This window comes from Lysinibacillus sp. FW301-JW8 (genome assembly GCF_058788755.1).
Map to the genome: position 1 here is coordinate 1 of NZ_JBYTBB010000013.1, position 57,671 is coordinate 57,671.

Here is a 57,671-nt window from a genome sequence, read left to right on the forward strand (position 1 = left end):
CTCGCCCACAGGAAAGCGAGTAGCCTGGAACGGAGATCACCTTCATTTGACTTAGGAGTGTTCACAAAGAGTCCCTTGATCATTTAGTTTTTCAACACTATGAAGGCAGCTGTTTAACATAAACTGCTGCTTTCTAGAGTTATTCGTCTAATTTTAAACCTTTTAACAAATCTGCAAATGCATTATTAATCGGCTCAGCCTCTTTCTCTTGCTGCTTCAAGTATTTCTGCACACTGCGCTTATCAACTTTTCCGCCGCCTTCTTTTTTACGACGGGCTTCAAATGCTGATAATTTTTCACGATATCCACATTTACATACAAAGATTTGCCCTTCTCCTTCACCACGAAGCTCTAGCTTTTTCTTACATTGCGGGCATCGTGCGTTTGTGACACGGGATACATTTTTACGGTGGCCACATTCTCGATCTTGGCATACAAGCATCTTGCCTTTTTTACCATTAACCTCTAGCATTGGCTTACCACAATCAGGACAGGATTTTGTTGAAATATTATCGTGCTTATATTTTTTAGCACTGCCTTTTATTTCAGCTACAATTTCTTTTGTATGTTCTTTCATTTCATGAATGAACGCATCTTTTTTCAGTTTTCCTTTTGCGATTAACTCAAGCTTTTGTTCCCACTCGGCTGTCGTAGTAGGAGAACGCAATTCTTCTGGCACTAGGTCCAGGAGCTGAAGTCCCTTAGAGGTGATATAAATATCTTTACCTCCACGTTTTTCAATTAAGAAAGAGTTGAAAAGCTTGTCAATTATATCTGCACGTGTAGCAACTGTTCCTAGTCCACCTGTCGATTTTAACGTATCTGCAAGCTTCTTATCATTGGTATCCATATACTTCGTGGGATTTTCCATAGCCGATAGTAAGGTTGCCTCTGTAAAGCGTGCAGGTGGCTTAGTTTGACCTGATGTTTGGGCAATTAGCTTTGTTTTTATTACTTGTCCTTGCTCTAAACGCGGAAGCAGTTGCTCCTTTACATCATCAGTGGATTCATCATCATCAAATCGATTTTGATAAACCTCTTTCCAACCAGCATTTATTACTGTTTTCCCTTTAGCTATAAATTTTTCATTACCGATTTGAGCTTGCACTGTTAACTGCTCATATTCATGTGCTGGGAATAAGACAGCTAAAAATCTCTTAACCACTAAATCATAAATTTTACGCTCTTTATCATTAAATGCAGATATATTCACATAGCCTTCAGTTGGAATGATGGCATGATGATCAGAAACTTTACTATCATCTACAAACGATTTATTCGCTTTAATTGGCTTTGTTAAGATTTTATTTGTTAATGAACGATATTCGCCAATACCACATGCTTTGAGACGCTCAGGTAATGTGCCTACAATATCAGATGATAAATAACGCGAATCTGTACGAGGATATGTTAGTACTTTATGAGATTCATAGAGCTTTTGCATAATATTTAACGTTTCTTTTGCCGAATAGCCAAAAAATTTATTGGCATCACGTTGTAATTCTGTTAAATCATAAAGACCGGGGGCAAATGATTTTTTAGGCTTGCGGTCAAGTGAAACAATCTTTGCATCCTGACTGCCCAATGCTTTGACAATAACGTCTATTTTTTCTTTATTAAAGCTACGTGAATTGCCATTTGCGTCTTGCCATGTAAGTTTTAAGGAATCTGTTTGTGCTTCAATACCATAATAGGTTTGTGGCTTGAAGTTTTTAATTTCATCTTCACGCGTAGCAATAATTGCCACAGTTGGGGTTTGCACACGACCACAGTTCAACTGTGCATTAAATCTTGTAGTCAATGCACGCGTTGCATTTAAGCCAATGTACCAATCAGCTTCTGAACGGGCAACAGCAGCAGCATATAAATTATCATAGTTGTTACCCGGCTTTAAATTCGCAAATCCCTCTTTAATGGCTTTATCTGTGACAGATGAAATCCATAGTCGTTTCATTGGCTTTTTCACATTTGCTTTTGCAATAATCCAGCGCGCTACTAATTCACCTTCGCGTCCAGCATCTGTTGCAATAATAATTTCTTTTACATCACTACGATTTAATTGTGATTTTACGGCATTATATTGCTTTCCTGATTGCTTAATTACTGTTAAGCGAAGACGTTCAGGCAGCATTGGTAAATCTTCCAAATTCCATGTTTTATATTTCACATCGTAGCTTTCTGGATCTGCTAGTGTTACTAAATGACCAAGTGCCCAAGTTACTATATATTTATCTCCCTCTAAAAATCCGTTCCCTTTTTTATGACACTTCAGTACATTCGCTATATCGCGTGCTACTGAAGGTTTTTCTGCTAGTACTAAACTTTTAGCCAAATTGTAAACATCCTTTCGTCAATCATTGTGTTTAATATAGCACAAGAGCTTTACATATTCAGTTTTTTTGTGATTTAAGTGCACATTCACTCATATGAATTTGTCCTTTTCTCTGCATCAAAAAATATTGCATACTCTAACTCTCCAAACATATGTTGAATTGACAGAATACTCTTCAAATTAAAAAGGAGTTGAATCAGATGGAGGCACGAAATTTCAGACCTCGAAATGTGATTTTTATGACCGTTGTTGTTATTATTTCAGTGTTAATTGGTCATGGTATTTATGTTCATTTTATTGAAGTTCCTTTCCCTTAAAGTCATCTCAATTCATTATTTTTTTAACTGCTTTAGCAAGTATTTTCGATTCTCAAGTATACGTGAGTCATTCGGTTTGTATTGATGGGCTGCTTCATTATGTTGATGGGCATTTTCGTAGAGACGCAAACGATTGTAGAGCAGGCTTAACTGTAAATGTGGAAGCCATGTAGAAAATGCAGGCTTATGAATACTAAATAGCTGTTCCGAAGACTGCTGTAAAGCTTGTGAGTACCAGTAAATCGCCTCTTTATTTTTAAATTGATCCATAAAAAATAGACCCATTCGGCAGCATGTTTCTGGTCTTGGCCGATCATACAATAATGATTGCAATATAACTTGATTCGCTTGTTTGACATCATGCAGCTCCTGATAGCAATCCGCTAAATTTAAGCAAGCCTGAATTTTATCATCAGCAGAGCCTGTTACAAAATCTAGGAAGCCATGATATTGATTAATAGCTTCTAAAAAACGCTGATGATTTTTTAATTCATTGGCATAATGGAATGTATCCCTAGCTGAAAATGAATGCCCGTCTTTCTTTAAACGCTCATAAATACGAATATTACGATGAGCATCTCTTGTTAAAGGTAAATGTGTCACCGCTATATCACTATGATAAAGCTGGCCTGATACTTCTAAATATTCGTGGACAGCACCATGCCACTGAAAATGACACAGTCGTTTTACAAGACGATATCTTTTTTCACGTGACTCTACACAGCCATCTGCATCTAGTGTTATATCATAATCCATAGAAACAGCATCAACATTAGGATACAAAGAATGTTTAAGCTGAAGTAGCCTTTGTTGATGTTCACTTGTTATCACATCATCTGCATCAAGCCACAGGATATAATCTTTCGTTGCCTGCTGAAAGGAAAAGTTTCGTACCTTTGCAAAATCATCACACCATATAAAATCGTAAATACGTGAGGTATAGTTTTGGACTATATCTTTTGTACAATCAGTCGATCCCGTATCAATAATATTGATTTCATCCACTACATGCTGAACAGAATCTAGGCATCTTTCAATAATACATTCTTCGTTTCTAACAATCATACATAAACTAATCGTAAACATATGTCCCCTCCTTTTATTTGTAGTAATATATGCAGACTCATCGATATATCGAAACATTTTTTCAATTTATCACCTTATTTTTTCAGTTATCGCCCAGCTTCTTCTAAATGCAAAAAAAAACGAACGCTAATCACGTTCGTTTTTGCCTTATAAATATTGTTCACGCCATCGCAGTTGTTCTTTTTCTGTGAGCTGTTGTTCAAGGTGTTGATCCCATTGATGTAATAAGGTGTTCCAAACACGTGCAAACAGAACATCCTGCTCTTTATCATAAAGAACAAATTCAAGGCATGGAATATCATTAATTTGCTTTGCGTCTGCTTGAACAATTTTTGAGATTATTTTTTGAGAGATGCCAGCTTCTTCGTCATCCTCTTGCTGAAGTGCAGCTATTAATGTAGCTTCTTCAAAATGCTCCTGCTGCTCTGCCTCTTTATCCACATAGCGATATAGCTCTGGTAGCTCTTCATATTCCTCCATATGATCCACGTCAACTGTAAGAAATGCGAGATGACATGGACTATAATATAGGGTAGCCATCTCCAGCTCTAGCTCTTCCTCAAAAATTCCACGCTCTAGCTGCTGCTGTCCTTTAGAGGTTAATTGATAAAAGCCTTCCTGTTTCTCAATTAGACTTACTCTAGACATTAATAACACTAAATCCTCTATGAATAAAGGATCTACCAGTAACAGCTCACTTAGCTCCTGTGCACTACTAAAATTCGCTTCCTGTATGCTAATTAACAGCATCGTCATTAAAACATCCATTGTTGAACGCCGTACAGGTTCATATGTCACCTCTACCGTGCGTATTGGAATACACCATTCAGCCGTTTTAACAATTTTAATCGTTCGATTTTGTTGAAGTTCGCGCATTAAGCGTTGCTGTAATTTTGACAAATCTACATCACCTGTCCTTCATGATTACGCAAGCCATTATAGGATTTTACTGTATTTAAGAGATTGCTATACATTTCTTGTGTATCCTGATGCTTGGCACGTTTTGCAAACATCTCAGCACTTCCAACAAGTAGTAATAGTTCTCGCGCACGAGATAAGGCGACATTTAAACGGCGATAATCTCTTGCAAAGCCAATATCTCCTCCTTTAGGGGTATTACGGACCATACTAACTAATATGACGTCCATCTCCATCCCTTGGAACTTATCGACAGTTCCTGTTCTAAATTGGAGATGGGGTAACTGTAATTCCTGCTGAAGAAGACGATTTATTCTCTTAACCTGCTCACCATAGAAGCTAATGACACCAACACTTTTTTGTGCATCTTGTGGCATTCGACCAGCCTCTTTTGCTGCGATAACAGCATTATTTAAATCTATTAAAATACGTCGAATAGTTTGTAATTCACCCTCATTGTAACGACTCGTTCCTCCCTTTACCTGCTCCTCCAGATAAGGTTTTTCAGTAGGAATATCAATCCACAACAAATGGTCATCTCGGTTAACAAACTGACCTTCTAAGCAATGGTCGCGTGCAGCATCGGAATCTGGTAAACCACATTGTAAGCCATTCTCTTCCTTCGCATAAAACGGTGTAATACTATGCATGATTTTTTCATGCATACGGTACTGCAATGCAAGCATTTGCTTATGACTATGAGGCAGATTATTAAATAAACGTTCAAATAAGGATTCACGCAGCAAGTTCTTTAATTCCTGTGCACCCTCAAAGTTTGGATTTTCATCCAGCATCGTCTTTAAGGTTTCCTCTAACGTATCATCTCCAAGTAATGGCGGTAGCTGATGATGATCGCCCACTAAGATAATCTTCTTCCCCTTTAGCATTGGTAATAAGAGCTCTGGGGGTGTTGCTTTGGATACTTCATCAATTATAACTACATCAAATGTAGGATAGTTTTCCATAAACTCCTTACTTGCCGAAGCAACGCATGTTGTACCAATAACATTAGCATGACGTACATATAATTTACGAATCTCATCTAAATCATATTCAGTAGCGTTTTGTAGCTTGTCACGCCATTGCTCCTGTAATCTTTTCCTTAAAGGTAGCTGCTGTTCCTTACGTTTCATTTCCTCTAAAGCTGTTTGAGATGATTTAATCGCTTCTTCTACTTCCTCATACGTGCGTTCTGGTGTTGATTGCAGGAGCTTAGTGCAAGCTGTGAGTTGCTTTTCCTTCTTTAATCCAGCAATATTTATTTCCTTTAGGCTTTCGTCTATTTGTGAAAGCTGCTGTTCAATTTCTTGTAAGCTAGTTTGCGCTGTTTGAAGTACTGCTTTCTTTGGCAGGAGCTGTACATTTGCCTGCTCAACTGCTTCTAGCTGCTTTTGCGTGGTCTGAAAGGCAGATTTTGATTGTGATACAAGCATTTTCAACTGCTCTACAGATTCCTCTGGTTCAACATCTATTTGGAATGTTTCAGCTAGCTGCTGTAGTCGTTCTGTATGCTGTATAAATGGCTGCAATTGTCTCTGTAAGCTTTGAACGTCAAAGCTCGTAATGGCACATTCTTGATGAATTAAAGAGCTAATATTTTTACGCAGCAAATCAAATTCTTGATCTTTATGCTGCTGTTGCTGTTTGAGGGCAACACCTTTTTGCCAGACAAAATCACGACGCATATACAGTCCCAGTAAATAGCTTTCAAGCTGCTCAGTTGATGGTGATTGCCCATCTTGAAAGGCTTGATTGAGCTGTGCAAAGACACCTGTTAGATTTTGTAATGAAAACGACTGAACTGGCTGTACTCTACTTTTAGCAAGGGCGCGTTCTCTCGCATCATCTGCAAGCAATGACTCAAGCTTAGCAATGGCCTTTTGTAGACGCCTATTAATCGTTGCCCATGCATTTACATCTTTAGCATCCTCTAAATGCTGAACCTTTTCAATTTGCTGTGTTAGTACATAGGATGGTTGTATTTGATAATGCTGTAAAAATCGCTGAATTCGCTCATAGGAAAGTAAAGTACCAATATATTTTTGTGCGTCCTTCATTAAATGCAGTCGATTGCTTTCTTCCTCATATTTCACTTGGATATCCTTAAACTGGAAAGCTAACTGTTGCTTTTGCTCCTGTAGCTCCTTATATTGGGCAGCGGCTTCTAGTTGCTCAATCTTTTTAGTAGTCTCCTGAATCACATTTTGCAGCTGCTCAGCTGATGGATTTTCAATAAGAACCTGCTCAAGCAACTTTACAGTAGGCTCAATTTGTGCCAGTTGTTTTTCATAGTGCTCTTTTTGCGCCTCACACTCCTGCTGCTCAGCTTTTGTAGCCTTTAATTCTTTTTTTAAAGCTTGAATCTCCTGCTGTAAAACGGGCTCATCTATAGCTGCCTGCTCTTTTGCCGCTATCTCTTTTGTCAGGTCCTCAAGCCATACCTTAAGTTTGATCTGCTCTTCGTTAGCCTTGTTTATGCCTGCTTTTAGCTCTTGTTCACGCTCAGTAAAGGCTGAAATTTCCTCTTTAATCGCTGCGAGAGTTTGCTCACGCCAGTGAAGAGCAACATTTTCCTCAATAAATTTTTTACCTTCTTCTTCAATGCTTTCTGTTCTACCATAGCGTAAAATTCGAATTTCCTGATTGGAGAGAAGGCGTCCTAATGCATTATCAACCGCTAAATTAGATTGAGAAGCAACAAGTGTTTTTAATCCAGCCTTGACATTTTGCTGACAAATCTCTGAAATAACAGTTGTCTTTCCCGTTCCAGGAGGACCTTGAATTACGTACAAATCTTCAACAGATAATGCCCCTAGGACGGCTCGCTGCTGATATTCATTCAAATGATTATGAAAAACAATATCCTCACGTAGCTTTGAAGCTCGAACAGTTGGGCGTCTTTCAAATAAGACTGTTTCTAAATGAGGATTAACGGCCTCACCCTTCTCAAGCTTTGTAAAACCATTGCGTAAACGCCTAATCTGACTCAATGTAGCAAAATTACTAAAGCTTGCCTGTTTAGAACGTAAATGCAGCTGATCTTTACGAGCCAAATTCTGCACAAAAGGCTTCAGGTCAATTTCTACTGTCTGTTTCCCTGCATTTGTTTTTAGTACTTGTCCAACTTCACCACGAACTCCTTGAATGCTAACGCTTAAACCTTCAAGCTTCTTCCATTCCTTAGATTTTATATATGGACAAACAATCGTGAGCCTAGAAAAATCTTCATTAAAATAGTTTTGCTTAAATTCTGTATGAATATCATCAATAGTCGCATCACGTTCTTGAATTTTTAAATAGCCTTCCCAGCTCGAAATACGCTTTTTCACATATTCTGTACGTTCCTCAGCTATCGGCAGCTCTCTAATCTTTGTATGAAGCTCAAGAGGAATACCCGCACCATTATTAGGCTTTGTAATAAATTGTAATGCTGCTGGTAAGCGTCGATTGGTATTAATCGGACCATGCATATGGACAAAACGAATATTTGTAGCTAACAGGCCCTCCACCTTTAGCACACAATCCATAATGGCTGTTTTTTTTGCTAGAACTTCGTTTAGTTTTTCATTATGTTCAGCATTAAAATAAACGGATAAAAACGTTTCGCCAATCGTTTTAGCTTTCCGCTTTTCTATGTAGACAGTAAAAGATTTTTGTAACGCAAAAAAGGCATGCTCATTTGCTGAGCATTCCTCTACCACTTCCTTGGCCTTATTGGTCAAAATAAGAGTACAGCGTTGCTTTTCTAGTAAAGCGATGTCCTGCATGAGCAGCCCTCCTTTCCGATCGCTAAAATCCTATTTTATCACAATGAAAAAGGATACTTAAAAAGAAAAATCCCCTGCATAGTGATTTTCTTCCACCATACAAGGGATAAAGCTTGAATCTTAATGTTGGTCAATCGTTTCTTTCGGCAATGTTTTGCTCATTTCACAATACTGAACAAACACACGAGCCAACTCACGTAAGCGATTATGAACATCTTCATCTATAATATGATTGTCTGCATCAAAATGAGATGTATGTGTGTACACATAGTTAGGTGTAACAAGTGCACGGAAGTAGTCTAAAATCGGCTTTAATTGATTTTCTACTACTAAATGGTGTTGATAGGTACCACCATTTGCTACGATTGACACTGGCTTATAGCGCATTGTTTTCGGATGTAAGAAATCAAAAGCATTTTTCAAAACACCTGGAATCGATGCTTGGAAAATCGGTGTGGCAATAATATACGCATCCGCTTCCTCGAATTTCTGAATCATGTTCTTCATATCATCATTTAACGGTGAACCGTCAACAATTTGATGCTTATATTGACTAAAATGCATAATTTCTAAATCGAAACTAGCATTTAATTCCTTAATATACTGCTCCACCTGCTCTAAAATAGCACCTGTTTTACGACCAAACATTGTGCCATCAACGAGTAAAATTTTCATTTTCACTTTGCCTCCACAGTCATCTTCTACAATAATATTGTAACAAATGAATAGATGCTCGAAAAGCAGAGCAATAGTGAAAAACGTAAATTCAGTCTTTAGGCGGAACACAATTCCCTCGTTTTATTGAGGGGCACTAAAAAACTAAAAAGGGCTTTTTTATTTAGAAATCTCTCTTTTGTTAGAAGTAAAAACTTGAAAAAGTCGATTTGCCACAAAAAAGTGGTGCAAATCGACTTTTTCAGTGCCCTCGTTTTGTTGAGGGAGCATTTTTTATTCATCCTCTCGATGATGAAAATTAACTTCCTTATCTACAACGGTTTCCTCAATTTTATATTTATCCCGATTTATGATGACTTCTCGGTTTACTTTGTCGCCTTCATCAATTTCAGAAGATAATTTGTGCTTTTCCCAATTAAATAAATTCTCTCGCAAAACATCCTCTTCCTTTATTTCTGGGAAATCTAACTTCGCTAACTCTTGAGATTGATAAATCGAAACAGGCTGCTTCTTACCATGTAGTGCAATAACGATCATCGCTTTTGCAACCTGTGAGGCATCAATTGCCCTCGAACGTTTAAGTGGCCCCACTAATAGAGGTTTGGCCACCTTCAACATTTTCTCTCCTGCCTTTTCACCTAAGCGAAATTCCTCTCGCTCACCCACTAATAATGATGGGCGTATTATTGAAAGTCTCTGTAAGCCTAGCTCTATAAGATCATGCTCTAGCTTCCCCTTTACACGATTATAGTAAAATGGAGAACTCTCATTTGCCCCCATCGCTGTAATCACAAGCATATGTGGGATACCACGTTTTTTTGCTAATGAGGCGATAGCAAGTGGATATTCAAAATCAACTTTTTCGAACATTTCACGAGAACCCGCTTTTTTTATCGTTGTCCCTAAACAACAATACAATTCATGCGCAAATTCTATATCCTTTTCTTCTAAAGTATCAAAATCACGGATTTTCACTTCAAGCTTTGGATGCGTAAACATGGGCTTTCTTCGAGCAATAACCAAAACTGAAACATATTCATCATTTTCACATAATTGTTCCACAAGTGAGGTACCAGTTAAACCTGTAGCCCCTACAACAATTGCTGCACGCATTCCCATTGGATGTACCCCCTTCACATTCGTATACCTAACAAAACAATACTGTTAAGCTATCTACTTTATTTATCGGTAAAAGAAGTGTTTTTTATCACAAACTTTTAACAGTAAAGGCTTTATCAAAGGTTATCAGATTGAAAGAGTTTCATATTCCAAATAATCTAATCCTAATTTTTACACATACTTGCCCATTATTCACCATAATTTAAATAGACAGATGAAAGGATGGGATACATTTGCAAAACGAAACTCAAGCAACAGAGCTGAAAAAGACGATTGTTTTCATTATTGAAAGCTGTATTGATAAAGGGCTGTATCCTTTTGAACGGGTTGCAACGTTAGCCAAGCTATTTACAAATGAAAAAATTTTGATATTTGTAAAAACCCCTTCAAATGATGGGATTCAAATTTTAATGCATGAAAACCTTTCGCCAATTTTATTCGACCATTTTGATGAACTACCAAAACAAATAAAGGAACTACAACCTGATTTAATTGTAAGGGATGGTCGTAACTCTGAAAGCTGGCAAGTAGAGAATTTACGTCCATTCTGCAAGACTATACTTCACTTTGACGATTTTGGTGATGGTGGTCAAGCTTGTGACTGTGTTTTACTAGCACTCTATCAAGAAGTGAAAGATTACTTACCATCACATTATATAGGCGGTAGCTTTGTTTTCGCAGTACCTGAAGTATATCAGAACTTCAAAGATATTCCAGAAAGTAAAACACCTGAAGACCCACCCCATATCGTTGTTGCTTTTGAGGATGGGGACGAGCATAACCTTACCTACCGCACTCTTCGACACTTAACGCAGCTACAAATTCCACTACAAATTACCGTGATGATTGATGATAGCTATCAACATGCAATTGAGGATTTGCAGATGATGGTGCTCAGTCGTCGCAACACAGCTATTCTTCGCGACAAAAATGCACTCCTAAAACTACTACCAAAGACCGATGTTATGATTTGTAATGCCAATTACACACCTTATAAAGTCGCCTCGTATGGCGTTCCTTGTATTACGCTTGCACAGACAGAGGCTGAGCTTCTACATGCATTTCCTCGAGAGCAAAACGGCTTTATTCATCTTGGTCTTGGTCGTAAAATGAAGCAATCACAAATTCAAAATGCTGTTATGGAGTTCCTATTACATGAGGCTCGAAGTGAAAGAGCTGTCAAAAAACAACGACAGCTAAATCTTGACGGTAATAATGAAACACTGCATTCCATGCTATTAGATTTCGCTTACGATCGACATAATATCGCTTCAACTTAGTGCTACTTTGAAGGTGAATATGATACAATATATTAGAATTTTTCACTTATGTTTATCCATTGGATTCTGGTATAGCATTTGTGATTTCAAACATGATACGTACCCGATTGATTTTAACAAATAAGCGGTGGGGGATGTGAAAAGCCTCCATCGCTTTTATACGCATTCGCAATACAAATATGTAAAAGGAGCAATCATCATGCCAACAAAAAGCGACATTGAATACCAAATTAAAGAGCTAAAAATGGATTATATAAATTTACAGGGCGATATTGAAAAACTCGAATCCACTGGTCATAATGATCAGGTGGCAAAAGCAGAGCAACGCCTTGCGAATATGGAAGCAAAACTAGCAGAGTTAAATAAACAATTAACAGAACTTTAAGATATAAACAGGATAAATAGTTGGAGGAACATATATGGCAATATTAACAGTTGAAAATTTAGGTCATTCATTCGGTGACCGCACTCTTTTTAAGGATGTATCCTTTCGCTTAGTAGAAGGGGATCATATTGGACTTGTAGGGGCAAACGGTGTTGGTAAATCTACATTAATGGGTATCATTACAGGCCAAGCAATTCACGATACTGGCAAGGTAGAATGGCTGCCGGGAACTCATTATGGTTATTTAGATCAACATACTGTATTGACGGCTGGTCGTACTATGCGCGATGTATTACGCGATGCCTTTCTTCCTTTATATAAAAAAGAAGAAGAACTGAATGACATTACCGGAAAAATGGCTGACGCAACACCTGAGGAATTAGAGGTGTTATTAGAGCAAATGGCTGAGGTACAGGATGCTCTTGACGCAGGTGATTTCTATACACTTGATATGAAAATTGAAGAGGTTGCACGCGGTCTAGGTCTTGACGCAATCGGATTAGAGCGTGATGTTGCTGCTCTTTCTGGCGGACAACGTACAAAGGTTTTACTAGCAAAGCTTTTATTAGAAAAGCCCAAAGTTTTATTATTGGATGAGCCGACGAACTATCTAGATGAAGAACATATTTCATGGTTGAAAATCTATTTAAAGAATTATCCACATGCTTTCTTATTAATTTCGCATGATACAGAGTTTATGAATGAAACAGTAGACGTGATTTTCCAGCTGGAATTTTCTAAATTAACTCGCTATACTGCAACCTATGAAAAGTTTCTAGAGCTTGCTGAAATTAATAAACGTCAGCATATTGAAGCTTATGAAAAGCAACAAGAGTTCATTAAGAAACAAGAGGATTTCATCGCAAAAAATAAAGCGCGCTATTCAACGACAGGCCGTGCAAAATCTCGCGCAAAACAGCTTGATCGTTTAGAACGTATTGATCGTCCTGAAACTGCAGTAAAACCTGAATTCAGCTTTAAAGAGGCACGTTCATCAAGCCGTTATGTGGTGGAGGCCGAAAACCTAGTGATTGGCTATGACAAGGAAAAACCATTACTGCCCCCATTGACTTTCAATATTGAGAGAGGCGAAAAAATCGCACTTGTTGGGATGAATGGCGTTGGGAAATCTACATTGTTAAAAACGATGCTTGGTAAAATCAATCCGCTAGATGGAAAGGTTGTTCGTGGGGATTACCTTTATCCGTCCTACTTTGAACAGGAAGTAAAGGCTGATAAAATTACGCCAATCGATGATGTTTGGAATGCCTTCCCTTCAATGGAGCAAGCTCAAGTACGAGCAGCATTAGCACGCTCGGGACTAAAAACGGAGCATATTACTCGCCCTCTTAACTCTTTATCTGGCGGTGAGCAAGCAAAGGTGCGCTTATGTAAGCTGATGATGGAAGAAGCAAACTGGCTAGTATTTGACGAACCTACAAATCACTTAGATGTTGATGCAAAAGACGAATTAAAACGTGCCATGAAGGAATTTAAAGGAACAATCGTACTCGTTAGCCATGAGCCTGATTTTTATGAAGGTCTCGCAACTAAAGTTTGGAACGTCCAAGATTGGTTTACTTCAGGACAACAAAGCTAATTTAATCGGGGCCGTTCCAGTGTGATGAATCTATCACTTGGGACTGCCCTCTTTTTTGATTGAGAAGCGATTTTCTGGCTAATCTGAGCCATTCCTCCAGTTACCTGAGCGGTTTTTTTGGCTGTCCGAGCAGTTCTTCCACTTACCTGAGCACTTTCTTCGACTACCCGAGCGGTTACTCTGACTACCTGAGCACTTTCTTCAACTACCCGAGCGGTTCTACTGACTACCTGAGCACTTTCTTCAGCTACCCGAGCGGTTCCTCTACTCACCTGAGCAACTCCTTCCTCTACCCGAGCATTCCCCCGCTCTACCCATCGACCAACTCTCCAAAAATATAAATAGATATTTTTTATGCATAAACGCCAATATTTCATCATAATATAATCAGTGGAATAACTGCTATAGCTCTTTCTCTAAATCAGACTCTCTTTCCATCTATTAGATTTACTCTCCACATCCTATGTTCTTCATACATGAGTATTGGATAAACTTACATCATTGTAAGCTGATTTTACGAAACTTTTCGTTCTCTTCTGCGTATACTTTAATGTAGTTGAAAAAATAGCATTTTTCTATGAAGTTTTTTTAATTAACTATTGATTTATATATAGCTTACTAGTAAGATATATGTATAACCTATTTAACTTACTAATAAGATATTTATAAAATATAATCTAAAAAAGAAAGCGAGGAATGAAGAATGACAGTTACAATTTACTCACAGGCGAGCTGTTCTTCATCCAGAAAAGCACTTAAATGGTTAAAAGATCACAATATTGAATATAAAGAAAAACGTATTACTTCACATCCACTGACACTTGCAGAGTTCAAAGAAATTTTAAGCATGACAGAGGATGGAACAGACGAAATTATCGCAACAAACTCAAATGATTTTAAAAATTTAAATATTGATATTGACCAACTTTCAATTCAAGAGCTATTTGCTATTATTCAAGCTCATCCAAGAATGCTACGTAGCCCAATCATAATTGATGAAAAACGTATTCAAGTTGGGTACAATGAAATGGACATCCGTCGTTTTATTCCACGTAAAGTACGTGCTTACGAATTAAATGCGATGACAAGATTGGCACAAGAAAGTTAAAACAGTTTTGGAGATGACCTATATGGATCAAGAAAAACAGAAAGCCATTACCTCGTTGTTTGAAGTCGTATTTTCCATTGAGCGTAAGTGGGCGAACGAGTGGAATAATCATAATGTACTCGGCTTTTCAAAATCCCATATTTTAATTTTAGACTATTTATCGCAGGAGGGTCCAAAGCGCCCTTCTGCCATTGCTGATCGGTTAAAAGTGACAACAGGTGGTGTCACTGTGTTAACAAGTAAGCTAATAAATGCTGGCTTTATTGAAAAAACACAGCACGCAACAGATAGACGAGCCTCACAATTAGTGATCACTTCGGAAGGCGAAAATATTTTAAAGGAATCCCGCCAGCAAGTAAGTGAAATTATCACCAATATGTTTGGTATGCTCTCAGCTGAGGAGGTTCAAACACTTCGTGATATTTTCGCAAAATGTTTACTTGAGTTTGATCCAAACCGACAGGAATGACCTTTATCAAGTTTATAAAATATAAAAAGGATGCATCGCAAATCATTTTGCAATGCATCCCTTTTTCATTTAGCCGTTCGAATACTTCCGTCTAAGTAATTGCGCTTTGCGGCCAATTCATACTATTATGCTGGCAGCACCGCTTCTACAATTGACACATCAGACATTAGCATTTCTTTTAAACGAGCCTTTGCACGGAATAAACGAGATTTCACAGTTCCAATGGAAACTTTCATAATCGTAGAGATTTCGGCAAGTGAATATTGGTCTATGTAGAAATACCATAACGTTTTTCGATAGATACCATCTAATTGCTCCATTTTATCCTGTACTAATTTCGTAACGATATCTTTTTCAATTTTTTCTTCCGTTGAAATATCATTGTTGGGAACCAAATCTAAAATCGGAACGTCTAATGTTTCAGGTTGGTTCATCATATATTTACTACGTCGCACTTTTTTGCGATAGCGATCTCTAAATGTATTCATCGTAATTGTAGTAAGCCAAGCTTTAATATGCTCCACTTCGGCCACGCTATCTTCATAGCGAACAACTTTTACCCAAACTTCTTGCATTAAATCTTCAGCTTCTACATTATTGCGAGTAAGTTTTAAACATAAATGGTATATGTAACGATTAAATTCCTCATATACGCCTTCTAATTTTTCATTCATTGTGTATTCCTCCGCTTCTTGTTCTTGCTTCTATACACATTCTCGCAAAATAATGTATTACACTCTATCGTATTGGCTTTCAATTTCATTACAATCATGTAAGCTTAGATACTATTACTTGTAATATTCGTAAAAATTGTTTTACTACTATATTTCTTATCCCTAAATAACCGTTTTATCATGCACCACTTCCCTATTTTTTATGTTAGTTTCAATAGTATTCGTGTAAATCAATATTTTTATTTTTCTGTTATTTCATAAACAAAAAAAAGAAACTGCCATACCGTAATAGCAGGTGAGCAGTTTTTCATTTATCAATTGTGCCTCTACATTTCAATATAATGTGTTAAAAATGAGAGGAATTTTTTTAGTGTTTCGGCTTGATTTTGTTGTCTCCATGTAACAAATATTTCGATTGATAGTGTTACAAACCAGCAGAAACCATACAATACACTTGTAAATCTAGTGGGAGCTATAGGATAAGATTTATGCATAACCGGCATGAAAGAACATCGTTTTATCAACCTTTATCTAATTTAACAGCCCCAGGCGAAAAGCAGAGGCAACAACCTGCGTACGATTTTTTGCTTTTAACTTTGTCATTAAACTACTGACATAATCTCTGACGGTATGCTCACTTAAAAACAATAAACTACCTATTTTTTTATTGTCATACCCTTCCGCCAGCAATCCTAAAATCATAGATTCCCTTTCTGTTAAATGTAGCTCGGAAGAAACCTCCTTATTTTTACCCTTTCGTGATAAAAATAAGCCTAAACGTTTCCCCACTTGGGCAAGTAACTCTAACTCTTCTTTAGAGCAATCAAATTCCTCTCCTAGTTGATCAAATGTAAGCCAACCAAATAATTGATCTTGATGAACAATCGGTACAAAGATAACGGAAGATAAGTTAAATAATTTAATATGCTCCTCTTTAACGTAATTTTTAGGATTCTTTAAGTAAATTGGCTTCTTGGAGTCAAAAACTGAATGCTGTTCTGTAAGCTGCCCTTTCATGCTCTGTACTTTCGGAAGCTCCGCACCAATTGCTCCATAGAATTGATTGGACCATGGCACATACGCATAAAAGACACATCTTTTATATTGAAAATACTCCTCGCACTTTCTTAAAATATAGGCTAAATCTTGATAGCCAGAGGAACGGATTAATAGCTTATTCAATTGATCCAATGATAAAAGATTTTTTAGTTTTTCATCTTCTAATGGCATATATGTTGCCTTATTCTCCCCCTCACATTTCTGTACAAGATAAGTAAAAATCGATAGTAAGAGCATGAAAATTGCATGCATTCGACTATATTTATGTTGAATCATAAAAGTAATTAACGCCTTTTCAAAAATTAATTGAAACAGATTAAAGCTTCTCGTATTGATAATCGCTAGCTGCGATTGTAGCCATGTATCTAAATAGCTTTCATATTCCCCATCTATATCCTCAATGTTCATATGTGTTAAAAGTCGAATAAACGAATCCAACAGCATAGTCGTGCTTTTTCGATCTATCTCTGAAATAGTTGGCTCTAAATTGAGATAAATATTTATATTTTCTTCAATCTGTTTGCTGTGAACTTTAATAAACAAGACGAATTCTTGAAACGTGATTTCCTCATATAAATGAAATGGATGCGTCATTGATTTTTCTCCTTCGTCTAAAATACCCCCTATAAATGAAGGATATTCACTCTCTATTATACAGCATCTTATAGGATAGTATTTCAAAATGAAACGAGTATGATGAAAGTATCGTTAGCAATTAGCGAATATTTCTACTGCCAAAGGTCATCATAAAGCTAGAGAAGAGTGCGTGCTTGTTATGAGAATGGAAAATAAAGTGGCCATCATCACAGGTGGAGGTACAGGAATCGGTAAAGAGACTGCACTATTATTTGCTAAAGAAGTTGCTAATATGGTGTTATTTTTAGCATCCGATGAATCTTCTTTTTCGACAGGTGCAGAAATCGTCATTGATGGCGGAGCAACAGCAAAATAAAGTGAGACTTAATCAGTGGGGATTTTCTCCATACCCATTGTTTATTAGTATTCACCAATCGGGTTATTACGGAATAAAGGACGGGATTAACTATGAAACTAAAAGATAAAGTAGCTATTGTAACAGGTGGCGCAAGTGGTATTGGTGAAGCGACTGTTCGCCTATTTGTTGAAGAGGGTGCCAAAGTTGTAATTGCGGATTTCTCAGATCGTGGACAAAGTATCTCAGAAGAATTAAATCATAATGGCTATGATACACTTTTCGTGAAATCCGATGTAACAAAAGAAGAAGACATTATAAACTTGATTAATGAAACCGTTAATAAATACGGTAAGCTCGATATTATGTATGCCAATGCGGGCGTTGCAGATGATGCTCCTGCACATGAACTATCCTACGAAAAATGGAAAAGAACCATTGATATTAATTTATCAGGTGTATTTCTTTCTGATAAATATGCCATTGAACAATTCCTTAAACAAGGAACTGGCGGTGTCATCGTCAATGCAGGCTCAATTCATAGCTTTGTAGCTCTACCAAATCCAACAGCCTACTCCTCTGCAAAAGGTGGCGTTAAGCTTTTAACACAAAATCTTTGTACTGCTTATGCGAAAGAAGGCATCCGTGTCAATGCGGTTTGCCCTGGATATATTGACACTCCCCTTCTTGCGGCAGTAGATGCTCAAAAGAAAGAATATTTAGCATCACTTCATCCGCAAGGTAGATTAGGTAAACCAGAGGAAATAGCGAAAGCTGTCCTATTTTTAGCTAGTGATGATGCAAGCTTTGTAAATGGCACAACTCTTCTTGTAGATGGTGGCTATACAGCGCATTAATTGAACATAAGGTCTGATTCTGGAATCTGTCAGGAACCAGACCTTATTTTATTGATACCATGTAGAAACTCTTTATTAGTATCAAATTTGCCGATTACATTATGCTATACTGTTTTATTATTAGCGTGTAACGGAGGACAATAAATGATGAAGGAAGATATAACTCGTGATCTGATTATCCAAACCTCACTTAAATTATTTAATAAACAAGGCTACAATCTAACCTCTATACAGGATATTATGAATGCAACTGGATTACCAAAGGGAGCCATTTATAGACGTTTTGAAAACAAAAATGAAATTGCTATTGCTTCTTTTGTTTATTCCATGGAAATCATTTGGAAGCATTATTTTGAAGCAACGCAATTTAAAGCTTCAGCTACAGATAAATTAATAGCCATGTTTGAAATTTATCAAGATGCTGTTCACAATCCTCCAGTAGATGGTGGTTGCCCCCTTCTTAATACAGCTATCGAAAGTGATGACGGCTTCCAAGAACTTCATGAGTTAGCTGCAAAGGCCCATAACGAAACATTACATTTTATACACTCTATTATTGAGGAAGGAATTTGCTCACAGGAATTTAGCGAAGATATAGATTCCTATTCTATAGCCTCTTTTTTATTTTCTACTTTAGAGGGTGCTATTATGGCAAGTCGTTTATCCTTAAATAATGAGCACATGCTCCATAGCATTCAACAAATAAAAATACTACTACAATACTACTCAGCTAAGAATCAAGAGGTCTAAAACTCAATTCCTCTTGGTTTTTTTATTTCCTCTTCACGAAAATGTAACAATTATTAGATTGAAAATACTAGTAAGAACATATAAGATTATTTCAGACCGGACGGTCCGGTCTGAAATAATCTTTAAGGAGAGATGATGATGGAAGTTACAATCATGCTATATGATGGAATTACAGCATTAGATGCAATTGGTCCCTATGAGGTATTTGCAGCTACACAGCAATGCAATGTGAAATTTGTTGCTAAGGAAAAAGGAATTGTAAAGCTGGATTCTAAAATGGGTTATTTACATGCAGATTATAGCTTTTCGGAAATTACATCTGCTGATATTCTTGTCGTTCCTGGCTGTAGTCCCCCTAACTACAAAAATCCAATGAATGACGAAGAAACATTAAACTGGATTTGTAAAATGCACGAGACTACTAAATGGACTACATCTGTATGCAATGGTTCATTGATTTTAAGTGCTGCTGGTTTATTGAATGATGTAGTGGCAACTAGTCACTGGGGTTCTTTTGACATTCTTCAATCGCTTGGTGCAATTCCAACAGAAGAAAGAGTTGTTCGCCAAGACAAAATAGTAACAGCGGCTGGAATCTCCTCAGGTATTGACATGGCTCTTCAATTAGTTGCTTGGGAGTTTGGAGAGGATCTTGGTAAAGGGGTTCAATTAATATTGGAGTATGATCCACAACCACCGTTCGATACAGGATCAATAAAAAAAGCCCCGGCACCTTTAATTGAAAATATTAAAAAGCTACTTCATGAGCTTTCTGAGAAAGAGCCTGAAATGTAATTTATATAAAAATTAAGCTTGAAATATAAGAATAATCCACTTTGAAGAAAGTTTAGTCAAAATGGATTATTCTCTACAGTTTCGTGCCCGATAATTGTACAGCTTAATATGTGAAAAATTCTAGACCATGGTTAAGTTTTTTATACAATTAAAATTGTTTATTTCACAATCAATGAGATACATAAATCTTTAGATACAAATTAGTAAGGAAATACGCTCTACTACTCCCTTTCTGATAACCCATTTGTGACGGATTATTAACACTCACCAAAATCTAGAGTACTTCCTGTTTCTACTAAAGTCTTTGTATTACTTAATATCATCCACCAAGCCTTGTCGCTGTTTTCATAAGTGGAATCGCCTTCTTTCCACTGGTCATGAATGAGTGTCAATTTCGTGGATGAGCCAATAGGTTCTAAAAAATAGGAAATTCGTGATTCTAATGCATAATCATCTTTTATATATGACTTTCCAGGATAGTGAGTAAATTGAAGTAACTGATTTGGTTCATATTCCAATACATTCCCGTAAACATGCACAGTTTCATCTCCATCTACTCCAGGACCGACATACTCCAAGAGATCGCCCACTTGAAATGTAGATTTAATGATGGACCCATAATAAATTTGTTTTGTACCCTCGGGAGAGATAAGTGCCTTCCATACTTCCTCCGGTGTACCTGCAATATAAAATTGATACTTCAAATCCTTCATAATTTTTATGCCTCCAAAAAAAATTTAATTTAGAACATGTACATTGTAAAAAAACTTCACTGACAAGTACGGTCAGTGAAGTGAAGTATTTTGATAATAATTGAATAATTCAAAGCTGATTGTTGCCATTTTTTCCTGTAGTAAAGTTGGCTCCAAAATAGTAATGGATTTACCATAGGAGAGAAGAAAGTGAGGTACGAAGCTATCAATAGAGTCTTTATCAACCTTAAAAAGAGCTTGGTCATTTTTTCGTTCTATTAAAGTATGACTAAATAGCCAATGCTGGCATAAATCATCAAGCGCATGCGCATTGCCTTTGATACGGACAGAAATGAGTTTTTCAAGCTGACTTGAATCAGGTAAAAGACCCTTTAAAAAGAAAGTACGTGCTGAAAACCCCGAGGGCCTGTCAAATTTTTCATCTGTTCTGAATAATGATTGAATACGATCAACTCGAAAACTTCGAATTTCTTCGCGCAGATGGCAATAAGCAACTGTGTACCACTTACCTTTCCAATAAACAAGACCATAAGGATCTATGTGGCGTGATTGTGGCTCAATCCCCTTATCTTTTTGATAAACAATAACTAATCTATAACTTTCGGCAACAGCAATTTCCAAATCTCGAAGATTGGATTTCAAAGACGATTCAATAGTAGGATGGATGACTTCAAATCCTCTTAAATGCCGATTGATATGATTTAATTGTTCCTCATTTGTATACATTTTTAACTTAGAAATTGCTTCATCTAACGTTTCACTAAAGGGATACCCTGCATCTATTGCAAATTTTGCAGCATGAACAAGTGCTTTTTGCTCATCCAGGTTAAAAAATAAAGGTGCCTTTGTAAACTCATTCAATAAACTGTACCCACCATTATGTCCTGCATCTGAAATGATTGGTACTCCACTTGCGCACAATGCATCAATATAGCGGTACACCGTACGAATACTGATTTCTAATTCCTCTGCTAGCTCCTTAGCAGTCAATTGTTTCCTCGTTTTGAGGAGCCATAATATAGAAAGCATATTAACCATTTTAGACATGTATAATGATTCCTTTCTCATGGATTCAAAAAAGCGTAAAATTAGTGAAATATCATAAATGGAAACCTATGTTTACCTTTTCATTAATCCACTTACGGAGTTTACTCTGAAGAACATTCTACTTTATTATAAAAAATATCGCTAAAGCTTTTAATAAAGTTTGATGAAAAATAATACTGTGAATGCTATTGAAAAAAACCTGATGTGCCTTCTACTTCTTCTCGTTTTTATTCCTGTAAGAAAATTATGTTATACTATTTCTATTATCGAAATAATTAGAAAGAGGGATGTTAGATGACAAATTTACAGCAACTAGATGCTTACTTCGCAGAACATCGTGAGGAGCATTTGAATGAATTAATGGAATTTTTACGTATTCCTAGTATTAGCTCTTTATCTGAGCATAAAGGTGATATTCAAAAGGCCGCACAATGGCTTTCTAATGCGTTTGAAAAACTAAATCTTGAAAATATCTCCATCACTCAAACTGCCGGTCACCCTGTTGTTTACGCTGATTGGCTACATGCTGAGGGCAAACCGACTATTCTGTTTTATGGTCATTATGATGTACAACCTGTAGATCCATTAAATTTATGGGAAAGTGAGCCGTTTGATCCTACAATTCGCGACAATAAGTTATTTGCTCGTGGTGCTAGTGATGATAAAGGGCAAGTGTTTATGCACCTTAAAATGATTGAGGCACTATTTGCAACTACAGGTACACTACCAGTCAATGTTAAATTCATTTATGAGGGCGAAGAAGAAATCGGAAGTCCAAACCTACCTGCCTTTGTAGAAGAGCATAAGGGAAAATTAGCAGCAGACTTAATTTTAATTTCTGATACTGGGCTTTATGGTCCTGGTAAGCCAGCAGTATGCTATGGTTTACGTGGTTTAACAGGTATTCAAATTGATATTCGTGGAGCTAAAGGTGATTTGCACTCTGGTCTTTATGGTGGGGGTGTACAAAATGCTATCCATGCATTAGCAGAAATTTTGGCATCCTTCCGTGATGAGCATGGCACAATTCAAGTTGAAGGCTTCTATGACAAAGTATTACCATTAACTGAAGAAGAACGTGAAGCATATCGTGCACTTGATTTCGATGAGGAATCAGTGAAGGATGAGGTTGGCGTCAAGGAATTATTCGGTGAGGCTGGTTATTCCTATTTAGAGCGTACTTGGGCACGTCCGACATTAGAGGTAAATGGTGTGTTTGGCGGTTTCTCAGGCGAAGGCATTAAAACAGTCCTTCCAGCTGAGGCTGGCGCTAAAATCACATGCCGTCTTGTGCCAAATCAAGAACCCGAAGAAATTGTAGCACTGTTAAAGGCGCATGTTGAAAAACACAAGCCAGTTGGTGTTGAAGTAGCAATCTCTGAATTCGATAAAGGTCGTCCATTCTTAACACCATTTGATCACCCATTCATCCAAGCTGCTGGTCGATCATATGAAAAAGTATATAACGTCCCAACTGCTTATACACGTGGTGGCGGTTCAATTCCTATCGTGGCTGCCTTTGATGAAATTTTAGAATTACCAGTTGTACTAATGGGCTTTGGTTTGTCTAGTGAAAACTTCCATGCTCCAAATGAACACTTTCATTTAGAAAATTTCGATAAAGGACTGCGTGTTCTAAGCGATTATTTATTTGAAGTGGCTACATTACAAAAATAATTATATGAAAAACAAATTCCCCTCGTCACTATAAGCGAGGGGATTTTATAATTTTATTCTCCAAAAATCGTGACAATTTCTGCTGATTGTTTACGTTCTTTTCCTTTTGGAACTTCATCAAAATAGCCAACTTGCAGCATTGCAATTATACGTTCACCAGGCTGTACGTTTAAAGCCTCACGAAATTTTGGCTGATCTAAGAAAGCAGGCGTTTTCCAGCAGGAACCAATTCCTCTATCCCATGCTAGCAATTGAATGTTTTGAATAAAGATACTTGCTGCAGCGTAATCCTCTAAACGCTCTTTTTGACGAGCATCCTCTGGAACGATGACAAAAGCATAGCCGCCTGCTAACGTGAATTTTGTCATTTGCTTTGTTAAGTCCTCGTTAGAAAGCTCTTGCCATTTAGGTATCGTTAAATCTCGCAATAAATCATGAAGTCCAAATAACTCCTTACCACATGCAACAACTAAACGCCAAGGCTCTCGATTTCCATGATTTGGTGCCCATACAGCATCATCGATAACCTCCAATAAATCTTCACGATCTACTGGCTGCCCATTAAATTTTTTAATGGAACGACGTTGAATTATGGCATCCCTAACAGACAAAAATTGTTCGCTCATAGTATACTATCTCCTTCTATAACATTACATCGTATTATAATGGATCTCTTCTATCTTCCACATTATCACAAAATGATGAGCTTTAAAACAGCTATCTTTCTAAGCAAAACTATCATCTATATGATAGAAATAATAAGTCATGCTTGGTGTAAAAGCTGTAGAATCCTCGTAAAGATACGGTCGATTAATACTATCTGAAGTATGAGCATTCACATAAGGAACACCATTCTGAATACTTGTCACAATAACAGAATGGTCAATTCTTCCGTCACCTTGGAAATCATAAAAAATCACATCACCAAGATCCAATTCCTCAGCGGATTGAACCCGCCTCCCCTTCAGTCCAGTTTTTGAGCCTTCCAAATACCATCTCAGGGAATGTGCAACAGACCAGCTAAAGCTCCAATTGCCCTGTTGAATCCACCAGCCTCTATCCCTACTCGGTGCTCCTCGCATTGGCGCCCCACCAGCAAGTAAGCATTGCGATATATAATTTGTACAATCAACCGTAAAGTTTGGAAATGCTGGATTTCGTCTGTTCCACCACAAATTTGCGTACTGTACAGCAGCCTGTCTGTTATACATTTTCGCCACGCCTTCCCTCCTTATGTTCATGATATGTAAGCATTGGGATTTCTATTAATTAGGTCCTTATTCGCATAATTGATGAAAGAGGTCTGATTTAACACTATCTTTTCCAATTTTAAGATAGTTTTTGCTACAATAGGGTTAACAAAGTATAGACTTTTATTTTATGACCAGAAGGGATGTTGAATGTGAAGCAGCATGCTGAAAAGGAGATTTTACAAACCACTCTTTTATGCGATAAAAAAGGTAATTTAAATCCAGCTGCCATCGGATTTGCACGAAAGCCTCTTATAAACAGCAATTTAAGCGGTCATATCATGCGCAAAAAGAAATGGAACTATTGGTGTGTCTACGGTGATGAAATCTTATTCTCTGCGACAATCAGTCATCTAGACTATGCAGCGGTCTGCTTCGTCTATTTCCTTGAATATGAAACTCAGCGCTACTTTGAAAAAACAATAACGATTCCATTGGGCGGAAAGCTAAAAATGCCTACTCAAGTGCTAGAATCTGTAACATTCAAAAATAGTGAAATGATGATTGATATGGCCTATATCAAAAATGAAACACATCTTTCTGTTTCAATTCCAAACTTTGATGGAGACGTTTTACGTGCAAAGCTTATCATTCAGCATCCACCTGCAGATGAAACCTTAAATGTAGTCATCCCTTGGAACCGTAAAACCTTTCAATTTACTGGCAAGCATCATATACTTCCAACTTCAGGTGTTGTGACAATCGGTACTCGCCGTTTTACATTCTCTCCAGAGGAAAACTTTGCGGTATTAGATTATGGTCGAGGAATTTGGCCACGTGAGGCTACTTGGAATTGGGGAATGGCTTCGCAGCGAGTTCGAGGTAGACGTATTGGCCTCAACTTAGGCGGAAAATGGACCGATGGAACTGGCATGACAGAGAATGCCGTTTTTGTAGATGGAAAAATGACAAAAATTCATGAGGATTTATTGTTTCATTATGATCGGGAGGATTATATGCAAAGATGGAAGGTAAAGTCTAAATTCTCCAATCAAATTTCCTTAACCTTCTCTCCCTTTTTTGAACGTGTTGCCACTACAAATGCTGGGCTTGTTAAATCTGAGGTTCATCAAATGTTTGGTTATTACGCTGGCTCAATTTTACTCGATAACGGTGAAACACTTGTTATTCAGCAAATGCTCGGCTGTATCGAAGAGCATCGTGCAAAATGGTAAAGGATTATTACTAGGCTCAAGCGCGCTGATATTCATGTATCAGCGCACTCTCCTCCCCTATTCATTCCTTTTTCTGCCCACTCAATCCAGCCATAATCTTCTCTGGATCATCTGTAAAAATTGCCCGCACACCGAGTCCCTGTAAGTGCTTAGCATGCTCGACCTCATTCACTGTATAAACCCGCACAAGTGCTCCTTCTTGCAAAGCTCTACCTACCGATTTTCGAAATGCTGCTGGTAAAGTAACATGGATTGCATTTGCTGGAATTTGTGCAGCACAGCCGTTAAAATCAATTAATATTTCAGCAAATAAAGCTGCGGTTTCAATATATGGTGCCATCAGTGAGACAATTTGTATCGATTCATGATTAAAAGAGGAAATGATCACTCTTTCTGTCATTTGATGTGCAGCAACTTCCTTCATCACAAGAGCTTCAATCCCGTCATATGGCATTATATCTGTTTTAAGCTCTATATTAATACGATGGTTGGTACCTGCAAACAATTCTAGTACTTCACTCAGGGTTGGAATATTTTCACCCTCAAATTCCGCAGAAAACCATGAACCAAAATCAAATGCACGCAACTGCTGTAAGGTAAAATCTTTAACATAGCCACAGCCATTGGATGTTCGATCAATCTTTTCATCATGAATGACCACTAGCTCACCATCAGCTGTTACATGTACATCTAACTCGATGCCTGTAATAGACAGCCTTGCTGCTGCTCGAAATGCAGCAGTCGTATTTTCAGGGTAATGTGCGGAGACTCCTCTATGTGCGAAAATATCCAAATCTATAACCTCCTATGATGTTCACCTTTAATATGATAAAAATCATAATACACGAATAACTTTTCTTGCTTCTAATCTAATAGTAACATAATTAGCCTATTACGCTTTTGCTTGATGGTAAATATTATATATAGTAGTATGATAATCTACTTTGAAATTGTAAGTACTTAGGAGGTGCTAAAAATGACTGTACAACATCCAGATTTTCAGGCTGAGGTGGAATGGCTAGCCTTCACTAAAAATTATATGCATCAAATATTAAGTGAATCCCGAAGAGACTTGCAATCAGCGCAGGAGAATATTCGGCAATCGATGGCAGATCTTGATTATTTAGACTCTAGTTTGAGTTATTTAAATATCCTTGCCAACGCCCGATTTTTTGAAATGGCGCGTACCCAAAAGGAAGGCTTAGAGGCTGTTCAAAAGAAGCCGTATTTTGCCCGAATCCATTTTCAAAAGACTGGTGATCCAGAGGAATTTCTTTATATCGGCAAAACCTCATTATTCCATCGAGAGACACACGAACCAATTATCGTAGACTGGCGTTCACCAGTTGCAAACGTCTATTATGATGGTCGCCTTGGTGATATGGAGTATGATGTTCGAGGCGAAATCCTTAAAGGTCACCTATTTGCCAAGCGTCAATATAAAATCGAAAATGGTGAATTGCTTGATATACGAGATATTGATTTAACAACGAATGATGAATTACTACAAGAAGCGTTAGCTGGAAAGGCAGATGTACGTTTAACAGAAATTGTCTCGACTATTCAAAAAGAACAGAACGAAATTATACGAGCGCATCTTCGTCAGCCTATTATCGTACAGGGTGCTGCCGGCAGTGGAAAAACAACGATAGCTCTCCATCGTATCTCTTACTTCCTCTATACAATGGGCGAGCATTTTAACCCTGAGCAGCTCATGATATTAGCACCAAATAAACTATTTATCGATTATATTGGTGACGTTTTGCCAGAACTTGGCGTTGATAAAATTTGTCAAACAACCTTTTCAGATTATGTCCTTGCTGCCACTAAGCTTAAGCTTAAACTTCAAAATCCTAATGAGCAGTTAGAGACTCTTGTTGCAGGTGGATCACAGCAGTCCATTGCTTGGATATCTGAGATGAAGGGCTCACTTTATTATCGTGATGTTATAGAACGTTATATTCAAAAGCTTGAACAGGGAATCGCTGAACAATTTGAGGATGTTTACATTGAAAAATATTGTATTATGCGTGCATCTCATTTAAAAAAGCTGTTCTTATACGAATTATCTTATATGCCTATTGAAAAGCGGCTTGATCATATTAAAAAGATTTTAGCCAGCCATGTTCGCCAAAAGAAGCAAGCTGTATTAAATATGTTGCATAAGAAATATGATGAAGCACTTGGCAAAGCTTTAAATGGAATACGAGATGATGACAAACGTCGTCGTGTTGTTACAAAGTTTATTGATGAACGGGATGAACGAATACCCGCCATTGAAAAAGAGGCTAAATCCACAGCAGCTGTTTATATGCGGCGTTTCTCTAAACATAATATAAAAATACTCTATCGTACCCTACTTACAAAACCTGAGCTTTTAGCAGAGCTTGCACCAGAGTGGCATTACCTTGAACAACAGCAATTTATACAGGCTCACTTAAAGGAACAATGGGCCCTTGAGGACTTAGCCGCATTGTACTATTTACAGGCTCGCTTAAAGGGCATTTCAGATGAATGGAAAATGCGGGTAGTTTTTATTGACGAAGTACAGGACTATAGTTTATTCCAGCTTGCTGCTTTAAAAGCTGGACTTGAGACAGATATGTTTACAATGGTAGGTGATTTAGCACAAGGCATTCATAGTTATCGTTCACTAACTGCATGGGAGCCTGTCCAACAGTTATTCCCCCGTGCAAGCTTTAGAACACTTCAAAAAAGTTATCGTACAACCATTGAAATCATGGAGGTCGCAAATAAGGTTTTAGCACAAATGGAAGAACAGCTACCATTAGTGGAGCCTGTAGTTCGTCATGGCAATGGACCAACCTTCATACAAGCAAATGCATTCGATGCCCTGAAAATTAAGTCAATTTTTGACTCCATACGCACGAAAGGACATCGATCCATTGCGTTAATTTGTAAAACGTCAACAGAGGCGCTCAAAATCCAGAAAGCTTTAACTGACCATAAAATTAATTCCCAACTGCTAACAGAAAATGATTCTATTGACCAAGAATTATTACTTGTAGTGCCAAGTCATTTAGCAAAGGGACTTGAATTTGATGCAGTTATCGTCACTGCCTTCGATACACCTTTCTATGATACAAAGCTTGACAGAAAACTACTGTATGTGGCACTTACAAGGGCAATGCATGAACTCTATTTAATCGGTCCATCAAAGGAGGCTTTTCTTTTAGAAAGCTAAAATTCCTATAAGTAATAAAAAGTCGCTATTTGGGCGACTTTTCTAATGCTCCTTTATTAATTCCGAGGTGGTAACCGGTAAAACTTCCCTCGAGATAAATACGCTTTAACAACCTTCCACCATGAGCTGGGTGCTTCCTTTGGAGGAGACTTCTTTTTAGGCAATGCTGGCATGCGCAAGAGTAACGACTCCTTTCATAGGGTTATTAATACTATATGAGGATAGTAGGTATTTATGATAAAAAAGCTTAATTAAAAAGGTAAGGAGTACTTTTTCCTCCTTACCTTTCTTTCTACTGCTTTACATAATAATCTATTTGTTGAGCCTTCATAAAGCCAGCCTTTTCATAAACAGAAAGGGCTTTTCCATTGTCAATTTCTACATCAAGCATCACAAATTTCGCTCCGATTTTACTTGCATAGTCCTTGGAAAAGGATAGCATAGCTGTACCAATGCCCTGCCCTTCACAATTTGGATGTACGGCTAATGCTGTGACCCATTGAATTTCATTTTCCTGAGCAGTTGTCACTGTTCCAACGACTTCACCGTCCTTACGGGCCAGCCATAGCTTTCTGCCATCCGTAGATGTATTAAAGGCTATTAGCTCTTCAGACTCCTCCGGTAAATCCCCAAACGCTTCACTATAAATGTCGATCAGCTCTGCCTGCTCACCTGCATATGGAGTAATTTCAACATCCTTGTTTAAGTTTACTGATTCTGCTCTTGTTTCTAAAGTTGCCTCTGAAAAGCTATATGTAAAGCCTTTATTTTCAATAAACGTATGACCAAAGGGTGATCCATCTATTACTACAGCCAATTGCCCCTCTGCTCCACGCTCTTGAAGACCAGCCTGTAAAGCTTCCACTAAAGCGGTTCCGATTCCTTTTTGACGATAAGCAGGCGTTACTACTAGAGACCATTCATATGTATGAAGCCCCATTAAGTCTACAGCACTTGCTGCTCCTACTAACACATCCTTATCATCTTCATAAGCAAGTATCATAAAACCCTTTGTTTCAAAAGACCCCGCCATAGGAACTCCCATTGCAGTTTCATATACACGGTAATCATGTACGGTCGCTTCTTCACATAATAATGTTACTTCTTTTAATGTTTCCCCATCTAACGGAAAAGACACCGTCATTACTGAAATATTCATCGTTTACTCCGTTCTTAAATCAGACTATTGCCCTATTGTAGCAAGAAAGAAAATCAGCTTGCAACAAATTATAATAGTAACTTCTAATAATCAACTATTTTGTTTTTAATATAAGGAAAATAAATGGATTTATACAATCATTAATAACTTTAATAACTGAAAATTACTAGAATTTATAGATACATACTCATACTAAGCGCTCTCACTCAATATTTCAACCCTTCTTACAATTATACCATTTATACAAATAAATTACATTTTCAATATAAGGAAATAGTCTTTATTTCATTTAAATGTTTAACAATGATGCCTTATTTACGACTCTTCTTCCAGTTTTGCGTTCAACACTAAGAAAGGAGCGATCCCAAAGAGATCACTCCAATCCATGACTAAAATAGTTTATTCTTCAAGATGATATGAAGAAGATTGTAACATTTGCGCATAAATGCCACCAGATTCAATTAACTGTTGTTGAGGACCTGCTTCAACTAATTCACCCTTGTGCATAACGAGTACAATATCCGCATTGTGTACGGTATTTAAACGATGAGCAATAACAAAGCTTGTACGCCCCTGCATTAATATGTCCAGCGCCTCTTGAATGGCAAGCTCAGTAACAGTATCAATACTGCTTGTAGCCTCATCAAGTAATAATATCCTAGGATCAGCAATTAATGCTCGAGCTATGGATAGCAGCTGCTTTTGCCCCTGTGAAATTTCTCGACCATCTGCCGCAAGAATAGTATCATAGCCATTTTTTAACTTTATGATAAAGTCGTGAGCATTTGAACGCTTAGCCGCTTCTACTATTTCTTCATCGCTCGCATCTAATCGGCCATAACGAATATTCTCTCGCACTGACGCTTCGAACAAAAACGGGTCCTGAAGCACAAAGGCCATTTGCGAACGTAATGCTTGTCGTTCTATTTGTTGAATGTTTACACCATCAAATAAAACCTCGCCCTTTGTTACCTCATAAAATCTTGCAATAAGCTGTAAGATAGTTGTCTTTCCTGCACCCGTTGCTCCTACAAGGGCTACTGTTTGACCTGGCTCTACTTGAAAATTAACATCCTTTAACGTATAAGCTTCTTCCTCCTGTTCATATTTAAAATAAACGTGTTGGAAGCTCACCTGTCCTAATAATTTATGCTTTTGTGCTGAAGCTGTTTCCACTTCAGGCTGTTCATCCAGTAATGCAAATACCCTTTCAGCACCAGCAATTGCCGATAAAACTGTATTAAATTGATTGGCCAAATCATTTAGTGGACGAGTAAACTGGCGTGCATATTCGGTAAAAATAACTATGACCCCAATTGACACGTGACCATAAAGAGCAAGCACGCCTCCAATCCCGGCTACAATTGTAAAGCTCATATTGTTTAAGAAGTTCATGACCTTTGGAATATAGCCTGAATATGTCTGTGCCCAAAAGCCTGTTGTTTTTAATCGCAAGCTTTTTTCACGAAACTCCTCCATCATTCTTTCCTCTTGTGAGAAGGCCTTCACAATTCGTTGACCTGAAATTGTCTCTTCAATCATACCGTTAAGCGCTCCAATAGCCACTTGCTGCTGTTTAAATAATGGAGCTGTTCTTCGAGTAACCCAGCGCATTGCCCAAAACATAATCGGTATAATGGTCATCGTTAATACCGTTAGTAAAGGGCTTAGGCTTAGCATGATAATTACAGTACCTGTAAGCGTTAAAACACTGGAAAACACCTGGATGAAGGAACTATTTAATGTTGAACTTACCGCTTCTATATCATTTGTCATCCGACTCATTAGCTCTCCATGCTGACGGCGGTCAAAAAATGAAATAGGCAGTCTTTGAAAATGTGCAAATACGCTTGTACGCAGTCTATAAATTGTTTGCTGAGCAATGCCTATCATCCAATAATTTTGTAAAAATAACGCCACTGCTAGTAGAGCATAAATGCCGATTAACAACATAATGCCCTTACTAAGACCTGCAAGCTCACCATGCATCACATACATATCTATCATTTTTCCGATTATATATGGTCCAAGAAGAGCTAAAATTGAACTCACCATGACAAGTAAAAGCACAATCATTAAGAGTACACGTTGTTCATCGACAATTTTCCATAATCTCAACAATGTACTTCGCCAATCTGTCGCACGAGGTCCTTTCTTTTTCTTAACAATCTGCTGTACATCATCTTTTGTCAAAATCGGCTCATAGCCAAAAGGTTTGTGGAAAAATGCCATTATTTCTCTACCTCCTGCTGGGAGACTGCGATTTTTTTATAGAGCTCAGAAGTCTGTAGTAGCTCTTTATGCGTGCCATATGCTACTACTTCCCCTGCATCGATTAGTAATATTCGATCTGCCCCTTTAGCTGTACGTATTTTCTGAGTTACAACGAGCATAGTTGCCGGTTCCTTGCTCAGCGCCTCCCATAATGCCTGCTCCGTTTTTACGTCAAGCGCACTTGTACTATCGTCCAGCATTAGTAGATGACCTTTTCGTAATAACGCTCTTGCAATAGATAGCCTTTGTTTTTGGCCGCCTGAAAGATTAACACCCTTCTGCCCAACTCTTGTCTCGTAACCCTGTGGGAAATCTTCTACAGAAGCATGAATTTGTGCTTGCATCGTTGCCTGTCGCACAGCATCCATTTCAGCATCAATGTCACCCCATTTAACATTGTCTGCAATGCTACCTGTAAATAATAAGGATTGCTGTGGGACATAACCAATAATCTCCCTTAGCTCTTGTAAGTCCCATTGCTGAATATCCTTGCCTTCTACTACTATTCGCCCCTCAGTGACATCATAAAAGCGTGGAATTAGCTGTAATAATGTTGATTTACCTGCACCTGTAGCACCCATTATGGCTAATTTTTCACCTGATTTAACACTAAAGCTTACATTCGCTAATACTGGAGAGTCTCCACCTGGATATGTAAAGCTAACGTTGTCAAAGATCAATTCGCCAAAATGTCTTCTGCTAGAGGCACTTTCCACAGATGATGAAAGCTCAGTCTCATTTTCAATAGATAGAACTTCTGCCATACGTTCTGCAGAGGCCTTGGCACGGGCATAAAAAATAATAATAAACGCAAACATTGAAAATGAGCCTGTCATACGCATTGCATAATTGACAATCGCCACAATATCGCCAAGCGGTGTTGTACCAGAAGCTATTTGCTTTGTCCCAAACCACAAAACGGCAAGTAAACTCATATTCATGATGAATAGTAGTACAGGCATAATATACTCCATAGTACGCAAAGCTTTGACTGTATCTAATTTTAAGCGTGAAGCTACCTCATCAAAACGAGAGGCTTCATAGGCACCACGTAAATAAGCCTTAACCAAACGGATAGCCTGTAAATTTTCCTGTAGTACACGATTTAAACGATCTATCCTCTTTTGAACGAGTCCAAAATAAGACACACCTTTTGTTACCATAAAAATAAGAAAAATAAAGATTACTGGTGCACCAATTACTAAAAATAATGCAAGCTTTGCATTGACAACAAAAGCCATTACAATACTACCAATAACAGCCAACGGTGCTCGAAGCATAATTCGCAGACTCATAAAAAGCACGGTTTGAACCTGTGTCACATCATTTGTCAGCCTCGTAATTAGTGAGGCAGTTGAAAACTTTTGATAAGTAGCTAATGTAAATGCTTGAATTTTTTCAAACATCGCATTTCGTAAATCATAAGAAAAGCTTTGTGCGGTATGTGATGAAAAATATGAATTAATGACACCAGCAAAAAAAGCTACAAATGAAAGAGCTAGTAATATAGCACCCCATTGTAAAATCATGCCCTGGTTTTGAGCTCGTACTCCATCATCTATGATTTTAGCCATTATAAGCGGCTGAACTAGCTCAACAAATAACTCCAGTAGCATTAAACATAACGCGATAAATGCTGTCCATTTATAAGGCTTTACATAGGAAAAAATTTCTTTCATATTCTTCCCCCTTGTTACTTATAGGAATTTTGCAAATTTTCAAAATAGTAATAAACACCTGGTTAGATAATACTTTTATGCTTTTTCTCCAGCTACTGAAAGCCATGTTACACAAACAAGCATAACAAACACACCGACTAATTGCCAAAAACCTAAATTTGTACCAAACACAATTACTGAAATTGCCATAGCTGTTAAAGGCTCGATACTAGATAGTACGCTAGTCTCAACTGCTGTAATATATCTCATACTGCTTAAAAACAGCACAAAAGCTACTGTTCCAAAGAATATGAGTGCCAGCATCAACCCTATTATCTTCAAATCTGTGAACACTATCCACAGATTTGATTGCCATACACGACCAATAATTCCCAATGTTCCCCCACCTATCAGCATCCCCCACCCGACAACGAGTAGAACATTCCACTCTTTCATTAGACGTGCTGGATACAATGTGTAGAAGGCAAACGTTAGACCAACAGCTACTCCCCATAATAAGGCTTTTTTACTAACTAACAAAGCGTCAAATGAAGCGTTCGTTAGTAGGAGGAACAGACCTATGAGTGTACCAATAATCCCTAACACTTGATATTTAGGAGGCCATTTCTTTAAACTAAGAGAGACATAAGCAACAACAAATATTGGTGCTAAAAACTGTAATAGGGTTGCTAATACCGCATTACTCGCATTAATTGCTGCCACAAAGGCAAACTGCACGCCCAACATTCCGGCTATACCGAATATAATGAGCTGTCTACTCCATAGTTTTTGTTGCCAAATGCCAAAAATATCCTTTCTTGTTAACAGTAAATATATAAGCAATAGTATACCTGCAACCGACAGTCGAATTGTTAACATAAAGGAGACTGTTAATGGTGTATGGCTAAGTAACCATTCCATTAAAGGCCCAGTTGCACCCCACAACATTGAGCCAGTTACGATAAATATTATTCCTTTTAATCGTTCCATACAATCCCTGCTTCCTATATACGTACTAAAAAATGTTATTTTTCTTCAAAACTTTTCTTACATTTCACTAGAAAAGTCCTAATATTTTTCACCATCAAATATTTACAAATATATTCATAATGACTAATTCCCGATAATTAACTATAATATTAGTATATATAGATTACCCAAGGAGATCGAATAATCATGAGTCATATGCATAAATCATTTACGATTGATGAACATTATTTAAATTCACTTCCTTTTCCTGCAATTGTCATGAATCAAGATGGACAAGCTATTATTTTGGGAAAACCTGCTGAACAACTATTTGGTATTTTAGCAACAGATATTAAAGGAAATACTACTCCATTCATACATGAAAATCTACTGCGTCAGTTATCATTAGAGACGTTTCAGGCTATTCTACACAATGATGAAAGTACGTATATAGATCAAGTTCAAGTGGTCACATTTAGAAATGAAGAGATTACTGCAGCATTGCTGGCTAAACCATTTATAGAGCAAGGAGAGACGTATATTCTCCTGTTATTTATGCTGCCAGAATTAATGATTAATTCTGTCTCAAATAGCAGTACACTTATAAATTTAAAGCAAGGGTTAGACGTAGCATTTATGACCGTTACCCTTGATCATGATGGTTTTATTTTAGAATGTAATGCTGAATTTCTAAAGACAAGTCAGTGGACTCCAAAGCGCGTCATTGGCAAGACGTTTTGGCAGCTATTCCCTGACAATGAAGTAAGTGAAAAGATTACAAACACTATTTGGCGTAATTTAAACAATGGTCATACATGGCAAGGTGAGGTTGAAAAAGTTACAAAAACAGGCCAATCTTATTGGGTACTTCTAACAGCTATCCCGACCTTTAATCTTGAAACAAATGACCAACAATTTATTTTAATCGAGAAGGACATCACCAAATCAAAAACAATCCAGCATCAATTAGAAAAAATTGCTTATATAGATACTGAAACAGGTCTTATGAATGCACATCGACTCGAAAAAGTAATTTCTAATATGATTGAGGATGAAAGACACTTTTCTTTTGTCTATTTAAGTATTGATAAATTTTACACATTAAAAGAGCTACATGATCAGCAAATCGATCAAAGCCTTATTGTAGAATTTACAAACCGCATTAAAATGTATTTCCAAGATAGTACAATGGCACGCATTAATGAAAATGATTTTGTTGTCATCACACCTTTAAGTGAGTGGTTTATTCAAGGTTTCCTGTCCTATCTACAACAGCATCCAATTTATAGCAGCAATATCGCTGTACCAATTTCTATTAGTGGTGGTATTACACGATATCCAGAAGATCAGACAACATTTTCTCAACTAATGAAAGCATCTATCGCAACTATTTCTAATGTTCGTGAGGCAGGCGGCGATAAAATTGTCTCATTATCTAAAGCTACTCATAAGGCCTTGAATCGAAAAGCTTTAATTGAAAAACGCTTACTTCAGGCTCTAGATCAAAAAAATTTGAAAGTATTATATCAGCCCCAAATTGATGTTTATTCAGGAAAAATTACAGCTGTAGAGGCATTAGTCCGTTGGGAAGATGAAGTAATCGGCGTTGTAGCACCTGACGAACTTATTCCAATTGCAGAGGAGACTGGTCTCATTAACAATATTGGTTCCTTTATGCTGGAAAAGGCTTGTGAACAGGCGTTAATTTGGAAAAAAGCCGGCTTAGATATGAAGGTATCTATAAACTCTTCTGTTCGCGAATTCCGTGATAAAAATATGGCAAAATCAATTCTTGAAAAGCTAGCTAAAACAGGTTGCCCTGCCAGCCTTATTCAAATTGAAATTACAGAAAAATTTGCACTAGAGGCAGAGGCTGCTACCTTCATCACTCAGCAAATGCGTAAGCTAGAGAACGAGGGAATTTCCTTTATTCTAGATGACTTCGGTACCGGGTATGGCTCATTCCGATACATGCAAATTTTACCGATAGATACATTGAAAATTGATAAAACATTTACAAGCTCCTTACTAAAATCTGAAAAGACCCAAAAGCTAATGCACGGTATGGTGCAGCTTGGAAAATCGATGGAACTTAAGGTTGTAGCAGAGGGTGTTGAAACAGCAGAGCAAGCAGACCTTTTAATTACTTATGGCTGTGACGCTATTCAAGGCTATTACATTAGTAAACCTGCTACCCCAGAGGAAATAGAAGCATTGCTCGTAAAATAGAAAAAAACAAATGGAGGCTGCGTTAGAATAATGATTCAAACGCAGCCTCCATTAATTTTATTTTTTATAGACTTTTTGCAATTTAGCTTTACTTGAACGTATTGACCGGAATATTAATTGCATAAATACCTCTGCAAATACAAGCCCCATAACGATAGCACCAGTAATTAAAAATGCTTTTAACCCATACTGCAAGCCTTGTAAGTAATCATCCTCTACAACGTTCCTCATAGCATTATACGCCATACCTCCTGGCACTAATGGAATGATTCCTCCTACTATAAAAATAATCATTGGCATTTTAAAGCGTCGCGCATATAAATGAGCAACTATAGCAATAACAAACGATCCAAAGAAAGAAGCATTGACCACATCCATTCCTTTTTCTGTTAAAAGATAATAGATGATCCAGCCAATTACTCCAACAAGGCCACAATGAAGCAGTGTTTTTCTAGGTACATTAAAAATAACAGCAATCCCAGCAGTGGCAAAGAAACTAACAATTAATTGAATGATAATATCCATCATATGTTATTGTGCGCCTCCTAAAATGCTAGGGTGACAGCAATTGCTGCACCAATGGCAAAGGCTGTTAAAAAGGCCTCTGCCCCCTTTGCCATCCCTGACATAAAGTGACCTGCCATTAAATCACGCACTGCATTTGTAATCAATATACCTGGTACAAGTGGCATGACAGAACTAATGATAATTTTATCAAGTTCTGCTCCATAACCGTACTTGACTGCAAAGAAGGCAACGAAGCCGATAACGAGCGATGCTGTAAATTCAGAGAAAAACTTTACTTTGGTTAAATTATTTATCATTATAAGCACTAGAAAGCCTAATCCTCCCGCTAAACAAGCTATCGGAAAATCAGCCCATCCTCCCTTAAACATAATAAGAAAACAACCACTTGCAAGAGCTGCTGCTATGACTTGTAAATAGGTTGGTAAAAAATAATTTGTTTTTTGTATCGACTTTAACTCGTCATAAGCCTCTTCTAATGTTATCATGTGAGATGTGAGTCTCCGAGATACTGAATTTACCAAGGCTATTTTTTGTAAATCTGTAACCCTATTGGAAATTGATGTGATCCTCGTTGGCTGTGTCTTGCCTAACGAAAAAATGATTCCAGTTGGTGTGGCATAACATTGCGCATCAAGCATATTTTGAGAATGTGCCATGCGTAGCATTGTATCCTCCACACGGTATGTTTCTGCACCACTTTCAATCATAATACGCCCTGCAAGCAATAAGCAGTCAATCGTAAATTCATTACCCGCTTCATGTAAAACCATTACAGCTATCTGCCTCCTTTAAAAGGTTCCTTGCCAATAGTATCTAACTGCCCAAAAAAACTCAACTGAAATTTTTAATACTATACTTTGGCTGTAATATGCTGACTAATGCAAATTGATTTTATATGAAAATTAATTTTCCTTAAAATGATAACAAAACTTCGTAGATTCGTATAACTTTTTCAATGGCTGACACGTCTGATTGTATAGAAAAGTAATTAAGGAAAGGAGCGTATCCATAAAAATGCCGGAACGCAGAAGAAGACGCGGCCCGATGATTGATTTCCTATTAATCGGCCTCATTATTACATTAACAACTATTATTTTAGTCATTATCCTATCAAAGGATGACTTTAAGTTTCAAAAAATTAGTGCCTCAAAAGAGACAGAATCAGTACCTAGTAATTTATCCACAGAAAGCTCTGCGTTTCCAGGTATTCGTATTGTAACAGACGTTTCTAATGATAAACAAACACCTTTTGCTATTCATTATCCACAGACAGACAATAAAGCATTTAATGAAGCCGTTTTACAGTACATATCGGATTCAAAAGAAACCTATCTGTCATCAATGAAAAAAATTAAAAACAAAGAGGCTATGGGCGAGCTTAATATTAGTTTAGAAACATTCCCATATCGTGAGCATTATTATTCCTTTGTACTGACGAAAATGCTGTACTTAGGCGGGGCAAATCATGAGGTTTCAACTAAGACATTCTTCATCAATAATGAAACTGGCGAACAAATCACCATTAAAACATTACTGCAAGGCGATGAAAACAACTTATCAACATTGGCTACTCAAGTACGTAAAGATTTACAGCAAAATCTTCAGTTAAAAGACGATCTCTTTACTGATGAGCTAGAAAAGGCAACAGAACCTAAATGGTCTAACTTCAATCGCTTCTCCATTGTAGATGATTCGTTACAATTCTATTTCGATGAGTATGAGATTGCTAGTGGAGCGGCAGGTGCACCAATAGTGAAGCTTCCTCTTTCGCTGATTAATCCGTTGTTAGCCTCTGATTTTCAAATTGCTATGGAGACTATAAAGCCTACGAAACCACCTACTACAGGTGATTCCACTACGAAACGTATCGCCTTAACTTTTGATGATGGCCCACATCCAAAAGTAACTGAACAAATATTAGATACTCTTGATAAATACCATGCAAAAGCTACCTTCTTTATGCTCGGCGGGCGTGTACAGTATTATCCTGATATTGCTAAGGATGTTCTTGCTCGAGGTCATGAAATAGGTAACCATACATGGAACCATCCTGTATTAACAAAGCTTTCACAAGAGCAGGTACTAAAGCAATACACATCAACTTCTGCAGAGCTAGAGAAAGCAATTAATCATGATGCCACTGTATTTAGACCTCCATATGGGGCAACAAACGATGCTATTAATGGGCAAATACCAATTCCAGTCGTACTATGGACGATCGATACATTAGACTGGAAGCATCGCAATGCACAGCAGCTATTACCATATGTGAAAAATAATTTACACAATAACGCTATCGTTTTAATGCATGATATTCATCAATCAACTGCCGATGGGCTGGATGCGGTACTCGCCTATCTACAGGGGCAGGGCTATGAATTTGTAACAGTCTCGGAGATTCTTCCGTATCGTCAATAATTATTCTTTCAAGCACTGCCTATATCCAACAAAAGTAAAAGTCCAATAAACTAGAATTTAGTTTATTGGACTTCTTTTTTATTTTATTATTAGCTTATCTAATGGTTGGAAGTCTTTTAATTGATAGCTCTTCACCTCATTGCGAGCGACTGTATAGAGGGCATCATCTATATATACGACACGCTGTACAAGCTGATCCCAATTCTCATATGGCTCACCAGTACTTTCTTCTATGATACTACCTTTTAGCACGATTCCTTTATCTGCTGTTATTTCATAAATTTGAGCTCCCTGACCTTTGTAAACAATTTCATCACCCTTCCCTGCCTCATAAAGGACAACTGGGAAGCCAAAATAATTGTATTCCTTATTTCGGAATAGAGCCCTAGGATTGTATTGAACATCCGAATAAGAACCTTTACCACCGATTTTTATAGATGATTGTTCTTTTGGATTTTTGAAATCTGAAACATCAAACAACGACATTTTCATATTAGTTGTCACTGTAAAATTGCTTTTTGAAAATGCGTCATAGCGTTGCTCTGTATCATAGCCAATTCCGATTAAATGTGTTTCATCTAATGGATGCAAGTAATTACTAAATCCTGGTATTTTCAATTCCCCTAGGACAGTTGGCTTTTTAGGATCAGCTACATCAATCACAAATAACGGATCCACTTGCTTAAATGTCACCACATACGCTTTTTCACCCATGAAGCGTGCTGAATATACTTTTTCTCCTGGTGCTAAGTCTTTAACTGCGCCAAGCTCTTTTAAATTTTTATCTAAAATAAAGAGATGATTACGTGAAATATTTTTTTCATCCCACGTATTTCCTTCAGTTGTTACAATTCGGAAATTCCCCTTGTACTCATCCATTGAATATTGATTTAACACAGTTCCTTTTACTTCTGTATTGCCTACAAAATTCATCGTGGTGCCATCTACATTCCATTTAAAGACCTGTGTATTAGTTGCTCTTGGCATCCAAATCATCATATCCATAATGCGATTTTCAGCAGGAACGACTGGACTGCCGTCATAGACCGGTGTTGTAAGATAAAGTGCATCCTCAGACATATACAGTCCGCTGCTACCGCCCAAATAACCTTTTGTATTGGCAGTTGCCTTTGCACCATTTTTTAAATTTAGAGCTGTTATTAAGCTATATGTTCCATCCATGGTATTTGGTAAAATAGATATTTTCTCAAGAGGCAGGCTTTGGTATTCTTTCGTATCTCCACTATCATAAGTCTTTGGCTTTAAATCTATTGCTTTGTTATCTCGAAGCGCCCAATAATTCGGAAACATGTTACCAATTAAATATAAGGTGTCATTGGTAATACGAATATCCTGTAAATACCCCTCTTGCCCTACCTCACGTATAAATTTTGGGCTCTTAGGGTTCGAAATATCATACAAAGTAGCTGTTGACATGCTCGTGCCTGCTTTTTCTAAATATTTATCCCCAATTGCTATTAACAAATGATCATATAATGCAAGCTTTGAAATATATTTAGAATCCTCTATTTTAAGAGTTGTCGCTAATGCTAAATTTTTCGGATTTGTTGCATCTACCACTGTAATACTATGTTCTTGTACAGAATAAATAAAGCCATCCTTTACAACGACTAAATCGCCTTCTTCAACTCCCTCTACTTGATTGTTTGTCATAGAGGAATTACTGCTTACACTTGGGCTATCTGCCTTACTTTCCATTTCTCTACTTGAATCATATTTCACTTCCTTATTTGGGTTAGCTAAAAGAGTGTCAAAGTATTGCTGTAGCTCTTTCTCTGATTTTACTGCTTCTAGCTTTTCAATAATGGTAAATGAAATTACTTGTGAGGCAGCTTTTGGTCCACCCAGTACAAATGCTTCCTTCTGTACATGTAATTTATAACTACCAGGTGTTAAATCACTAACAATTAATGTCTTTTTATCTTCTCCTAGTGTGATAGTTGCTTCAACTTTTTGATCCTTGCTATTTGTAACATAAACAGTTTCTTTTGTTATCTTGCTTTCCTTTAAAGCTTTAGTAAAAGTTGCTTGCCAGCTTTTAGTGGCCATACTAACACTTGCTGCTTTTGCCTCTACAGTTGGAGTCATTGTCAGCATAATGATCCCTGGTAAAATGGCGAGTACGGCGATAACCATAATTGCTATCCACTTATTTTTCATCTTTTTTCCTCTCTTTCATATACTTGTTTATCAATTAGACTGCTGAAGAGTTGGAAAGTTACATTTTTCAGAAAAATTTTTTGCATAGCAATTTTTCTACATAAGAAAAACGAGAGGATGATTCTCCTCTCGTTTATTCATCAAAAGGCCACTTTGGTAGCATTTTGCCTAATGGTTTATCCTGACGTTGCCCTAACACATAATCAGCCTGCATAATAGTATGAATTTCACGTGTGCCTTCATAAATAACAGGCGCTTTGGAGTTACGCAAATAACGTGCAACTGGATATTCATCTGAATAACCATAGGCACCATGAATTTGCACTGCGTCATCTGCTGCTTTGTTAGCAAAATCACAGGCCTGCCATTTTGCAAGAGACGTCTCTCTCGTATTTCGAACACCTTTGTTTTTTAGTTCACCAACACGATAGACAAGTAGACGACTCATTTGATAGCCTGCCTCCATTTTGGCAATCATTTGCCCTACTAGCTGATGTTCACCAATAGGCTTGCCAAATGTTTCACGTTCATGGCAATATTTCACACTTGCCTCAAGGCATACTTGAATGAGTCCCACAGCGCCAGCAGCTACCGTGAAACGACCATTATCAAGAGCAGACATGGCAATTTTAAAGCCCTCGCCCTCTTCTCCTAGTCGATTCTCTACTGGTACACGTAAATCTTCAAAAAAGAGCTCACCAGTATTACCAGCACGAATACCATATTTCCCCTTAATAGCCTTTGAGGTAAAGCCGGCCATTGATCGCTCTATAATAAATGCACTAATACCGTGATGTTTCTTCGATTTATCTGTATAGGCAAAAACAATAAAATGATCAGCTATATCACATAAGGAAATCCAAGTTTTTTGCCCATTTATAATATAAAAATCCCCATCACGTACAGCAGTAGTAGACATTGCCGCTACATCTGAACCAGCTCCTGGCTCTGTTAGACCAAATGCACCAATTCGAACACCCTTTGCCTGTGGAACAAGATATTGTTGCTTCTGTTCCTCTGTTCCCCATTGCATTAGGGTCATACTATTCAAGCCTGTATGAACTGAAACCGCTGTTCGAAATGCCGTATCTCCTCGCTCTAGTTCCTCACAAACAATAGCAAGCGAATTATAATCCATACCGCTACCACCGTATTTTTCAGGAACACAAACGCCCATTAAGCCAAGCTCAGCAAGTCTTGACCAAATCTTTGCATCAAAGCCTCCTGTTGCATCCCACTTTGCAATATTGGGCATGATTTCATCGTCTACAAATTGCCGAACTGTTTTTCGTAGCAGCTCCTGCTCAGTGCTAAAGTTGAAATTCATGGTTGACACCTACCATTTCACAATCATTGCAGATTTATGAGAAGTCTCTTTTATGACAACGCCGCGTTTTGCCATCTCTTCCATATACGTATCTCCTGGAACAATTGATTCAGGCGCAAATACACCACGCTCTGTAATCGTCCCTTCACCAATCATTTGCGCAACAACAGAAATCGTATTAGCTGTTGCTCGAGCCATGGCTGTTTCATTTATTGTCATATCTTTTCTAACGACCATTTCGTACTCGTACGTTACTTGTTGCTGCGCCTTTTCTCCAGCAACAATGACACGTAGCAGTACAGCATCTGGTTTTGTTCCAAGCTCAAGCTTCTTTTTAAGTGCCTCACGCACAACTGCTCGAACTGGCACTTCTTGATTTTCGACTTCAACCTTATTCGTTGAATCGAGGAATCCTAAATCAGCTAACAGCTTAAATTTCTCTGCATGCCCCTTATAGCGAATTGTTTTGTACTCTAATGTTCGAACATTAGGAAATGTCTTATACAGCGTAGAAATACCACCTGATGTATAAAATGCCTCTAGCACACCAAAATCGTCAAAATAAATAGGCTCGACACCTGATAGAGATGGAACTTCCTCAAGCTTTCCTTTTTGAATCGCTTTTGAAGGCTCTGTATAATGATCAAAAACCCCATCTAAAGAAAATACTCGCGTGTAATGAAGAGGTGGCTTTGGCTCTGTTGGAATTCCTCCCACAAATAGCTTAATAGATTCGACTTCATCTAATTTTGATGCACCATAGCCTGTTAAAATATTGACCATACCTGGAGCAACACCCAAATCAGGAATAATTGTTACACCTTTAGCTTTTGCTTCTTCATGAAGATCTAGAATTTTCTCCGTTACCCCACCGATATGACCACCTAAATCCACGGAATGTACTCCAGCTTCAATTGCTGCTCTTGCTACACGTTCATTAAAGGAATAGAATAGAGCATTTACGACCACATCACCTTTAGATATGACGTTCATTAAAGATTCATCGTGCTCTGCATGAAGCTCCACTACCTCAACCTTATCTGTGTTTAACGTGTTCACAAATTCCTGTGCCACCCTTACATCTATGTCCCCTAAGATTACACGTTCTACTTTATTATTTTTAATTAAATCACGAGCTACCTCTTTTCCCATTAAACCTGCACCTAATACAACAACCTTCATCAAGAACATCCCCTTTCGTTGATCTGTTACTCTGTATCGATTTGTGCTCTTTGTAATTTACCGCTATAGTCTACATAAATACTTTTCCATTCCGTATAAACATCTAAGGCAGCTACACCTGAATCACGGTGACCATTCCCCGTCCCTTTTGTGCCACCAAATGGTAAATGGATTTCTGCCCCAGTTGTGCCTGCATTCACATAAACAATCCCTGTGTCTAAATCTCGCTGTGCGCGGAAAATTGTATTCACATTCTGTGAGAAAATTGAGCTGGATAAGCCAAATTTTACGCCATTGTTTACTTCGATCGCTTCCTCTATACTTGCTACTTCGATTATTGAAACGACAGGTCCAAAGATTTCCTCCTGTGCAATAATCATGTCTGGCTTAACATTAGTAAACAGTGTCGGCTCATAATAAAATCCTTTATCATAGGGTGTTTCGTTTAATATTCTGCCACCTGCTAACAATGTCGCCCCTTCTTGTTTACCAATTTGGACATAGTGATTGATTTTTTCTAATGATGCTTTATTAATTACTGGCCCTATTTTTACGTGTCCATCTAGGCCGTTCCCAATTGTTAATTTTTGCATTTCATCCAATAGACGTTTTTCTAGTTCTTCTCTTACATCTTTATGCACAATCACTCGACTACATGCCGTACACCTTTGACCAGCTGTGCCAAATGCACTCCATAAAATTCCTTCCGTAGCGAGCTGTAAATCAGCATCATCCATAACAATTACTGCATTTTTGCCACCCATCTCTAGTGAAATCTTTTTCAGGTGTTTTCCACCAAGCTCTGCTACTTTACTTCCTGTAGTTGTTGAGCCGGTAAATGAGATAACCTTAACATTTGGGTGCTCAATTAATGCTGTTCCTACTGTTGGGCCACTACCAAATACAATATTTGCCACTCCATTTGGCAGGCCTATTTCTTCAAAAATTTTGCCCATTTCATAGGCCATCATTGGTGTCTCATTAGAGGGCTTCCAAATAAATGTGTTTCCGGCAACAATAGCAGGGAATGATTTCCATGTTGCGATCGCTACTGGGAAATTCCAAGGTGTAATTAAGCAGACAACCCCTATAGGTGCCCGGACACTCATTGCAAATTTATTAGCAAGTTCAGACGGGGTTGTTTCCCCAAACAATCTCCGCCCCTCACCAGCCATATAATAGGCCATGTCTATCCCTTCCTGTACCTCACCTCTAGCCTCTTCAATAACCTTTCCCATCTCTTTTGTTAAAACGGTCGCCAAATATTCCTTTTTCTCTTTCATTTTTTGACCGATGGCATATAAATAATCAGCACGTTTAGGCGCGGGTACTAATGCCCAGCTTTTTTGTGCTTGCTTAGCAGCCGCTACCGCTTCATTTACCTCACTTACTGTGGAACGCGGAATTGTTGCTAGTTGCTCTCCGTTCGCAGGGTTCGTCACTGCCATACTTTGTAAATGGGAATGTGTTACCCATTCACCACCGATAAAGTTTTTGATTTCCAATACTCACACCCCCTGAAGTAATCTAGATGCCTCGGCTACGTTGCTAATTGTTACATCGCATGCAGGTATTATCTATCATTCTATTTAATCAATATTAAATATGTCAAAATTCCGAATTTTCACCAAACATTTCACCTGCAGAGCAAAGCTTTACGTTAGCAACATCGGTGACAACCGCCAGAGGCTTTATTTTCTATTAGCTGACTTCCGTAGAAAAGACCTTAAAGCATTTCCCACAGATGGTGCCTTTTGTGATTATTAACGATCATTAAGGCGATTGACTAAACGAAAATAAATAATACACATTCTAGTTTTTTATATTCGACATTTTCTATGTTATTCCCTTTTTTTCTAAAATAATTAATTATGCAATGAAACTAATGTCACTTATAATCGTATACAGTAACAACAAAATTACTTTTGGAGGAATCCCATTATGAATAATCATGAAATTGACTACAAAATTTTTGGAGACGATATGCAATATGTACAAGTTGAGCTTGATCCTCAAGAAACAGTAGTAGCTGAAGCAGGAGCCTTAATGATGATGGATGATAGAATCCATATGGAAACAATCTTCGGTGATGGCTCAAAAGGTAGCCAAAATAGCGGCATTATGGGGAAACTGCTTGGTGCAGGAAAACGACTTGTTACTGGTGAAAGCTTATTTATGACAACATTTACGAATGCTGGTTCAGGGAAGCGCCATGTTTATTTTGCTTCTCCATATCCAGGAAAAATCATTCCAATGGATTTAAGTCAATTAAACGGGAAAATTATTTGTCAAAAGGATGCATTTTTAGCTGCTGCCAAAGGCGTTTCAGTTGGTGTTGAATTCCAGAAAAAAATTGGCGTAGGGTTCTTTGGTGGTGAAGGCTTTATTATGCAAAAACTCGAAGGTGATGGTATGGCCTTCGTACATGCAGGTGGAGCTATTCACGAAAAAACTTTACAGCCTGGCGAAGTATTACGCGTAGATACGGGATGTTTGGTTGCTATGACATCTGATGTAGACTACAATATCGAAATGGTTGGCGGCGTAAAAACGGCATTGTTTGGTGGCGAAGGTATCTTCTTTGCTACTTTAAAGGGTCCTGGTAAAGTATGGATTCAATCATTACCATTTAGCCGTTTAGCAAGCCGCGTCTTCGCAGCAGCGCCAATTTCTCAAGGCGGCGGCGGTCAATCTAAAGGTGAGGGCGGTATTGGCGGTTTATTTGATTTATTTAATAGATAATGCCATTTTCCACCAAAAGGAACACATCTAACTACGATGTGCTCCTTTTTTATTTTGCTTTTACAAGAGGTGTCATTAATCGATCCTATTCGAAACAGCCTTTCCCTGTCCATATGCAGTAAGTGCTTTCACGTTCAGCATGAACATAGCCGTTCTCGTCTCAAGCGATGCACTGCCGATATGTGGAAGTGCCACAACATTTGGCAGCGTCAATAATGGATGATCCAATGAAATAGGCTCATGCTCAAAAACATCTAACCCTGCAGCCCATAGCTTACCTTTTTTCAATGTATGATAGAGTGCATCTTCATCAATAATGCCACCGCGTGATGCATTGATTAACACTGCGTCATCCTTCATTAAGGCAAGCTCCTCTGCTCCGATAAGACCCACAGTATCACTATTATATGGCGTCATAATAACAACAAAATCCGATTGCTTTAAAAGCTCCTCTAGTGAAGCATACTTAAATCCGTACATTTCCTCTGCCTCATGCCGACGTCTTCGATTATTATATAAAATCTTCATATCAAAGCCTTTTGCACGTCTTGCTACAACCTGCCCAATACGCCCCATTCCAATAATTCCAATAGTAGCTCCAGACACGTCTTTTCCTACTAATTGCATTGGATACCAGCTTTTCCATTTACCCTCACGTAAATATCGTTCGCTTTCTGGAATTCTCCTTGCAGTTGCAAGCAATAAGCCGAATACTAAATCTGCAGTGGTATTTGTTAAGACTCCAGGCGTATTTGTTGCCATTATGCCTCTTTTGCGTAAAGCTTTAACATCAATATTATTAAAGCCGACAGCTAAATTTGTCACTAATTTAAGATTGGGTGCGTGCGATAACAGCTCTTCATCCACTTGATCTGTAATAGTTACCCAAAGTACCTCGCAATCGGTAACAGCTGACAACAATTTATCCCGTGGTATAACCTCCTCTTCCTCCTCCCATTGCTCGATTTCATAGTACTCTTGCAATAGCTCCACTATATGCGTAGGGAACTTACGTGTAATAAATAATTTCTTTTTCATACTCCGAACACCCCTCTTTTTATTTCCCCAATTCGCCTATAGCGTAACACTTCGTACAAGCATTTTCTAGGGCATTCTTATCTTCGCTAATTTGCTCTTGCCTTCTTTCTGACAATAATTATGTTCATCTGTCTATAAATGGTTCTATCCTTCTAAAAAGCAGTTTTATCGAGTTACAATAAAAAACTATGCAAAACTTTATGCATAGTTTTAACATATTTAGAAATCTCTAATTGTTGTATCTAATCGATTAGCTACTTTTTCCAACTCCTTTGAAGATTCACCAATCGTTTCGATAATAGCAGCTAATTCGATTATTTGCTGTCCAACATTTTGGAAATTAGTGATAGAGCCCTCTACTGAGCCAGATATAGCATCAAATGCTTTTAAAGATTCTGCATTTTGTTTCATACTATTATTCACTAGCTCTTGAATCTCTTGTATTGCATGGACAACCTGATTTGTTATCCCATTAGACATTTTTATTAGATCAGCAATTTGCTCCACTGAATGTTTGGTTTGATCTGCAAGCTTCCGAACCTCATTTGCTACAACAGCAAAACCTTTCCCATGCTCACCAGCACGCGCAGCCTCAATCGCTGAATTCAATGCAAGTAAATTTGTTTGACCAGAAATACTTTTAACTATTTCAACAACATCATTAATTTTAGAGGAAGATTTATCTAATTCCCCTACCATTCCTGCCATATCAACCGTCTTATGATGTATTTTTCCAGTTTGCTCATTCATCAATATTATTTTGGAATAACCTTCATTGGATACTTTTTGCATTATTTTTGCTTCATTAATACTGTCATTCAAATATTCATTAACTTCCTTGGCACTAAAAATAAGCTCCGTAACAGTCTCATTCGTACTATGGGATTGAGTCTCTAATCGTGTTGATATCCCACCAATAATATCCTTAACATGTGTACGCACACTATTTCGGTGCTCTTCCATTAATGTATTCGCATAATTATCGTATTCCTCTAAAACAATCTGCTGCTCTAAATTACAAATTTTACTGATGGCTTCACAAAACTTTTCTTCATCGTCCTTTGATAACTGAAGCTGATAAACTATTTTTCTTAATGATTTTTCAAGATTTTGAAAGGCAGCTAAGTACCATTTAGGATATAGATTAATCTTCACATGCATTTTTGCAACTCGTCTTCTCTTCTCCACAAAGGCCTCATCTATACGTCCTTCAAACATTTCTATAATATGATGGCGTAATGTTTGGCGTAAACGCTCGCTGGAGCTATGCTTTTGAATTACCTCAAGTAAGGATGGCACACCTTCTACCGCTTGATAGAATGCTGCCACTACCTCTACGACATTGCGTTCGATATAAGGCTTTAAACTCCTTATCAGCCGTAAATCCTGTCTAGTCAGATTTATAAGATTTATTTGTAACAAACGTTCCTGATCTTGAATAATAACCCCTATACTTGATTCATCACAAATTTCAATTGTATTTTTCTTAGGCCTATTTCCAATTCGAAACATTCTCTCCACCTCATGCATATGTTCTTGGCCACACTATATCTATCCTACTAACTAATAACTAAAAGTAACAAGTATCCAGATTGCATCTGCATCTATTATAAGGTCTAATCCATAAAAGTTACAATATATAGGTAAATTCCGTCTGTTTTCGAGTTAATTTCCCATCAATTTTTAGAATATTAAGGTCTTTTTTACTGTCTATAAGTCATTTTTTTCGGTTTTACCCTAAATTTTGTAGGTTTGAACGGTTAAATCGACAAAAAAGCCACTCGTCTTTTTAAAAGAAGAGTGACTATCTAAATTACATAAAAATAACAATAGCTAATACGGCTGCTAATACTAAACGGTAAATAGCAAATGGCATTAATTTCACTTTAGAAATGAGCGCTAAAAAGAATTTAATTGAAAGTAATGCAAAGACAAATGAACTAATAAAGCCTACTACATAGAAGCCCAAATAATCCATGGACAACGTATCCCAGTTTTTCAATACAGAGACTAGACTAGCTCCTGCCATAATTGGCACTGCCATAATAAAAGTAAAATCTGCTGCTACACGGTGACTCATACCAAATAGTACACCACCAGAAATCGTTGCACCAGAACGGGAGAACCCTGGCCACAGTGATAAACATTGTACTAAGCCTACTTTAAATGCTAAACCGTAAGAGATTTTATCTAGCGAATCCACTTTTGGTCTTTTTGGAGCAAGCTTATCTGCTGCAATCATTAAAAGAGCACCAGCCACTAATGCATAAATAACATGTTCTACTTTAAATAAATGGTCATCTATAAAATCTTTAAAGGCAAAACCTAACACAACTGCTGGTAACATCCCTACAATTACATGCAATAAGTTGAAGTGACCTTTCACAGATGTTGATTGCCCATCAATTTTATAAAGTCCAACTAGGTTTAGCATTCGTTTCCACATTACTACAACGACAGCTAATATTGAACCTAATTGTACAACTATTTTAAACGTATTGGCGGGATACATCCCTAAAAATTCCTCAGTTTTTAACCACATATCGTCTACAATAATCATATGACCTGTCGACGAAACTGGCGCAAACTCTGTCATACCCTCTACAAAACCTAAAATAAGTGCCTTTAATAACTCTATGATTTCCACGTTGTCACCTTACCTTTTTTTGAATATTACTGATTATCTATGGTTAGAGGAAGATCTATGATTATCAACTTACCTCAAATAGCTATTACTATAGGTTATCGAAAACGTATATCCACTACCCATAGTTCTGAACGGCTACCTATTCTCATCGGAGGACCCCAAAAGCCAAAACCTGATGAAACAAGTGTATGCATTTGCTCCTTCATCTTATAACCGTAATCGAGCTCAAATACACGAGATGTTATATACTGATTAGGCCAAAGCTGTCCTTTATGCGTATGTCCTGACATATGAAAATCTACACCTAAATCTGCAGGTGTTTTTAAATCATTTGGCGTATGATTCATAACAAACCATGGCAGATCATCTGTTAATTTCAAAGCATCAAGTTGCTTTCTTTCCTTGTTAGTAAGATCCTCTTGACCAGTTAATATTAACGTATTATCAATCCGAATAGTTTCATCTCGTAAAATTTTCACATGGGCTTTCTCCATCTCTACAACAAACTCAGGAATTTTCTTACCGTAATATTCGTGATTACCCAGTACACCATACACGCCATATGTAGTAGTTAGCTGCTTCATCACATCTGCCATTCCCTCATCTACAAACCATTTAGGATCATCATCCACAATATCTCCAGCTAAAAAAACAATATCTGGCTTTGCCTCATTAGCTAGTGTAACAAAGCGCTCTAAATGTCTTTTATGTGAAAGAATACCTAAATGAAAATCCGATGCCATAACAACTCTCAAAGTTTCTAACTCACTAGTTTTTTTATCCATCGTGAACTCTAAATGACGAACTACAGGAGAATACGCTAAATAGGAACCAACAATGGCTAATACAAACAACATAGCAATTGCTATACTACCAATTATTTGCACATCTTTAAAGGGGCTTAACCAAATTACTACATGTGCTGTTAAACAAATCAATAATCCGTATTCAAAAACAAACATCCAATAATTGCCTATTACTGAGAATATTTTTAAAGATTCATGCAGTCTTCCGATAACAATGCTAAATGCAGCAACAAACAGTACTAACCAATAGAGTATAGGATAACGAAACCATCCCAGTGAAACAAGCCACTGCCTTAATCCCCACCCTATGTAAAATGTTAATGCGCTATAAATACTTAATAGAAGAATTCCACCTATTACTTTTGGCATATTCTAGTCCTCTACTTTCATTTATTCTTAATTGATTATAGCATTATCTTTATCATTCATATTTTAATAAGTACTTGGAATCAATTACGCCCCAGCGTAATTGCATTGCGTTCGGATTTTTTCGAGTTCACTCGAAAAACCCCTCTTCAAAATCCGTGACATCCGCCGGGGCTTTTGATTCAGCAGGGGTTTGTACACCCGCCGAATCAAGATAAACTACTAAAGGGTCCTATTGCCAATTAAATTGTACCCTGCCTCTTTCTGTTTTTTCTCACGATTAACATGACATTTCCCTTGGATTAGTGACATTTTCGTCATCTTTCATGAATCACTCAAAATAATATAGCACTTTTATTTTCACAATTTTTCCAGTATTATAACAACAAGGAAAGTAAATTTACGCATTTACTAGCTAAAAGGGGTGTTATTCAAATGACAAGGTATAAATTTGAATCAGCAGAGCATGAGTTATTCCGTAAAACTATACGTAAGTTTTTAGCAGAGGAAGCCGAGCCACACTATGCACAATGGGAAAAGGATCACCTCATACCACTCAACTTTTGGCATAAGCTCGGAGAAATGGGCTATCTATGTCCACAGGTAGAAGAGCAATTTGGCGGCCTTGGATTAGATTTTAGCTTTGGTGTCATCATTCAAGAGGAGTTGGAAAGAATAGGCTCCAGTCTTATTGGCATTGGTCTGCACAATGATATTGTCGTGCCTTATATCGAAGCATATGGCTCACAAGAGCAAAAAGCACTTTGGTTACCTAAATGTGTTACAGGCGACTATATTACTGCCATTGCAATGACAGAACCAGGTGCTGGGTCCGACTTGGCAAATATTCAAACTACAGCTATTCGTGACGGCAATCATTATGTCGTTAATGGACAAAAAACGTTTATCACAAATGGCATTCATACAAACTTAGCAGTTGTTGCGGTGAAGACAAATCCTCAGGCTGAAAAAAAACATCGCGGCATAAGCCTTCTAGTCATCGAGGATGGCACAGCAGGTTTCATAAAAGGGCGTAAACTTGATAAGGTCGGAATGCACGCACAGGATACAGCTGAGCTATATTTCGAGGACTGTCGAGTTCCTGTAGAAAACCTTCTTGGTGAAGAAGGAAAAGGCTTTATCTATATGATGGAAAAGCTACAACAGGAACGTTTAGCAGTTGCTATTGCTGCACAGACAGCTGCTGAAGATATGTTAGCTTTGACAATTGATTATGTAAAATCAAGAGAAGCATTCGGAAAATCTATTGCTAATTTTCAAAATACTCAATTTAAGATAGCTGAAATGGCCACAAAAATTGAGCTTGGTAAATCCTTTTTAGAATCCTTAATTGAAGAGCATATTGCAGGACATGATGTTGTCACAAAAGTATCCATGGCTAAATATTGGATCACGGAAAATGCACGTGAGCTTGCTATTCAATGCATGCAATTGCACGGAGGCTACGGTTATATGGAAGAATATAAAATTGCTCGAAGATACCGAGATATTCCTGTTATGTCCATCTATGCGGGAACCAATGAAGTCATGAAAGTAATTATAGCTAAAAACTTAGGCTTATAATAAAACAGCGGCAAACTGCTTGCCGCTGTTTTTACTATACTGCTGGAATCCGAACGATGACCTTAAATAAATCCCCATCCACATCTATACTCATTCGAGCACCGTGAAGATCTACGATGGATTGAGCGATTGCTAAGCCCAGCCCTGAGCCCTCTGTATGTCTTGAAGCATCTGCTCGTTTAAAGCGTTCAAATAATTCCTCAGCATCCTCGCTAATTTCATATTTAGCTACATTCTTCACCGTAAATTCAGCATCGCCATCTGCTGTACGTTTCAATGTAACATAAACCCGTGTACCTTCTAATGCATATTTTAATACATTGACAATTAAATTATCGACTAGTCTCCACCATTTTTGCCCATCGACATAAGCATATATTGGTTCATTAGGCTTTGTCATTCTTAAATCTAAATGAGCCTGTACTAAATCCTCCTCATGTTCCCCTACTGCCTGCTGTATTAACTGCGTTAAATCGACTCTACTTCGATGAAGCTCAATATTGCCACTTGCCATTTTCGAAACCTCAAAAAGATCCTCAATCAGTACTTTCAAACGCTCTGATTTTTTATCTAGTATGTGAATATATTGTTTACGCTCTTCCTCTGTAATGTCAGGATTTTTTAGTAAATCAGTATAGGTAATTATGGATGTCAGTGGTGTACGCAAATCATGACTAACATTCGTAATAAGCTCTGTTTTTAAACGCTCACTTTTTGCCTGCTCATGCATAGATGTACGAACACCTTCTCTTAAATGATTAAGATTTTCAGCATGTTCCTTAAGCGGCGATTTGCCTATTACCTTGACATCCCGATTTAAGCGTCCCTCCGCCATATCCTTTGTATCCTTCATAATACGGTTTAAATAGCCCATTCTAGATAGAAAGACAATAACGGATGGAAAACCTATAATTGCACAAATACCCAAAACTAGTACAGGGAATCCTCCGCCTCGCAACATGGAAGCTACAAGGCTACCACCTCCGAAAAAGGCTGCACCAATCATGACAAAAGAATGCAGTGCAATGGATCGATTGATAAATAAATCAGTCATCGAATCCCCTAATGCCCATAAATAGCTGGCCTTTAAATTTTCCTCTAGTTTCTTAGCTGTATTCACTCGATCATATAACCATATAAGCTGAACGTAGAACAAAATACCAACAATAAATAGTGCCCCTACTTTAAATATAAAACTTAGTACATAGCTTACATAATTATTTTGGTAATAGTATTCGATGGATTCAAAGGCAATTTGTGATGTAACCCAATATATACAGCCAGATATAAACAATACTATTAGCTGAAAATCAATTTTCATCTTAGCAAGGGCTTCTTTTTCCTTGATACCCTGTACTACCAGCAGTACTTCTTTGCGCCCTCTCCATGCAAAAACAGCCGCTACAATACCTGTTATCCAAATAAAGAAGAAAATATATTGATTGCGTGTAAACTGCTCATAGCCGTCCATAATACTTGCTAATTGAGCCGATTTTTTAGAAATTGTAATAATACCCGTGTAGTCAGCAGTTTCTCTTAGAATCTCTGTTTCAACATTGGTATCCGTTCGATAAAAAATATGACTTAAATTATCACTAATGTTCCAAGTAGTTAATGGATGCTGCGACGTATATCTTATTTTATAGGCACTACTTTCAGAAACATCACCTGAACGATATATTTTACCTGTCTCTGTGTTCGTTAATTCATAGGACCAATAATTATAGTTTTTCGCAAAACTTTTTGCTTCATCTTTTGCTGCCTTTATATATTGATCAACAACTTCTTCTTTTTGAGCAAGGATTTTTTTCCGGACATGCTCATCATCCTCAAAATTAGCTGTAATATCTTTTATCTTTTCATCTCGTTCTTTTTCAAGCTTTGTTTTTAAATCTGTTGCATTCACATTAGCAGCTTCCTGAATGCGATCTTCATATTGAAGCTTTATGCTATCAATCTGTTCTCCCAAAGATCCAAAATAATTACGGTGATCTTCAATTTCATTTTGATTAACCTCTATTTTACTTTTTAAATCCTCAGCAGTTGGTAAATTTAATACTAATGGCCCTAACTGTGATTGAAAATTATCAATTTCATGCTGAAAATTTTCAGATTGAAAATAAGATTTTCCAATATATTGATACCCTACCCTAGTGAATGTAAATATACCGAAAATAGCCCAAATTAAATATAAAAGTGCAAGAAGGGATTTCCATTTTTTCACCATGCTGAACACTCCTCTCTAAAAAATTCTTTCAAGTAATTGTAGTACCTCAGAAGAGCGAGCATTTACCATTTGATAGGCGTAGATACCGAAATAAATTAACCCAATAACTCCTGCTACGAAACCAATTATTGTTATATATTGTTCAATTTTATTTTTCCATTTTATAGCCAACGCCCCATACCACCTTTAGATAGCGTGGATTTTTCGGATCTGCTTCAATTTTTTCACGTATTTTTCGAATATGAACAGCCACAATATTCTCAGCATTATAGGCTTCTTCATTCCAAACACGCTCATAAATTTCCCGAATTGAAAACACACGCCCTGCATTTTTCATTAATAACTCCGTAATTTTGTATTCAATTGGTGTTAATCGAACTGGTTCACCTTCTAGAACTACTTCCTTAGCATCTTCATCTAATAGCAGTCCATCAATTTCTATTTTTGTTGCACCTTCATTGTACGTCCCAAGCTGTACATAACGACGAAGCTGTGATTTTACACGTGCCAGCAGCTCTAATGGATGAAAAGGCTTTGTTACATAATCATCTGCACCTACAGATAATCCATGAATTTTGTCGCCATCCTCTGCCTTAGCACTAAGCATAATAATTGGAATATTGCGCTCCTCCCTAATTTTAAACGTCGCAGTTATACCATCCATATTGGGCATCATAATATCTAAAATAATTAAATGTACTTCATTGTTTTTTAGTTTTTCAAGTGCTTCTAAACCGTCAGCAGCTTTTATCACATTATAGCCTTCATTTTTTAAATAGATTTCAATACCATCACGAATATCTTGATCATCATCTGTTACAAGAACTGTTAGTTTCGTCATGATATACACCTCGCTCTCAATTAATAGTGTACCGTTTAAATCTTAAAAACCACTTATTATAAAAATGAAGAATTTCTTAAGCTTTTAATTAATAATCCTCCACCAAATACAGAACGAATCGTACCTTTGATACCAATAATATAGCAGCTAGAAGGACGAAAAATGAAAATATCATATACTGGCTCCTTCCTCATCGAAAACGTCATCATCTTTAATAATACATATTTATCCAAAATCAAACAATTATCATTTTTAAATTACCACTGTAATGATCTGTTAAACATTATGCTTTCCTAAGAAAAGGAC

At 37.4% G+C, this 57,671-nt stretch carries 47 protein-coding genes; 16 read left to right on the forward strand and 31 right to left on the reverse strand.

Going from position 1 to position 57,671, the window contains the following annotated elements:
• Nucleotides 1–139 precede the first annotated feature (139 nt).
• From AC3WOM_RS07495 to AC3WOM_RS07520, 6 genes are all read right to left on the reverse strand, one after another.
• On the reverse strand, nucleotides 140–2,332 hold the full coding sequence (locus AC3WOM_RS07495; RefSeq protein ID WP_492445935.1) for a DNA topoisomerase III: 2,193 nt from the start codon (nucleotides 2,330–2,332) through the stop codon (nucleotides 140–142).
• Between the two features lie 332 nt (nucleotides 2,333–2,664).
• Complete coding sequence (locus AC3WOM_RS07500; RefSeq protein WP_492445936.1) at nucleotides 2,665–3,735, reverse strand: glycosyltransferase family 2 protein; 1,071 nt, start codon at nucleotides 3,733–3,735, stop codon at nucleotides 2,665–2,667.
• Between the two features lie 147 nt (nucleotides 3,736–3,882).
• Nucleotides 3,883–4,635: a hypothetical protein gene (locus AC3WOM_RS07505; RefSeq protein WP_492445938.1), complete on the reverse strand. Its 753-nt coding sequence runs from the start codon at nucleotides 4,633–4,635 to the stop codon at nucleotides 3,883–3,885.
• A 2-nt stretch (nucleotides 4,636–4,637) separates the two neighbouring features.
• Complete coding sequence (locus AC3WOM_RS07510) at nucleotides 4,638–8,420, reverse strand: DEAD/DEAH box helicase (RefSeq protein ID WP_492445939.1); 3,783 nt, start codon at nucleotides 8,418–8,420, stop codon at nucleotides 4,638–4,640.
• Between the two features lie 120 nt (nucleotides 8,421–8,540).
• Complete coding sequence (locus AC3WOM_RS07515; protein ID WP_492445941.1) at nucleotides 8,541–9,095, reverse strand: NADPH-dependent FMN reductase; 555 nt, start codon at nucleotides 9,093–9,095, stop codon at nucleotides 8,541–8,543.
• Between the two features lie 273 nt (nucleotides 9,096–9,368).
• Nucleotides 9,369–10,214: an NAD(P)H-binding protein gene (locus AC3WOM_RS07520; RefSeq protein WP_492445943.1), complete on the reverse strand. Its 846-nt coding sequence runs from the start codon at nucleotides 10,212–10,214 to the stop codon at nucleotides 9,369–9,371.
• Between the two features lie 233 nt (nucleotides 10,215–10,447).
• On the opposite strand from AC3WOM_RS07520, the gene AC3WOM_RS07525 reads away from it, so the two are divergent.
• The 3 genes from AC3WOM_RS07525 to AC3WOM_RS07535 all read left to right on the forward strand — a co-directional run bounded on the left by AC3WOM_RS07525 (nucleotide 10,448) and on the right by AC3WOM_RS07535 (nucleotide 13,479).
• A complete protein-coding gene (locus AC3WOM_RS07525; RefSeq protein ID WP_427541849.1) occupies nucleotides 10,448–11,494 on the forward strand; it encodes a PseG/SpsG family protein in 1,047 nt (348 codons plus the stop codon).
• 199 nt (nucleotides 11,495–11,693) lie between these two features.
• The gene (locus AC3WOM_RS07530; RefSeq protein WP_427541846.1) at nucleotides 11,694–11,879 is read left to right on the forward strand and encodes an SE1832 family protein; all 186 of its coding nucleotides are present in this window, start codon (nucleotides 11,694–11,696) and stop codon (nucleotides 11,877–11,879) included.
• 34 nt (nucleotides 11,880–11,913) lie between these two features.
• Nucleotides 11,914–13,479 (forward strand): ABC-F family ATP-binding cassette domain-containing protein, encoded by a 1,566-nt coding sequence (locus AC3WOM_RS07535; protein WP_492445945.1) that lies wholly within the window; start codon nucleotides 11,914–11,916, stop codon nucleotides 13,477–13,479.
• Here the strand turns inward: AC3WOM_RS07535 and AC3WOM_RS07540 are convergent.
• A complete protein-coding gene (locus AC3WOM_RS07540; protein ID WP_492445947.1) occupies nucleotides 13,476–13,751 on the reverse strand; it encodes a hypothetical protein in 276 nt (91 codons plus the stop codon). The genes AC3WOM_RS07535 and AC3WOM_RS07540 overlap by 4 nt on opposite strands.
• A 431-nt stretch (nucleotides 13,752–14,182) precedes the next feature.
• On the opposite strand from AC3WOM_RS07540, the gene spx reads away from it, so the two are divergent.
• Together spx and AC3WOM_RS07550 are read left to right on the forward strand one after the other, a co-directional pair.
• The gene (spx, locus tag AC3WOM_RS07545) at nucleotides 14,183–14,587 is read left to right on the forward strand and encodes a transcriptional regulator Spx (RefSeq protein WP_004225558.1); all 405 of its coding nucleotides are present in this window, start codon (nucleotides 14,183–14,185) and stop codon (nucleotides 14,585–14,587) included.
• Nucleotides 14,588–14,609: 22 nt separating this feature from the next.
• Nucleotides 14,610–15,056 carry a MarR family winged helix-turn-helix transcriptional regulator gene (locus tag AC3WOM_RS07550; protein WP_427541839.1) on the forward strand — a complete coding sequence of 149 codons (447 nt, stop codon included), beginning with the start codon at nucleotides 14,610–14,612 and terminating at the stop codon, nucleotides 15,054–15,056.
• A gap of 125 nt (nucleotides 15,057–15,181) precedes the next feature.
• On the opposite strand, the gene AC3WOM_RS07555 is transcribed toward AC3WOM_RS07550, so the two are convergent.
• Nucleotides 15,182–15,730 carry an RNA polymerase sigma factor gene (locus tag AC3WOM_RS07555; RefSeq protein WP_427541836.1) on the reverse strand — a complete coding sequence of 183 codons (549 nt, stop codon included), beginning with the start codon at nucleotides 15,728–15,730 and terminating at the stop codon, nucleotides 15,182–15,184.
• A 531-nt stretch (nucleotides 15,731–16,261) separates the two neighbouring features.
• Nucleotides 16,262–17,383, reverse strand: a complete 1,122-nt coding sequence (locus tag AC3WOM_RS07560; protein WP_492445950.1) for a LuxR C-terminal-related transcriptional regulator — start codon at nucleotides 17,381–17,383, stop codon at nucleotides 16,262–16,264.
• Between the two features lie 181 nt (nucleotides 17,384–17,564).
• Between AC3WOM_RS07560 and AC3WOM_RS07565 the strand changes: the two genes are divergently transcribed.
• From AC3WOM_RS07565 to AC3WOM_RS07580, 4 genes are all read left to right on the forward strand, one after another.
• On the forward strand, nucleotides 17,565–17,741 hold the full coding sequence (locus tag AC3WOM_RS07565; RefSeq protein WP_492445952.1) for an SDR family oxidoreductase: 177 nt from the start codon (nucleotides 17,565–17,567) through the stop codon (nucleotides 17,739–17,741).
• A 92-nt stretch (nucleotides 17,742–17,833) separates the two neighbouring features.
• On the forward strand, nucleotides 17,834–18,577 hold the full coding sequence (locus AC3WOM_RS07570; RefSeq protein WP_492445953.1) for an SDR family NAD(P)-dependent oxidoreductase: 744 nt from the start codon (nucleotides 17,834–17,836) through the stop codon (nucleotides 18,575–18,577).
• Nucleotides 18,578–18,721: 144 nt separating this feature from the next.
• Nucleotides 18,722–19,327: a TetR/AcrR family transcriptional regulator gene (locus AC3WOM_RS07575; protein ID WP_427541827.1), complete on the forward strand. Its 606-nt coding sequence runs from the start codon at nucleotides 18,722–18,724 to the stop codon at nucleotides 19,325–19,327.
• Between the two features lie 138 nt (nucleotides 19,328–19,465).
• Nucleotides 19,466–20,122, forward strand: coding sequence for a DJ-1/PfpI family protein (locus tag AC3WOM_RS07580; protein ID WP_492445954.1), 657 nt, complete (start codon nucleotides 19,466–19,468; stop codon nucleotides 20,120–20,122).
• Nucleotides 20,123–20,379: 257 nt separating this feature from the next.
• Here the strand turns inward: AC3WOM_RS07580 and AC3WOM_RS07585 are convergent, their stop codons facing one another.
• Both AC3WOM_RS07585 and AC3WOM_RS07590 read right to left on the reverse strand, forming a co-directional pair.
• Nucleotides 20,380–20,835 carry an SRPBCC domain-containing protein gene (locus tag AC3WOM_RS07585; protein WP_492445956.1) on the reverse strand — a complete coding sequence of 152 codons (456 nt, stop codon included), beginning with the start codon at nucleotides 20,833–20,835 and terminating at the stop codon, nucleotides 20,380–20,382.
• A 72-nt stretch (nucleotides 20,836–20,907) separates the two neighbouring features.
• On the reverse strand, nucleotides 20,908–21,882 hold the full coding sequence (locus AC3WOM_RS07590; protein WP_492445958.1) for a helix-turn-helix transcriptional regulator: 975 nt from the start codon (nucleotides 21,880–21,882) through the stop codon (nucleotides 20,908–20,910).
• Nucleotides 21,883–22,176: 294 nt separating this feature from the next.
• Between AC3WOM_RS07590 and AC3WOM_RS07595 the strand changes: the two genes are divergently transcribed.
• Nucleotides 22,177–23,559 (forward strand): dipeptidase, encoded by a 1,383-nt coding sequence (locus tag AC3WOM_RS07595; protein WP_492445960.1) that lies wholly within the window; start codon nucleotides 22,177–22,179, stop codon nucleotides 23,557–23,559.
• Nucleotides 23,560–23,612: 53 nt separating this feature from the next.
• On the opposite strand, the gene AC3WOM_RS07600 is transcribed toward AC3WOM_RS07595, so the two are convergent.
• Nucleotides 23,613–24,185 (reverse strand): nitroreductase family protein, encoded by a 573-nt coding sequence (locus AC3WOM_RS07600; RefSeq protein WP_427541815.1) that lies wholly within the window; start codon nucleotides 24,183–24,185, stop codon nucleotides 23,613–23,615.
• 99 nt (nucleotides 24,186–24,284) lie between these two features.
• Complete coding sequence (locus tag AC3WOM_RS07605; protein ID WP_492445962.1) at nucleotides 24,285–24,779, reverse strand: amidase domain-containing protein; 495 nt, start codon at nucleotides 24,777–24,779, stop codon at nucleotides 24,285–24,287.
• A 182-nt stretch (nucleotides 24,780–24,961) separates the two neighbouring features.
• On the opposite strand from AC3WOM_RS07605, the gene AC3WOM_RS07610 reads away from it, so the two are divergent.
• Entirely contained in the window at nucleotides 24,962–25,984 is a 1,023-nt protein-coding gene (locus AC3WOM_RS07610) for a DUF2804 domain-containing protein (protein ID WP_492445964.1), read from the forward strand.
• Nucleotides 25,985–26,045: 61 nt separating this feature from the next.
• On the opposite strand, the gene AC3WOM_RS07615 is transcribed toward AC3WOM_RS07610, so the two are convergent.
• A complete protein-coding gene (locus AC3WOM_RS07615) occupies nucleotides 26,046–26,777 on the reverse strand; it encodes a glycerophosphodiester phosphodiesterase family protein (RefSeq protein WP_492445965.1) in 732 nt (243 codons plus the stop codon).
• A 183-nt stretch (nucleotides 26,778–26,960) separates the two neighbouring features.
• Here AC3WOM_RS07615 and helD point away from each other — a divergent pair, with 183 nt between their 5' ends.
• Nucleotides 26,961–29,189, forward strand: a complete 2,229-nt coding sequence (gene helD / locus AC3WOM_RS07620) for an RNA polymerase recycling motor HelD (RefSeq protein WP_492445967.1) — start codon at nucleotides 26,961–26,963, stop codon at nucleotides 29,187–29,189.
• A 292-nt stretch (nucleotides 29,190–29,481) separates the two neighbouring features.
• Here helD and AC3WOM_RS07625 read toward each other — a convergent pair whose 3' ends face one another.
• From AC3WOM_RS07625 to AC3WOM_RS07640, 4 genes are all read right to left on the reverse strand, one after another.
• Entirely contained in the window at nucleotides 29,482–30,348 is an 867-nt protein-coding gene (locus AC3WOM_RS07625; RefSeq protein ID WP_427541801.1) for a GNAT family N-acetyltransferase, read from the reverse strand.
• A gap of 399 nt (nucleotides 30,349–30,747) precedes the next feature.
• Nucleotides 30,748–32,580: an ABC transporter ATP-binding protein gene (locus AC3WOM_RS07630; protein ID WP_492445969.1), complete on the reverse strand. Its 1,833-nt coding sequence runs from the start codon at nucleotides 32,578–32,580 to the stop codon at nucleotides 30,748–30,750.
• Nucleotides 32,580–34,301, reverse strand: a complete 1,722-nt coding sequence (locus tag AC3WOM_RS07635) for an ABC transporter ATP-binding protein (protein ID WP_492445970.1) — start codon at nucleotides 34,299–34,301, stop codon at nucleotides 32,580–32,582. Before AC3WOM_RS07635 ends, AC3WOM_RS07630 begins: the two co-directional genes overlap by 1 nt.
• 75 nt (nucleotides 34,302–34,376) lie before the next feature.
• Complete coding sequence (locus AC3WOM_RS07640; protein ID WP_427541792.1) at nucleotides 34,377–35,270, reverse strand: DMT family transporter; 894 nt, start codon at nucleotides 35,268–35,270, stop codon at nucleotides 34,377–34,379.
• 186 nt (nucleotides 35,271–35,456) lie between these two features.
• Here AC3WOM_RS07640 and AC3WOM_RS07645 point away from each other — a divergent pair, with 186 nt between their 5' ends.
• Nucleotides 35,457–37,478 carry an EAL domain-containing protein gene (locus AC3WOM_RS07645; RefSeq protein ID WP_427541790.1) on the forward strand — a complete coding sequence of 674 codons (2,022 nt, stop codon included), beginning with the start codon at nucleotides 35,457–35,459 and terminating at the stop codon, nucleotides 37,476–37,478.
• Between the two features lie 57 nt (nucleotides 37,479–37,535).
• On the opposite strand, the gene AC3WOM_RS07650 is transcribed toward AC3WOM_RS07645, so the two are convergent.
• Nucleotides 37,536–38,003 carry a threonine/serine exporter family protein gene (locus tag AC3WOM_RS07650; RefSeq protein WP_427541918.1) on the reverse strand — a complete coding sequence of 156 codons (468 nt, stop codon included), beginning with the start codon at nucleotides 38,001–38,003 and terminating at the stop codon, nucleotides 37,536–37,538.
• Between the two features lie 20 nt (nucleotides 38,004–38,023).
• The gene (locus AC3WOM_RS07655; RefSeq protein WP_492445972.1) at nucleotides 38,024–38,776 is read right to left on the reverse strand and encodes a threonine/serine exporter family protein; all 753 of its coding nucleotides are present in this window, start codon (nucleotides 38,774–38,776) and stop codon (nucleotides 38,024–38,026) included.
• 244 nt (nucleotides 38,777–39,020) lie between these two features.
• Between AC3WOM_RS07655 and AC3WOM_RS07660 the strand changes: the two genes are divergently transcribed.
• Nucleotides 39,021–40,424 carry a polysaccharide deacetylase family protein gene (locus AC3WOM_RS07660; protein WP_427541784.1) on the forward strand — a complete coding sequence of 468 codons (1,404 nt, stop codon included), beginning with the start codon at nucleotides 39,021–39,023 and terminating at the stop codon, nucleotides 40,422–40,424.
• Nucleotides 40,425–40,502: 78 nt separating this feature from the next.
• Here AC3WOM_RS07660 and AC3WOM_RS07665 read toward each other — a convergent pair whose 3' ends face one another.
• The 4 genes from AC3WOM_RS07665 to AC3WOM_RS07680 all read right to left on the reverse strand — a co-directional run bounded on the left by AC3WOM_RS07665 (nucleotide 40,503) and on the right by AC3WOM_RS07680 (nucleotide 46,619).
• Nucleotides 40,503–42,605 carry a beta-propeller domain-containing protein gene (locus AC3WOM_RS07665; protein ID WP_492445974.1) on the reverse strand — a complete coding sequence of 701 codons (2,103 nt, stop codon included), beginning with the start codon at nucleotides 42,603–42,605 and terminating at the stop codon, nucleotides 40,503–40,505.
• A 133-nt stretch (nucleotides 42,606–42,738) separates the two neighbouring features.
• The gene (locus AC3WOM_RS07670) at nucleotides 42,739–43,932 is read right to left on the reverse strand and encodes an acyl-CoA dehydrogenase family protein (protein ID WP_492445976.1); all 1,194 of its coding nucleotides are present in this window, start codon (nucleotides 43,930–43,932) and stop codon (nucleotides 42,739–42,741) included.
• Nucleotides 43,933–43,941: 9 nt separating this feature from the next.
• Nucleotides 43,942–45,114 carry a saccharopine dehydrogenase family protein gene (locus AC3WOM_RS07675; RefSeq protein WP_427541775.1) on the reverse strand — a complete coding sequence of 391 codons (1,173 nt, stop codon included), beginning with the start codon at nucleotides 45,112–45,114 and terminating at the stop codon, nucleotides 43,942–43,944.
• Nucleotides 45,115–45,140: 26 nt separating this feature from the next.
• Entirely contained in the window at nucleotides 45,141–46,619 is a 1,479-nt protein-coding gene (locus AC3WOM_RS07680; RefSeq protein WP_492445979.1) for an aldehyde dehydrogenase family protein, read from the reverse strand.
• Between the two features lie 436 nt (nucleotides 46,620–47,055).
• On the opposite strand from AC3WOM_RS07680, the gene AC3WOM_RS07685 reads away from it, so the two are divergent.
• Nucleotides 47,056–47,856, forward strand: coding sequence for a TIGR00266 family protein (locus AC3WOM_RS07685; RefSeq protein WP_492445981.1), 801 nt, complete (start codon nucleotides 47,056–47,058; stop codon nucleotides 47,854–47,856).
• A gap of 75 nt (nucleotides 47,857–47,931) precedes the next feature.
• Here AC3WOM_RS07685 and AC3WOM_RS07690 read toward each other — a convergent pair whose 3' ends face one another.
• The 4 genes from AC3WOM_RS07690 to AC3WOM_RS07705 all read right to left on the reverse strand — a co-directional run bounded on the left by AC3WOM_RS07690 (nucleotide 47,932) and on the right by AC3WOM_RS07705 (nucleotide 52,716).
• Nucleotides 47,932–48,894 (reverse strand): 2-hydroxyacid dehydrogenase, encoded by a 963-nt coding sequence (locus tag AC3WOM_RS07690; RefSeq protein WP_427541766.1) that lies wholly within the window; start codon nucleotides 48,892–48,894, stop codon nucleotides 47,932–47,934.
• A gap of 219 nt (nucleotides 48,895–49,113) precedes the next feature.
• The gene (locus AC3WOM_RS07695) at nucleotides 49,114–50,406 is read right to left on the reverse strand and encodes a protoglobin domain-containing protein (RefSeq protein WP_492445983.1); all 1,293 of its coding nucleotides are present in this window, start codon (nucleotides 50,404–50,406) and stop codon (nucleotides 49,114–49,116) included.
• A gap of 301 nt (nucleotides 50,407–50,707) precedes the next feature.
• The gene (locus AC3WOM_RS07700) at nucleotides 50,708–51,541 is read right to left on the reverse strand and encodes an undecaprenyl-diphosphate phosphatase (protein ID WP_427541760.1); all 834 of its coding nucleotides are present in this window, start codon (nucleotides 51,539–51,541) and stop codon (nucleotides 50,708–50,710) included.
• 95 nt (nucleotides 51,542–51,636) lie between these two features.
• A complete protein-coding gene (locus AC3WOM_RS07705) occupies nucleotides 51,637–52,716 on the reverse strand; it encodes a metallophosphoesterase (RefSeq protein ID WP_492445985.1) in 1,080 nt (359 codons plus the stop codon).
• A 432-nt stretch (nucleotides 52,717–53,148) separates the two neighbouring features.
• Between AC3WOM_RS07705 and AC3WOM_RS07710 the strand changes: the two genes are divergently transcribed.
• Nucleotides 53,149–54,297 (forward strand): acyl-CoA dehydrogenase family protein, encoded by a 1,149-nt coding sequence (locus AC3WOM_RS07710; protein WP_492445987.1) that lies wholly within the window; start codon nucleotides 53,149–53,151, stop codon nucleotides 54,295–54,297.
• A 34-nt stretch (nucleotides 54,298–54,331) separates the two neighbouring features.
• Here the strand turns inward: AC3WOM_RS07710 and AC3WOM_RS07715 are convergent, their stop codons facing one another.
• The 3 genes from AC3WOM_RS07715 to AC3WOM_RS07725 are packed head-to-tail and all read right to left on the reverse strand — an operon-like array spanning nucleotide 54,332 to nucleotide 57,365.
• The gene (locus AC3WOM_RS07715) at nucleotides 54,332–56,524 is read right to left on the reverse strand and encodes a sensor histidine kinase (protein WP_492445989.1); all 2,193 of its coding nucleotides are present in this window, start codon (nucleotides 56,522–56,524) and stop codon (nucleotides 54,332–54,334) included.
• A gap of 15 nt (nucleotides 56,525–56,539) precedes the next feature.
• Nucleotides 56,540–56,695, reverse strand: coding sequence for a hypothetical protein (locus AC3WOM_RS07720; protein WP_427541748.1), 156 nt, complete (start codon nucleotides 56,693–56,695; stop codon nucleotides 56,540–56,542).
• Nucleotides 56,673–57,365 carry a response regulator transcription factor gene (locus tag AC3WOM_RS07725; protein WP_427541745.1) on the reverse strand — a complete coding sequence of 231 codons (693 nt, stop codon included), beginning with the start codon at nucleotides 57,363–57,365 and terminating at the stop codon, nucleotides 56,673–56,675. Before AC3WOM_RS07725 ends, AC3WOM_RS07720 begins: the two co-directional genes overlap by 23 nt.
• Between the last annotated feature and the right edge of the window lie 306 nt (nucleotides 57,366–57,671).

Excerpts from the sequence above, each read along its gene's own strand:
- AC3WOM_RS07520 (WP_492445943.1), bottom strand. The coding sequence starts at position 10,214 with ATGGGAATGCGTGCAGCAATTGTTGTAGGGGCTACAGGTTTAACTGGT.
- AC3WOM_RS07560 (WP_492445950.1), bottom strand. The coding sequence starts at position 17,383 with ATGACGCATCCATTTCATTTATATGAGGAAATCACGTTTCAAGAATTC.
- AC3WOM_RS07685 (WP_492445981.1), top strand. The coding sequence starts at position 47,056 with ATGAATAATCATGAAATTGACTACAAAATTTTTGGAGACGATATGCAA.
- AC3WOM_RS07675 (WP_427541775.1), bottom strand. The coding sequence starts at position 45,114 with ATGAAGGTTGTTGTATTAGGTGCAGGTTTAATGGGAAAAGAGGTAGCT.
- AC3WOM_RS07590 (WP_492445958.1), bottom strand. The coding sequence starts at position 21,882 with ATGTCTAAAATGGTTAATATGCTTTCTATATTATGGCTCCTCAAAACG.
- AC3WOM_RS07710 (WP_492445987.1), top strand. The coding sequence starts at position 53,149 with ATGACAAGGTATAAATTTGAATCAGCAGAGCATGAGTTATTCCGTAAA.
- AC3WOM_RS07725 (WP_427541745.1), bottom strand. The coding sequence starts at position 57,365 with ATGACGAAACTAACAGTTCTTGTAACAGATGATGATCAAGATATTCGT.
- AC3WOM_RS07665 (WP_492445974.1), bottom strand. The coding sequence starts at position 42,605 with ATGAAAAATAAGTGGATAGCAATTATGGTTATCGCCGTACTCGCCATT.
- helD (WP_492445967.1), top strand. The coding sequence starts at position 26,961 with ATGACTGTACAACATCCAGATTTTCAGGCTGAGGTGGAATGGCTAGCC.
- AC3WOM_RS07670 (WP_492445976.1), bottom strand. The coding sequence starts at position 43,932 with ATGAATTTCAACTTTAGCACTGAGCAGGAGCTGCTACGAAAAACAGTT.
- AC3WOM_RS07530 (WP_427541846.1), top strand. The coding sequence starts at position 11,694 with ATGCCAACAAAAAGCGACATTGAATACCAAATTAAAGAGCTAAAAATG.
- AC3WOM_RS07650 (WP_427541918.1), bottom strand. The coding sequence starts at position 38,003 with ATGGATATTATCATTCAATTAATTGTTAGTTTCTTTGCCACTGCTGGG.
- AC3WOM_RS07510 (WP_492445939.1), bottom strand. The coding sequence starts at position 8,420 with ATGCAGGACATCGCTTTACTAGAAAAGCAACGCTGTACTCTTATTTTG.
- AC3WOM_RS07705 (WP_492445985.1), bottom strand. The coding sequence starts at position 52,716 with ATGCCAAAAGTAATAGGTGGAATTCTTCTATTAAGTATTTATAGCGCA.
- AC3WOM_RS07690 (WP_427541766.1), bottom strand. The coding sequence starts at position 48,894 with ATGAAAAAGAAATTATTTATTACACGTAAGTTCCCTACGCATATAGTG.
- AC3WOM_RS07575 (WP_427541827.1), top strand. The coding sequence starts at position 18,722 with ATGATGAAGGAAGATATAACTCGTGATCTGATTATCCAAACCTCACTT.
- AC3WOM_RS07630 (WP_492445969.1), bottom strand. The coding sequence starts at position 32,580 with ATGGCATTTTTCCACAAACCTTTTGGCTATGAGCCGATTTTGACAAAA.
- AC3WOM_RS07535 (WP_492445945.1), top strand. The coding sequence starts at position 11,914 with ATGGCAATATTAACAGTTGAAAATTTAGGTCATTCATTCGGTGACCGC.
- AC3WOM_RS07570 (WP_492445953.1), top strand. The coding sequence starts at position 17,834 with ATGAAACTAAAAGATAAAGTAGCTATTGTAACAGGTGGCGCAAGTGGT.
- AC3WOM_RS07625 (WP_427541801.1), bottom strand. The coding sequence starts at position 30,348 with ATGAATATTTCAGTAATGACGGTGTCTTTTCCGTTAGATGGGGAAACA.
- AC3WOM_RS07580 (WP_492445954.1), top strand. The coding sequence starts at position 19,466 with ATGGAAGTTACAATCATGCTATATGATGGAATTACAGCATTAGATGCA.
- AC3WOM_RS07565 (WP_492445952.1), top strand. The coding sequence starts at position 17,565 with ATGAGAATGGAAAATAAAGTGGCCATCATCACAGGTGGAGGTACAGGA.
- AC3WOM_RS07595 (WP_492445960.1), top strand. The coding sequence starts at position 22,177 with ATGACAAATTTACAGCAACTAGATGCTTACTTCGCAGAACATCGTGAG.
- AC3WOM_RS07585 (WP_492445956.1), bottom strand. The coding sequence starts at position 20,835 with ATGAAGGATTTGAAGTATCAATTTTATATTGCAGGTACACCGGAGGAA.
- AC3WOM_RS07715 (WP_492445989.1), bottom strand. The coding sequence starts at position 56,524 with ATGGTGAAAAAATGGAAATCCCTTCTTGCACTTTTATATTTAATTTGG.
- AC3WOM_RS07550 (WP_427541839.1), top strand. The coding sequence starts at position 14,610 with ATGGATCAAGAAAAACAGAAAGCCATTACCTCGTTGTTTGAAGTCGTA.
- spx (WP_004225558.1), top strand. The coding sequence starts at position 14,183 with ATGACAGTTACAATTTACTCACAGGCGAGCTGTTCTTCATCCAGAAAA.
- AC3WOM_RS07660 (WP_427541784.1), top strand. The coding sequence starts at position 39,021 with ATGCCGGAACGCAGAAGAAGACGCGGCCCGATGATTGATTTCCTATTA.
- AC3WOM_RS07515 (WP_492445941.1), bottom strand. The coding sequence starts at position 9,095 with ATGAAAATTTTACTCGTTGATGGCACAATGTTTGGTCGTAAAACAGGT.
- AC3WOM_RS07500 (WP_492445936.1), bottom strand. The coding sequence starts at position 3,735 with ATGTTTACGATTAGTTTATGTATGATTGTTAGAAACGAAGAATGTATT.
- AC3WOM_RS07695 (WP_492445983.1), bottom strand. The coding sequence starts at position 50,406 with ATGTTTCGAATTGGAAATAGGCCTAAGAAAAATACAATTGAAATTTGT.
- AC3WOM_RS07645 (WP_427541790.1), top strand. The coding sequence starts at position 35,457 with ATGAGTCATATGCATAAATCATTTACGATTGATGAACATTATTTAAAT.
- AC3WOM_RS07655 (WP_492445972.1), bottom strand. The coding sequence starts at position 38,776 with ATGGTTTTACATGAAGCGGGTAATGAATTTACGATTGACTGCTTATTG.
- AC3WOM_RS07600 (WP_427541815.1), bottom strand. The coding sequence starts at position 24,185 with ATGAGCGAACAATTTTTGTCTGTTAGGGATGCCATAATTCAACGTCGT.
- AC3WOM_RS07555 (WP_427541836.1), bottom strand. The coding sequence starts at position 15,730 with ATGAATGAAAAATTAGAAGGCGTATATGAGGAATTTAATCGTTACATA.
- AC3WOM_RS07635 (WP_492445970.1), bottom strand. The coding sequence starts at position 34,301 with ATGAAAGAAATTTTTTCCTATGTAAAGCCTTATAAATGGACAGCATTT.
- AC3WOM_RS07640 (WP_427541792.1), bottom strand. The coding sequence starts at position 35,270 with ATGGAACGATTAAAAGGAATAATATTTATCGTAACTGGCTCAATGTTG.